Here is a 57518-nt window from a genome sequence, read left to right on the forward strand (position 1 = left end):
CATCACTGCTGTGGACGGAATGACTTACAGCTTCAACGGAGGTGCGTTTGGAACTACCACTTCATGGTCTGATCTTGCTGCCAATACTTATACTGTAGTTGCAAAAAATACTGACGGATGTGTGTCTGAAGCGCTTACTGTAATGATCAATGACGTACCAACAGCTCCTGCAGCCCCGGTAATCGAGGAATTACTGCAGGCAACATGTGAAGATCCAACCGGATTTGTAGTATTGGAACTAATTGAAGGAATCACTTTTATCCTTACAGATGCTGATGGAAATGAGATCGCCGATGAAGATGCTGATGGAATTTTTGAAGATTTGGCTCCCGGATCTTACACTTTAACAGCTGGAAACGAAGACGGATGTCTTTCTGCCGAAGTTAGTTTCACTGTAGAAGAACCTCAAAATGACGTTACAGTCACTAGTCCTTCTTCTCCAATATGTGATGACTCAGGTCTTTTCGACCTAAGCACTCTTGTTAACGGAAACGATGCAGTTACCGGAACCTGGGTGGATACAGATCAAACCGGAGCGTTGACAGGAAACAGCTTAAACCCTGATATCGCTGCCGGATTCTACACCTTCACCTATGTGATTGAAGGCGCATGCCCATCCACTACAGAAATCACCATAGAGATCGATGATTGTGGTGTGGTTCTTCCATGTGAGGTGGAAGATGTAAGAAACAGTATCTCTAAAGCTGTGACTCCAAATGGAGATGGCTTCAATGATAAACTGGAAGTAGGAAAAGGGATTGACTGTGGCTTTATTTACACCTTAAAAGTATTCAACCGTTGGGGGAACGAAGTTTTCAAGTCTGATAACTATACCGGTAACTGGGATGGAACTTCCAGTAATTCTTTTACAGGAGACCAACTTCCTGCGGGAACATACTTCTATATTGTAGAAATCAAAGAAAGCGGATTCAATCCAATCCAGGGTTACATCTATCTAGGAACAAAATAAATCAATAAACATGAAAAAAATCTACCCAATTATAATCCTTCTGTTTATTAGTGTAGGTACCAGCGCGCAACAATTGCCCCAGTTCACGCAATACATGTACAACACTATCTCTATCAATCCGGCATACGCGGGTAACCGTGATGCACTTTCGGTGGTAGGGCTGCACAGAAGTCAGTGGGCAGGAATCGATGGTGCACCAAAAACGCAGACCTTATCCATTCATTCACCGCTCAGGAATGAGAAAGTGGGATTAGGTCTTTCGATCATCAATGACAATATTGGATATGAGAACTATACCTATGCGTATGCAGATTTCTCCTATACGATTAATTTAAGCCCCTCCACTACCCTTTCCATGGGTCTTAAAGGGGGAATGAGTTACTATAATCTGGAGGAAGAATTAATGGTCGATGTACCCAATGATCCTTTCTTTCGCGGTGATACTTTTAACCGCTGGACTCCCAATTTTGGAGCTGGGCTTTATCTCTCTTCGCAGGACTGGTATCTGGGGCTTTCTGCTCCGAAGTTTATCAATAACGATAATAATGATCGGGAAGGAAGTGAGTATGTAGCCCTTGAACAGGTCCACTATTATCTTACCGGGGGCTACGTTTTTGATCTAAGTGACCAATGGAAGCTAAGGCCAACCGCCCTTGCAAAGGTTACAGACGGTGCTCCTTTGTCAGTCGACATTTCTTCTACATTTATTTATGATGAAAAAATGTATCTGGGGGCAACCTGGAGAATAGATGATGCTGTGGGTGCTTTCGTAGATTTTCAGGTACTTCCCAATTTCAGGGTTGGATACGCCTATGAATATTCGATTTCAGACCTGGAGCCTTATACTTCGGGTTCACACGAGATCCTGTTGATCTATGAACTCAGAATGAACAACACCAAATACAAATCCCCAAGGTTCTTCTAATCAAAATATAGAATTATGAACAAAAAATACTATCTACTTCTGTTGCTCATATTTTCGGCATTTGTACTTTCTGCCCAGTCGGGAAAACAGAAAAAAGCAGACAGGCTGTTCAATGATTTTGCATATACCAAAGCCATCGAAGCCTATAAAGACCTTTTGGAGCGGGATTATAATACTTCCTATAATACCCTAAAGATCGCTGAAAGCTACTACATGCTTAGGGATCCAGAGAATGCGGTGATTTATTACCGGGATGCTGTGGAACAACCAGATGTTTCTCCTGAAGCTTATTACCAGTATGCTCAAATGCTTCGTGGGGTAAGGGATTACGATCTTTCCCGTGAATGGCTGAAGAAATATCAGGAAGAGGGAAAAAACCCGAAGCAAGCTTCAGAATTATTGTCTGAGGATGAGATCGCAACCTTTGAAGGCTTTGAAAGTTTCAAATTGCAACCGGCGTCTTTTAATTCGGTTTACAGTGATTTTGGAACTTTTGAAAATCAGGGTGTCATATACTTTACTTCAGCAAGAGGAGAGGCAGACACCAAAACAAAGATCTATGACTGGACAGGGGAACCTTTCCTGGATATCTACGAAACCACTTATGAAGGTGGAGAAGTGAAACCTGTGGAAGGGAAAGTGAATTCACCAAGACATGAAGGCCCGGTTACTCTTAGTGAAGATGGGAATACCATGTATTTTACCAGAAACAATTATCTCGACAACCGTAACGGAAAAAAAGATGATGAGGGTGTAAACCACCTGAAGATCTATAAAGCTGAAAAGTCGGGCGGAGAGTGGGGAAATATAACAGAATTGCCTTTTAGCAGCGACTCCTACTCTGTGGGTCATCCCAGTCTTTCCAATGATGGTAAGACACTCTATTTTGCTTCGGAAGCACCGGGGGGACTAGGAGGATCTGACATCTATAAAGTGAGTGTCGAAAATGGGATTTTTGGAACCCCTGAAAATCTTGGTTCCACTGTGAATTCCCCGGGGAATGAAGTGTTTCCATTCATTGATCAAAAAGGCGATCTTTACTTCTCATCAGACGGACATAAAGGTTACGGATTACTTGATATTTTCGTAGTTACTGCTGAAGCTCCACAAAAACTTCAGAATTTAGGGGAAGCCGTAAACAGCAGTATGGACGATTTTGCTTTCTTCAGAAATTCAGGAGACAACTCCCGGGGTTTCATTTCCTCAAACCGCACCGGGGGCCAGGGGAATGATGATATTTATGAAATGAGTATCCTGGCGCCGCTTGTTCTTAAGGGGCAGGTTACAGATTCTATAAACGGAAAACCCATAGCAAGTGCAACCTTGCGGCTTTTAGGGGAGGATGGGCAGCAAATTGCTTTTTTGGAAACCGATACTCTTGGGAATTTTCAAACTCCAATAACCCGGAACAAAAATTTTCCGCTGGAAACCAAACATATAAAATACATCAATAAATCTGAAAGTATTTCCACCTCTAATATGGACGACCGTACAGAACTTATCCATAACATTGAACTTTCGCCGGTTAGAGATGTTGAATATCTGGCAGAGATCAACAAGATCTACTTTGATTTCGATAAATCCAATATTCGACCCGATGCTGCAAATGAACTGGATAAACTGGTAGATTTAATGACCAATGAATACCCTGAACTGGTGATAGAAATAGGTTCACATACAGACAAGAGGGGGTCTGTTGAATATAATAGAAAACTTGCTGAAAGACGTGCTCAGTCAACCTTTGATTACCTGGTGCAGAACGGGATAGCAGAAGACCGCATCGTAACTTTTAAAGGTTATGGCGAAGAACAGCCTGAAATTGACTGTAAAGACTGTAACGAAGAGCAACATCAATTAAACCGAAGATCCATCTTTAAAGTGGTAAAAATGGAGTAGAATATTCGTTCTAACTAACCAACCACTCCATAAAGGAGGCCTATAGGGCCTCCTTTTTTTATTACCCTTACCACAGTTATCCCGGCACGAATACACGTTAATCGTGAGCTCCTTAGGACAAGGAGACTGGATTTATCAAAGATCCTAAGGGGGGAAGGAGACTGGATGTAATTGGGTTACAGTTTCCCTCTTCACCTTATTTAAACGGAAAAGGAGGCTTCAAGGCCTCCTTTTGGTTAGTAATGAAAAATTGAGTGGAATTAATCTTAATTGGGTTGGCTTACTTTCTTACAAATATATTGGTAAAATATAACTTCCCGTCTTTCCCTTCTTTAACAGAAATTCCGAAATGGGTATGGTTACCTATCATGTTCTCGCGATGACCATCGCTTTTGATCCAGGCGTTAACAACGGCTTCTGCCGTTCTGAATCCGAAACCAACGTTTTCGCTTACCGCTTTGGCATTTTCGGCTTTCACAAGGGCTTCATATCTTGAACCAAAATCATCATGGCAAACTTCATTGTTCTGGATCATATGCTGGTTATGGGTGGCGGCCTGACGGGAACCTTCATCAAGAGATAGCAATTCTGTCAGGTCCTGCTGGACGCGATAGGCGTTGACAAGGTCTAATACGTCAAGTTCAATAGATGAATAATTAACAGGAGCCATTTTTGTAGTAAGGTTGGCACTATCCATTTCCTCTATATTTTCCTTTGAGCAGGAGGTAAGAGAAAATACTGATATTGCCATTAACCACACGAAGTAGGTTAAGTTCTTCATAATCAAAATGTCAATTAGTAGGTTTGGGATTATGAAAGTAGCAATTAATTTCGATTAACAAACATTTTAATCGATGAAATACACAATTTATACTAATTTTAACATAGTTAGGCCTGTATTCTTACAAAATGGAAGGTGGGAAAGAGTAGATAAACGGCAATAATAGGCCGATCAGGAGCAAAAACAAAAGATAGTTCCTACTTTAAAATGAGGATTAGGTTTTTATTTTTTCAGGGGTTGGAGAAGGTGAAGATCCCTACTCTAAAATGATGGTTTTACCATCATCTGCAAGTTCTACCTGCGGAAAAACTTCTGAAGCCTCTGTTTTAAAGGGTTCAATAGAGTCATAACGCGTGGAATAATGGCCCAGGATGAGTTTACCTACAGAGGCAGCCCGTGCAATAGCAGCTGCTTCTCTCGCAGTAGAATGTTTGGTAGGCCTGGCGAGGTAAGCGTGCTCCTCAAGGAAAGTAGCCTCATGGTACAGGAAAGAAACATCCTTTAATTGTTGTACCATTCCGGGATTATAGGCTGTATCACTGCAAAAGGCATAACTTTTTGGTGGCTCCGGGTCGGCGGTAAGAAAGGTATTGGAAATAACCGTACCATCTTCAAGGACTGCATCCTTTCCTTTTTTGATCCCACGGTAATATGCCACGTTAATATTGTATTTCTCTACCTCCTCCATTCGTAACTTACGGTCGCCGGGTTTTTCCCTGAATAAATATCCATTGGAATAGACCCGATGATCAAGCGGAATGGTTTCTACGGAAACTTTTTTGGTATCCAGGATCACTTCAGGCTCCCTGCCAGATAATTCATGAAAGTAAAGTGGATAACTTGTCCAGGATTTTGATAGCTTGAGCTGCAGGGTAATGATCTCCTTGATCCCCTTTGGGCCATAGACATGAAGTTCTGTCTCCCTGTTAAGCAGCATAAATGTTGAGATCAAACCTATCAATCCGTAGAAATGGTCCCCGTGAAGGTGGGAAATGAAAATATGTTTTATTCTGCCAAATTTGATCTTCTTCCGCCGCAGTTCCACCTGCGTTCCCTCACCACAGTCAATAAGAAACAACTCATTGTTGATCTCAAGGACCTGTGAGGTTGGATTAGTAAAGGTGCGGGGGGTGGCGGCATAACAACCAAGGATGGTAAGTTTCATTTCAGGAACAATTTTTCCGAAGAAAAAATCACAGAGCGGCTTTTAAAACCCTAACTCTCTTTCGATCTCTTCCATTTGTATTATATCTTCCGCCTCTTGCAAAGTTGGTACCAGAATGAGCTCCTCGGGCACCCTCTCAATATTTATCGCGTCATTGGCAATAACAAAAGATCTTTTGTTCGCCCGGTGTTCATTGCTCAATTTTAGGAAGGCAAGGAGTTGATCGAGGCTTAGTTGCCCGTATTTTAGTATATCAATCACTACATTTTCCTCCCTGTAGCCACCATGATTCTTCTCCAGGTAGGAAGCAAAGTCCTTTACATCATCCCTTTCATCCTGAAATATCTTGAAGTTATCTTTTTGAATTATTTTCATTACTGTTTAATTTTTGATGCCAACAGATAGATTACAGCCATTCTTATAGCAACCCCGTTCTGAACCTGGTCAAGGATAATGGCCTGATCTGAATCTGCTACATCACTGGTTATCTCCACTCCCCGGTTAATAGGTCCCGGGTGCATCACTACTATCCTTTTATTCAGGGAATCCAGCAGGGTTTTATTAAGTCCGAACAGTTGTACATATTCACGGGTGCTGGGAAAATAACTTATATCCATTCTCTCGTGCTGTACCCGCAGCATATTTGCCACATCACACCATTCGAGGGCGTTTCTAAGGTTAGGCTCCACCTCCACTCCCAATGACCTGATATGTTTGGGGATAAGGGTATTGGGCCCGCATACTTTCACCTCTGCCCCCTGTAATTTAAGTGCAAAAATATTGGAGAGGGCAACCCTGCTGTGCAGGATATCTCCTACTATCACCACTTTTTTTCCTTCTACCCCACCCAATCTTTCCCTTATAGAATAAGAGTCCAGCAAAGCCTGGGTTGGATGCTCGTGGGCTCCATCTCCCGCATTGATAATACTGGCATTCACATGCCTGGAAAGAAAAATGCCAGCCCCCGGGTTGGGATGTCTCATCACCACCATATCCACTTTCATGGACAGGATGTTATTTACTGTGTCGATAAGGGTTTCCCCTTTTTTTACCGAGGAGGAAGCCGCCGAAAAATTAACTACGTCTGCGCTCAGTCGCTTTTCAGCAAGTTCGAAAGAGAGTCTTGTCCTGGTACTGTTTTCAAAAAAAAGATTAGCAATGGTGATATCCCGCAACGAAGGAACCTTTTTTATGGGACGGTTAATGACCTCCTTAAAATGATCGGCTGTTCGGAAAATGAGTTCAATATCCTCTTTCCCAAGATATTTTATTCCCAATAAATGATCGACACTTAATTCTGTCATGGTATTTATTTGCTAATAAGATATACTGCATCCTCTCCCTCATTCTCCTGCCAGTTCACTTTTACTTTTTCTTCGTTAATAGCATCTACCTGCCTTCCGTTATAGTCGGGCTGAATCGGTAAATGACGGCTGAATCTACGGTCAATAAGGGTGAGGAGTTCTATTTCCTTTGGCCTTCCGAAGGACTGGACGGCGGTAAGAGCTGCCCTGATGCTTCGACCGGTGTAAAGCACATCGTCAATGAAGATCACCCGCTTATCTTCTACTACAAAATCTATATGGGTCTTATTTGCTTCCAGGGGTTTCTCACTTCTCCGGAAGTCATCCCGGTAAAATGTTATATCCAGGTGTCCCAGTTTTACATCCTTGATCTGGTACTCCTCTTCAAGAATCCTGACGATCCTGTTAGCCAGAAAGACACCTCTGGGTTGGATCCCTATGATCACAGAATTTTCAAAAGTAGTGTGATTTTCAACAAGTTGACAGGCCAAACGTTGTAAAATGATGTTCATCTCTTTGGACGCAAGCAGCATTTTTTGGCTCATAGAATAGATAAAAAGAGAAGTTAGTTGAACAAAAGTAAGATTTTTTTCCTGAGAAGCACATGCTTTTTTAAAACACCTGCGGCTGAAACTTCTATTTTCTTTTTCCCTGAAGGAAGTACCAATTCCCCAAACCTGAACCTGGAAGTTTAAATTGAGGATCTACTCCTAAGGGATTCTTAATGCTCTCCCGGCAGCATCAAAAAATACGTATCTTGCAGTAAAAACAGGCAGTATGCTTTATCTTTTACACCGGCCAGAGGATGTAGAAACAGTAAAAGAAAATATCCTTCCCCTTATCAAAGAACACACGTATGAACTGGATTCCTTTCCTTTCAGCGCGGAGTTCGAGCCAGAAGAGGATAGTGTTTTTATGCTTTACCTTCCAGACCAGGACCTAAAAGAGCTTTTACCCATTGCTGCCAGGAAGGAATGGCCCCTGGGGATCCTGCCTCACCCTGAGAACACTTATACTTCTAAAGGACTGGGTATCTCTGGAAAACTGGAAGATGTGGCAACCAGTATCCTTATGTGTGAAGAACCTCAGTACCTTGATCTGCTGTTTTGCAACGAAAAACCTGTATTCCAGTCGGTTAACATTGGAAGCATCTTTCTCTTAAAACAGCAGGAACATTCGCATAATTTTCTGAAGGAGGTTTACCAGATAATAGATAACATCAGAAAGGTCTCTTCCCTTACCCATAAATCTTTTGAAATAAGCAGCGGGGAGGACAAGATCATACACACCTCAGCCCTGGGTATCATTGTGGTGGAACATTCACTAAGTTCTTTGGTCTCAAAAAGGTTAGTGCAGGAGAGTTCTATTAATGACGGAACATTTTATGCCCTGATTCTGTCACCCCAAAACCTGCTCGTCCTTCTCTGGTTTTTCCTGCGGAGCCTATGGCCAAGAAAAAAACCCATTACCCACCTGCCATCCTTCATAGGAAGCATAAAAGCATCCACCTTAAAAGTGGAAGACAAACAACCTATTGAATACATGGTAGACGGGGAAAAAGAGACTTCTAAAGAACTTCTGCTCGAGGTGCAGCCAAAAGCACTTATCCTTCACCAGAAAAGCATTTATGGCGGGGAACCGGTAGCAGAGAACGGCAAAAAAAGCCTCAAGATCGAAGGTTTACCTACGGGTGAAAAAAGGAATGAACTAATTAAAAGACGTTTACCCTTGCTTCCCCGGGCCACCACAGAGGAGTTTGAAGAACTCTTCAAGGTATTAAGAGACAATGCAGTGATCACCTGGCCTTACATGGTCATGATGGTGCTTTCTACCCTTATTGCCTCTTTTGGTTTATTTGGTGATTCTTCACCGGTGATCATAGGAGCCATGATCCTGGCGCCAATTATTGCCCCAATCGTTTCGTTTTCAATGGGAATGGTACGGTATGACGTTTCCATGCTAAAGAAAGGAGTGGGCACTATTATCGCCGGTACCCTGATTTCCCTTGCGTTCGCAGCAGCGGTAAGTATTATCATACCCTTAAAGATCATGACTCCAGAGATCCAGGCGCGTTTATCCCCTACCTTGCTGGATATGGGAATTGCCGTAGCTTCAGGGATTGCCGCTGCTTATGCCCACGCAAAAGAAGAGATCGCGAAAAGCCTCGCCGGGGTGGCGATCGCCGTAGCTCTGGTACCTCCGCTGGCAGTTGCGGGAATAGGAATTGGATGGATGGACTGGGAAGTATTCTCTGGTGCATTCCTCTTGTATCTCACCAACCTGGCAGGGATCATCTTATTCGCCGGCCTCACCTTTTTACTTCTGGGATTCGCTCCTTTCAAAAGAGCAAAAATGGGACTTGTGTATACTTTAATTATTGTCGTTTTGGTTGCTGTTCCCCTATCCCTCTCCTTCAACCGCATCATTCAGGAGGCAAAGATCACCCGGGCGCTTGAAGGAACCACTATCGATGAGGTGGTTCTTAGAGACGTCAAGATAAGGTTTGGTAAACCTCTGGTAGTTTCCCTTAAACTCGTGGGTGCCGAATCAATGTCTCCGGAAAAGGTACAGGAGATCAAATCAAAGATCGAAGAGCGTATCAAAATGCCTGTGGCCCTGGAGGTAGTTTCAGCTATTGAATTCTGATCGGGCATTGCATCGGCCTAAATTGGTTTCGGCCTTAAAATTTTATCAATTTTAAAGAAAAAACCTTGTAAGCTGACTAATTTTCTTAATTTTTAGTTACAAAATATTTCTATGAAAAGATTCCTGGGGATCATTTTGATCCTGTTACTACTATTGATCGTCCTCACCTATTGGTCTGTTTCTGTTTATCCCGAAGAAGAAAGAATCTCAGAGGTGATAAGTAAAATAGATTCTGGAACCCCCGAAGAAAAACAAGATGATTCGGTTGTAGTCATTACCAGTAACCTTTATGATGCCAATAGTTTAAAACGTTTTATGCAGGGAGTGAACTACCGGAAAGCCTGGGCTGCTCCCATAGAAGCTCCCGTTTTGTACCTTGAAGGTTTTAAGATCCTGGAAGAAGGTGGCGGAAAACAAACTCATTCCCTCGATCTGGAAGGGCCCGGTGGGGAGATCTTCAGTCTTCGCAGCGTGAACAAAGATCCCGAAGCCCTCATCCCAAAAGCAGCAAAGACGCTTGGTCTCGAAAATATTGTGATCGATGGAATCTCTGCCCAGCATCCCTTTGGTGCCATTCTGGCTGCTGCCCTGGCAGATGCTGCCGGCATCCTGCACACCCATCCCAAAATTGTTTTCCTTCCCGAACAGGAACTGCTGGGAGAGTACAATGAGAAATACGGTAACCGTCTGTTCCTGCTGGAGTATGAGACCGAAGGAGAGGTCAACTGGACTTCCCTTCCAAATGTCATTGAGATCATGGACACAGATAACCTCCAGGAACTAAAGATGGAATATCAAGAAAGAGTAAAAATAGATCATCGTGCACTGGTACGGGCAAGAATGTTTGATATGCTCATAGGTGACTGGGACCGTCATGCAAAACAATGGGGCTGGGTGGTACAAAAAGAAGGTGAGGATTTTATAGCTTTTCCACTGGGAGGAGACCGCGACAACGCCTTTTTCAGAATAGACGGAGTAATACCCACAATTTTAACCAATGAGCTGGTGCAACCCCTGGTACGCCCCTTTGAAGAAGATATAGACCATGTGCCGGGCTTCGTTTATCCAGTTGATGTCTATTTCCTGCATTCTACTCCTGAAGAAGTATTTGTTGAAGAAAGCAAGCTCCTTCAGAAAAAGCTATCAGATGAAAAGATTGAGGAAGCCTTTAGGGTATGGCCCGATGTTCTGAATGATCTCAATAAGGAGGAGATCATCAAGAAACTTAAAAAAAGAAGGGATAAACTACCTGAATATGCCAGGGAATTCCGAAGGACCATTGAAAAAAGAGATGTTCTGAAGAAGCCCTTAAAAGGATCTGAAGACCTGGAACTTCCTGAAAACCTTCAGAAGTGTTTTGAATGTTGACCAGGAATATTTATTTCATCTTCTCACTTTCGGTTCCCATCCATTTATCCCAAAAAGTAAAATACAAACCGTAGTTGGTCATGAATTCTGAATGATGATAATGGTGATGTGTGGCCCCTATAAACTGCTTTCCAAATTTGCTTTTTTGAAAGCCTGCGGGGTAGATCTCTATATCAAGATGGTTCACCACACTGCTAAGGGTCATGATCAAAAGATAAAGCCCCAACACATAGATATTTACCGGCAGGAAAAGTAATATTAGGGGAAGGATAATAGCCTCCAGCAGGCTTTCCCAGGGATGGAAGGAAAAAGCAGTCCAGGGGGTTGGGGTAAGACTGTCATGATGAACCTTATGAACCGTCCTGTAAACCTTTGGATGATGCATCAACCTGTGTACCCAGTAGTAATAGGTTTCATGCAGGAAAAGAACGAGGGCCAGACTTACCGGCAGGTACCAGATCCCATACTGCCGAGGGTCCAGATAGATCGCCGTAAATCCTTCCTGCCACAGCCAGTAAAGCAAGGTGCCGAAAAATGCGAAAATAACCGAAGACCAGGTACTCCATATCATTTCATTTTTAAATTGTCCTTTTTTCCAACCTCTTCTGCTGAGACGTTTTTCCCTGAATTCCTCTGCCTTTAAAAAATAATAGTAATAATAAAAAATACCTGCCGCAATGAAATATCTCACGAGGATCACCAAGAAAAAGATGATCAAATAAACGAGAAAGAGACCGGGTGAGTTCAGTTCTGGCATCATAACGTGGTATAAAGATTAAAGATAAGAAATTCACTTCATAATGAGGAGGTTATAAAATAAATCAGGGTTAAATACCAGCAGAAACAAGTACTAAGATTTAAAAAACCAGATAGAAAATGTTAGTAAAAGATCTCTAAAATTCGTATTTTTAATAGGTTAATCTCCTGCTCATGAAACCGCTTATCCTATTCTTCGCAGCAGTGCTTTTTCTCTCGTGCACCGCAGTTCAATTTGAACAACCACAGCCTACAGATCTGGCTGCCTTAAATGAATTTCCGGAAAATATATGGGGAACTTACATTTCCGAAGATACAGATACCTTAATTGTTTCCCGTTTTGAATTTCATTTTTTGGGGGACCGGGAAATAGAATTTTCCCATGACCTCAACAGTCCTGAATCGGTCCTGAAGAAAGACGGCGATCATTTCATTTTAAATTTGAAAAATAATGACAACTGGGATGTTTTTCCTTTTAGATTTGAAGATGATAAGTTGCTGGTTTACTATAGTTGCCCCACTGAAGAAGTTGAAGACCTTATTGCAGATTATAGACAGACTGCCTCAGTCAAAGAAGTGCCGGACACTTACGGAAATATTGATTTCTACCTTTTAGATCCAACCCCCGCACAATTCAGAGATCTTTTTCAAAAGAATATTTTTTCAGACCATTTGATCTTCACAAGGGTCAAAGAAGAATAATTTCCCGGCATTTTAGATGGTATTATTCTTTTAGGGGAGAAAGCCATGGGAACTCTCTCCTGTTCTTAAATTATCATTACTTTTATTTTCAATATTTCAAAAAACTTCAACGCTAAATTTATGACCAATACCATTGCACTGATCGCCCATAATAGTCGTAAAAATGATCTTTTGAACTGGGCCAAAGTACACAGGGAAAAATTGGTGACCTATCAGTTGATTGGGACTACCAACACTTCAAAACTCCTTAATGACATGCTTGACCTTAAGGTGCAGGGTTTTGGACATGGACCGAGCGGAGGAGACATTCTGCTGGCAGCCAGGATTTTGCAGGGGGAGGTGCATAAGATCATATTTTTCATAGATGCCGAAACCCCACATGGTCATGAGCACGATATCCAGACCCTTATCAGGACTGCGGTGATCAACAATATCCCAATTGCACTTAACCGGGCGTCTGCAGACCTGGTAATTTTGGAAGAGTGATCTTCTGCCAACTGTTTTTATACTTATCTTTAAGAAAGATCCCTATTAAATGAACCCAAAAAAGATCCTTCTCACCGGCGCGACCGGTTACATAGGCAAACGCCTGCTTCCGGTTCTGCTGGCGCAGGGTCATGAGGTTATTTGTTGCGTGAGAAACAAAGATCGTTTTCCTCAAGAAGGAGTTTATACAGACCCAAAGATCAGTCTTTTTGAGGTAGATTTCCTGAAGGAACCGCCTTCTTCCGAAGCCATTAAAGATATTGATGTTGCCTATTACCTTATCCACTCCATGAGTTCAGGGCAGGATAATTTTGAAGAGCTGGAAGAACTATCGGCCAGGAATTTTATCGAATTGGTGAAACCCACTGCAGTCCGACAGGTCATATATCTCACAGGAATTACCAATGAAAAGAAATTGTCCAAACACCTGGCTTCCCGAAAAAATGTAGAAGAGCTGCTTGACAAAAGCGGGATACCCTTGACAGCGATCAAGGCCGGAATCATTGTAGGATCGGGAAGCGCTTCGTTTGAAATCATTAGGGACCTGGTTGAGAAATTACCCGTCATGATCACCCCAAAATGGGTAAATACCCGCAGCCAGCCTATAGCCATTAGGAATATCCTGGAATTCCTTTCGGGCGTGTTGCTCAAAAAGGAAACTTTTGGGAAGGCTTTTGATGTAGGTGGACCTGACGTGCTCACCTATAAAGAGATGTTGTTGCAATTCGCCGAGGTGAGGCACCTGAAAAGGTATATCCTCACAGTTCCGGTCATGACCCCAAGGCTCTCCTCCTATTGGCTGTATTTCGTTACCTCCACATCCTATAAACTGGCCGTTAACCTGGTAAACAGTATGAAAGTAGAAGTGATCGCAAGAGACAATGAGCTGGAAAAGATGCTTGGCATCAAAACTATTTCCTATAAAAAAGCCGTGGAACTGGCTTTTCAGAAGATCGAACAGAACAACGTAATTTCCAGCTGGAAAGATTCCCTGGCTTCCAGTTATGAAGATAATTCCCTTCTCGACCATATAAATGTTCCAACAGATGGGTGTTTCCTGGACAAAAGGGAAAAGTTGATCAAGGGAGATCCCAATGAGGTGCTCCGGAATATCTGGTCTATTGGCGGCAAACATGGCTGGTATTACGGCAACTGGATGTGGAAAATAAGGGGAATAATGGACAAAATGGTGGGCGGAGTAGGCCTGAGACGTGGCCGTACCCATCCTCACAACATAAATACCGGCGACACCCTCGATTTTTGGCGCGTCCTGGCGGCCGACAAAAAGAAAAAGCGACTGTTATTATACGCCGAGATGAAGCTACCCGGCGAAGCCTGGCTGGAATTCAGGATCTGTGAGAAAGAAGGCGAAAATTACCTGCAGCAAACCGCCACTTTCAGACCCAAAGGATTAGGAGGAAGGTTGTACTGGTATTCTGTACTTCCTTTCCATTATTTCGTATTTGAGGGGATGGCAGGAAATCTTCTCAAGACTTCCACTGCTGAAAAAGTGAATTCCTGAATAAATAATTCAAATCTAAAATTTACTATTTTCGGTGCTTTTTAAAATTAACCGAAGATGAGCACGTCTATCCAACAATCAAAAAACGGTTCTACGCCGTTTGAAAAATTAATAGGCCATAACCCGGCAATCCTGGAAAAGTGGAATGAGCTGGAAACCACTCTTTTCACACAGACTTCCCTGGAACCTAATCTTCTTGAGCAGGTTAGAAGAATTCTTGCCTTTGGAAATGGTTGTGAGTATTGCATGGTCAAAGGGGGAAAACCTTCTTTAGATGAAAAAGATGAGCGTATCACTAATGCTACCGCCTTCGCGGAATTATTTGCTATAGATCATACCTCAATTCAGGAAGCTCATTTTTCACTATTGAAAGAGGTTTTCACAGAGAGGGAGATCTCAGAATTATGCACGTTCATCACTTTCATCACTGCTTCTCAAAGATTTGGAAAGATCATGAATCTCACTGAAGATCTGCAGGTAGCCAGGGTAACAAGCCTGGAAGAAATGGAAAGGAACTGAGGATTTTCTTCTCCCTCCATGTGCCGTAACCGAAGAAAATCAGAGACTACCGGATAGATCATCCGGCAGCCCCTTTTTCGGCCATTGACTATTCCCGGTAATCAAGGCCTTAAACAGTTGAATCCATCACAGAAGTAAGGCAATAAGATGTACACATGAATAAAAAAGAGGATCATAAAAACCAAACCCATCAGTAAAACATGGGTGATGTAGTTTACACTGCCTTCGGGTTTGATCCACCGCCATACCAGTCCGTAAAATCCAACTAAGAAGAGATAGAACGGTACTCCCGCAAAAAGCACCATATTGAAACCGCTATATTTCCCGGGAAATATATAGAAGATAAGAAGACCTATCAGCAAGGCTGTGAGAATGAACATCCAATCCCACACAACAACAGTTGTTCGTCTCATTGCGGTAAGTTTTAAAACTTTACCTAATAAATCTACATCAAAATCGGGCTTTTTAAAATGACATTTGTCACTGGTACAATTAGATTTAAATTAAACTATTAGCTATATCAGGATTAGATTGAATGTATAATATTTGCTACCATAGAATACGAGTAATATTTGGCTTGATGCACTTAATTTTCTTTTGGTTTATTTCCCAACCTTCGGCCAAACCAGAGATCTTTCGAAAGAGAGACCGTTGAATTACTGCAATAGCATCACCCTTTTAACCTATTGTAAATCAGATTTTTATTAGTTAAATTAGATTCAATCAATTCTTTGAAAAGGTGAAATTCATCGGCTTCTTAAAAGAACTAAAGCGCCGCAGTGTCTACAAGGTGGCCACTGTTTACGCCATCACCGCCTGGCTGCTCGCACAGATCATTAATCTTGCGGCAGATGCTTTTAATGCTCCGGAATGGGTTATGCAAATGGTGATCGTGTTGCTCATGGCCGGTTTCCCCATCGCCCTCATATTAGCCTGGGCCTTTGAAATTACTCCGGGCGGTTTTAAACGCACCTCCAGCCTGGCCACTGCAAATAACGCTGACACAACGAATAAGAGGGGTTCCAATATCTGGATGATCAGTCTTCTTGTTACTGCAGTAGTATTCCTGGCCTTTGATAAGTTCTACCTATCAGAAACTTCTTTTTGGGACAACGAACCACGGGTGAAGCAAGCTTCAATTGCTGTCCTTCCTTTTGCTGATTTCAGCGCTGAGGGAGATCAGGAATATTTCGCTGATGGTATTTCTGAAGAACTCCTGAACTCTCTTGCAAACGTAAAAGATCTCCATGTCGCAGGTCGAACTTCCTCCTTCCAGTTCAAAGATAAAAACCGGGATCTGAGGGAAATCGGTAACAAGTTGGGTGTTGACCACATCCTGGAAGGCAGCGTTAGAAAAGCAGGAAACCAGCTAAGGATCACCGCTCAATTGATCAAGATCGAGGATGGTTTTCATATCTGGTCAAATACCTATGATCGTCAGTATTCAGCTGAAAACGTCTTTGACATACAGGACGAAATTTCGAGAGAGGTACTAAAGGAACTCAAGGTGCGACTTTTGCCTTCAGATAAAAACGATTTCGAAAAAGTGAGACCCACAGAAAATATTGAAGCTTACAACCTGTATTTAAAAGGTCTTTCCAAAGCAGCAACTTTGAACCCTTCAGATCTAGAGGAGGCTGAAGCCTATTTTAATAAAGCGACCACACTGGATCCGGATTTCGCCCTTGCTTATGCAAAAAAAGCTGAAAGCCTCATTTTTCAGCACATGATGGGAAATGCAGAATATTCTAAAACTGTGGAAGAATCGGGAAAAGCAATTGACTGGGCATTACTCCTACAGGATGATCTTGCTGAAGCTTATGTGGCACTTGGATTTAATCACCTGCTTCAGCAGCAAAAAGAGTCCTCCCTACTGGCCTTTAAGAAAGCAAAAAAATTAAAACCCGGGGATGCTGAGATAAGTGCCAGTCTTGGAATTGGTTTGTGGCAAAAAAATGAACGGGAAAAGGCACAAGAGGAATTGGAATACGCCTTCAAATTAGATCCGCTTTCCCCGCTAGTCAACCTGTATCTGGGAGAAATTTATCAAATGAACGGGGAGTACAAGAAGGCCGAAGACCACCTTAAACAGGCAATTAAACTGCTCCCGGGTTATCTTGTTGCCTACGAATCTCTTGTCAACCTCTATGGTGCCAGGCTAGGACAGCATGATAAAGCCCTTATTACTATGTATAAAGCTTACAATGAGCATGCTGAAAAATCAAAAGCTGTAAGTATGATCTTCTATCCGGCTGTAGATCTTGGATTATACGGGCTCGCTAAGAATGCCCTAAATGAACTCAAAACAGACTTTCCGAATAACATAGCAACCCTTAGAACTGAACTTTATTGGCTGGCCAACAAGAAGGAATTTCAAAAAGGAATTAATGTGGTGAAAGAATTTGATTCTTTAAAGATGCAATTGCCTCCTCCATTTTATGTTGATCAGGTTTCCGGATTCTATCTTGCTGCTGAAAAACACAAAGAGTTGATCGATTTGATCAAAGAGAAAAGCCCGGAAGTACTTCGTACCGATACCCTTGATTTTGATAACAGATCATTTAATAACATGCTGGCTGCGGTTGCCGCTTTGCGAAAAACCGGGGAACAACAGAAGGCAGATTTAATCCTGAACAATCTTGACACTCATCTTCAAAAATTACCAAAGAAAGATACCCAAGAATATGAGGGAAGATATTTTTGGCAGTATACCATTTGCAGAGGATTTAAGGGAGATAAAGCCGCAGTAAAAAATGCTTTCAAAAAAAGAGTGGAAAACGGAAATTTTATTGGTCATGCCCTGGTATACGGAATAGAAAATGATGTTTACTTTAATCTTGGACCTGAAGAAATCCGTCCTTTCAAACAAGCGGAAGAAAAAATCATCAAAGAGCAACGTAACAGTGTTATCTCTTATTTGAAAAAAGAAGGAGAGTGGAAGGAAGAATGGAATGTTCAGTAGGTCAATCTCTTGAAAAGCCGGGGATTTTTTCTTAACTTAAAGAATGTATTGCAAGATATTTCACAACAAATGTTGAACCAAAAATCTCCGACCAATGAAAGAAAATGTAGGTAAACAAGATCAGCTCATCCGCAGCATAGTAGGCCCTGCCTTAATTGGAATAGGTTATCTGGCCCTGGGTGGAAATAAAGGAAAAATCGAAGGTCTTGCCTCCATAGTGGTGGGGACTCTTCTTGCAGAAAGTGCCATTACCAAAGTATGCCCCGTTAATTATTTCTTCGGAATTGACACCCGCAAACAAAAGAGTCCCGTCAGAAAGATCAAAGAAGCACTGATTTAATCTTCGAAGGCCAGTAATGCATGACGAGCAATGAAGGAATGTAGACAAAACAGCGGGATCAGAAATGATCCCGCTGTTTTATTCTGTCTTTGGGCAAATCTCACTGTTTCAGACTAATGAATTGGATTTTATAACAGAATTTGCTTAAGTTTAGACTATAAACCTGATTTTCAACAGATTTGTTCTTACTTCCGGAGTTTCTTCCCTGCATTTTTCCGGATAAACTTTCAATATATGGGATTGCCGTCATTTTTCAAGGAATTAAGGAAAAGAAACGTATATAAGGTCGCGACCGTTTATGCAATCACGGCCTGGCTTGTGGCCCAGATAATAGCTTTAACTGCCAATGCTTTTTCGGCACCTTCCTGGGTGATGAAAATGGTTATCGTTATACTTATCGCAGGATTTCCCGTGGCACTTATTCTGGCCTGGGCCTTTGAACTGACCCCGGAAGGGATCAAACGTACTTCTACTCTCTCTCATTCAGAAAAAATTATCCCCAAAAAGGGGCATTTAAATACCTGGATCATCGGCTTGCTGGCGGCTGCTTTAGTATTCTTAGGTGCCGAACGAATATTCTTTGCCGAATCGACGATTTTAGGAGATGAGCCTGGAAATGCCAATAAAGCTTCAATAGCCGTTTTACCTTTTGAAGACTTTAGTCCCAATAGCGATCAACAATATTTTGCAGATGGTATTTCTGAAGAGTTGCTGAATGTTCTTACCGGTATCGAAGGAATAAAGGTTCCGGGAAGGACTTCTTCTTTTCAGTTTAGAGATAAGGAGACCGGACTTAAAGAAATAGGGCAAATTCTGGAAGTAGATCATATTTTGGAGGGGAGCATCCGAAAATCTGGTGATGACATACGCGTTACGGCAAAGCTCGTAAAATCTGAAGATGGTTCCTATGTTTGGTCAAAAACGTACGACAGAGCTTATACGGCTGAAAATATTTTCGCCATTCAGGATGAAATTTCCCGACAGGTACTGCAGGAGTTAAAAGTTCGGTTACTTTCTGAAAACAATACCTTAAAAACCAGTACTACAACCAATACCGAAGCATATGATCTTTATCTACAGGCAATCTCAATGATTCAGTCTTTTAATCCCGGGGATATTGATCGTGGAATTACCCTTCTCAATCGGGCTTCAGAATTAGATCCCGATTTTGCACTGGCTTATGCAAAAAAATCGCAGGCTTTAATATGGCTCAATATTTTTGGAAATTTATCTTATAAAGACATGGTTATTCAAGCCAGGGAAGCTGCAGACACTGCACTTTTTCTCAACCGGGATCTTCCGGAAGCTTATGCTGCCCTGGGTCTCATAAAATGGATTCAGAATAACTATGAACAGTCCTTAGCTGCTTTTGATCTCGCGATTTCCTTAAAACCGGGTGACGCCGAAATGAGGGCTGCAAGGGCTATGCCCTTATTACTAACCGGAGATTATGAAAAAGCCAATAAGGAATTAAAGTATGCATATAAGCTGGATCCTCTGTCCCCAATAGTCAATATCAATTTTGGATGGCACTATTTCTATCGAAAAGAGATGAGTAAAGCTGAAAAATATTTTCAGAATGCCATAAAAATCAATCCTGATATCCTGGCCGGATATGATGGATTAAGTTGGTTGTACCATCGGCAAGGGCGCTTAGATAAAGCTTTTATAACCTACCACAGATCTTTTAAGAAAATCAAAGAACCAAACCCTGCAAATCTCGAAGGCTTTATTAGTGTAGCTAATGAACTGGAACTGGAGCAATTTGCCGAGAAGCATTTCAGGACCCTCGAAAAAGAATTCCCAAACAATTTAATCACCTATTACGTCAAGGCAGACCGTATGATGAAAAAAAGAAATTACCAGGAAATGATCGATTATACAAAAGAATTTGAATTAAGAACGGCAGGAATTACTGAAGACAGGTATGTTGAAAATTTAGCTCATGCTAATCTGGAACTTGGGAATTATAAGGAAGTGGTAGAATTAATGAAAAACCGTCATCCCGATGCCTTGAGAACTGATACTCTTAACATGGAAGCCCGCAATTTTGCCATTGTATTTTATACCGCAGTTGCACTGCGCAATTCCGGTGAAAGAACCAAAGCAGATCTCATCATTAAAAATGCATGCAACTTTTTAAAAAAGAAAGACAAAGAGGAAACCATACTTATGTCTGAAGAAGTTTATGACTGGGATCTGGCAGCCTGTTCCGGACTTCTGGGAGATAAAGAAACAGTTTATGAATTCTTGAAGGAACGTATTCAAAACCAAAATCTTGCGCAGCATCATTATGTATATGGATTATTCAATGATCAATTCATGAGACTTACAGAATCGGAAATTGCACCCTACCGCGAAAAAGAGAAAACAATATTGAAAGAGCAGCAGCAAAAGGTAATCTCTTACCTGAAAGAACAGGAAGAATGGAAAAAATCATCAGAAAATTCACTAATTTCCGGATAATTTTTCGTGATCAATCCATCCTTAGCCTTCTTGCAGTAAGTCCCGCTTTTGACCTGGTGTCACTCTTTAGAAAAAGAAGGATACAAACCCATACCTGTATGTTCAGAAAAACAGTAGTTTTATGACATTACAGGCAGTTTCATGCAACAGGAATACGATTACATAATAATAGGCAGCGGCTTCGGCGGATCTGTCAGCGCTTTGAGGCTATCTGAAAAGGGCTACAGGGTTCTGGTCATCGAAAAAGGCAAATGGTTCAAGGCTGAAGATTTTCCCAAGACCAACTGGAACCTGAAAAAGTGGTTATGGGTCCCGGAACTGCGTTTCTTCGGGATCATGAAACTGAGTATCTTCAGGCATATTGCAGTGATCTCGGGTACCGGAGTTGGCGGTGGTTCACTGGTTTATGCCAATACCCTGCCTGTTCCTAAAAAAGCATTTTACACCACCGGCAGCTGGAAAGAGTTGGCCAATTGGGAAACCGAACTTAAACCGTTCTACCAACAAGCATTGAAAATGCTGGGTGCCACTCCAAACCCAAAACTTTTCGACGGAGATCTTGCCCTCAAACAAATGGCCCAAGAAATAGGCCGCGAAGAACATTTTGAAGCCCCTGATGTGGCGGTTTATTTCGGAAAGGAAAATGAAACAGTAAAAGATCCTTATTTTGATGGAAAAGGGCCAGACAGGACCGGATGCAACTTCTGCGGAGGCTGTATGACGGGTTGCCGGTACAATGCAAAGAACACTCTGGACAAGAATTACCTGTGGCTGGCACAACAGAACGGCGCAGAGATACTGGCCGAAAATGAAGTTTTTGAGGTAAAACCTTCGGGTGCCGGCTATGAAGTTAGAACAAGATCAAGCACCGCTTTCTTTCCGAAGAAAAAGAAATTCAGGGCTAAAGGAGTCATTTTTTCAGGAGGGGTTCTGGGAACAATTAAATTGCTTCTGAAACTCAAAGCAAGTTCCCTTCCGAAGTTATCAGACAAATTAGGCCATGACATCCGTACCAATAATGAAACCCTGATTAGTGTTTCAACTGCCGACAAAGAAAAAGATCTTTCAAAAGGGGTTGCCATAGGGAGTTTGTTACATACAGACGGGAACAGCCATCTAGAGATCGTTCGCTACTCGAAAGGATCGGGGTTCTGGAAACTTTTGCACCTGCCAATGGCCTCTGGGAAAAATCCTGTGAGCAGAATGCTGCACATTTCTGGTCAACTCTTTTCCTCTCCCCTTGCCTGGTTCAAAACCTATTTCATCAACAGCTGGTCAAGAAGCACAACGGTACTGCTTTTTATGCAATCTATTGACAGCACTCTTAAATTAAAAAGAAATTTCTTCGGAAGCCTTTCTACCGGACTTGGACAAGGCGAAAAACCGACCTCAGATATCCCTGAGTCAAAAGAACTGACCCGGCGGTACAGCAAGATCATCAACGGGAAAGCTACTTCCTTTGCGCTTGAAAGCCTGGCAGGAATTCCCACCACCGCTCATATTCTTGGAGGGGCTGTGATGGGTAATAATGCTTCTGAAGGGGTCATCAACAGCAGTAATGAGGTTTTTGGATACAAGAACATGTATGTTATAGACGGGGCCATGATCTCCGCGAACCCCGGGGTGAATCCAAGTCTGTCAATTACCGCCATCGCTGAAAGGGCCATGTCCCTCATTCCCGAAAAAGAGGTTGAAAAAACGTCCTTTTAGGGACTTCTATTTAAAACAAGCTGCAGATTTGGCGGTTTGGGAAAAGAGGTGCGAAGTTTGTTCTTTACCCACCACAGAATTTTAAAAACTAAAAATCAATGATCACAATAGATATATGGTCTGATGTGCGATGTCCTTTTTGTTACATAGGAAAACGCAATTTTGAAGATGCTTTGGCACAATTTGAATATCGTAAAAAGACAGAAGTTATATGGCACAGTTTTCAGCTGGATCCTAAAATAAGGACCAGACCGGGGATCTCTGCTCTCGATTATTTTGTGGAGGAGAAAAATATTTCCCGGGAACAGGCACAGGAAATGTTCCAGAATGCTCAAAAAATGGCTGTTGATGCTGGTCTTGAAATGGACCTGGAAACTTCGGTAGTGGCCAATTCCTACCGTGCCCATCTTTTGATACAGCTTGCCAAATCAAAAGGGGTAGCCAATGAGATTGAAGAAGCATTGTTTAAAGCGCATTTTTCAGAAGCAAAAAATATTGATGAAGAGAGCGTGCTTTTAGAGGTGGCTGCTTCCGCAGGAATAGAGAGTGATGAGGCTGCAGAGGCTTTGACATCAGAATCCTTAGCGTATGAGGTGAAACAGGATGAGATGCAGGCACAGAACATTGGCGTGCGTGGGGTTCCGTTCTTTGTGTTTGATAACAAATATGGTGTTTCGGGAGCACAACCTGCAGAAACATTCCTCGAGGTACTGAACAAGACCTGGCAGGAAAGCGGTAAATAGTTAAATGACAATTTTTCCTTAAAAAACCGGGTTTGTAACGCAGGTTACTGTGAAAGATTTCCTTTTACCTCATTTTTGTAGTATCTTAATAATCAAACTAAAATATCAATAAAAATGAGCTATTATTTCACCAAAACAGTAGATGACAATTTTGACCAGGCTATAGAAAAGGTTACCGAAGAATTGAAAAAAGAAGGCTTTGGAATTCTTACCGAGATCGATGTAAAGGAGACTTTTAAAAAGAAACTGGATATTGATTTCAGGAAGTACAGGATTTTGGGAGCATGCAATCCGCAGATGGCGCATAAGGCCATAGAGACTGAAAGTAAAATAGGAACTATGCTGCCGTGTAACGTGATCGTACAGGAACTGGAGAACGGGAAGGTTGAAGTATCTGCCGTGGATCCGGTGGCCTCCATGCAGTCTGTGCAAAATAATGAATTAGGAGTAGTGGCAACAGAGGTGCGGCAAAAACTCAAAAAAGTAATAGAGAATCTTAATTGATCCTTTTGAATCAAACTCTGCCAGGATCCGGAAGTTTACATAAGCTTCCGGATTTTTTTATGGAAACTCATCCTGTGTAACAAAAGTAACTGTACTGAAGGTAGTTCGGGTTTATTTTTGTATTCGAATAATGAAAAATGAAAGAATGAATTTAGAACAGATAATGAAAGAAAAAAAAGGAACTATCGTAGATGTGCGCACCCATGGAGAATTCAGCGGAGGCCACGTGGCAGGTTCCATTAATATCCCTCTGAATGAAGTTCCTGCGAGAATGGATGAGATCAAGGGAATGCAAACCCCGTTGATCCTTTGCTGTGCTTCAGGAATGAGGAGCGCCCAGGCAGAGAATTATCTCAACCGGCAGGGTATTGAATCGGTGAACGGCGGTTCCTGGCTTGAAATTAATTATTATCAATCTCAATTGACATAAAATATGTTTGAAAGTATTAAAAGATTATTCGGAATAGGTGGTCCAAAAGCTGATTTTCCTGAAATGGTGAACAATGGTGCTATAATCATTGATGTGAGGACCAAATCTGAATTTATGGGAGGTCATATCAAAGGATCCAAAAATATCCCGGTGAATAGTCTTCGAAGTAATCTCACCAAATTCAGGGATAAGGATAAACCCATTATTACCTGTTGTGCATCAGGAATGAGGAGCGCCTCAGCAAAAAACCTATTGGAATCTCATGGGTATACCAGCGTTTACAACGCCGGATCCTGGAGAAGCCTGCAAAATAAACTTTCATGATCTGGAAAAGACTTTTTACCGGCTGGACGTACGTCAGGATCGCCTACCTGGTAATTGGACTCCTGGTGATAGGCCAGTCAATTGCCGAGGAGCAATGGCTTGGGTTAGCCTTGGGAGGCTATATTAGCTTTATGGGGCTTTTTGCCTTCGGCTGTGCCGCTGGAAGCTGTTTTGATGGCAGTTGCAGTGTAGAACCTGACAATAATCATAAAAAATGAGGATAATAAAGCTTTTATTGTCCGGTACATTAAACTAAACTGATGGAAGCACATTACTACCACGTAGACCTTGAATGGATAACAGACCGAAAAGGGAAAATTTCCTCTACTGTACTTGATACAACTATCGAAGTGGCTACCCCGCCTGAATTCCCTAAAGGAATGCCCGGCCTCTGGTCGCCCGAACATCTTTTCACTGCAGCAGTGAACAGTTGTTTTATGACCACTTTTTTGGCTATTGCTGAAAATTCCAACCTGGATTTTAAAAGCATAACTGTTCCTGCAAAAGGAAAATTAGACAAGATTGATGGAAAATTTGCCATGTCTGAAGTTGTTCTGGAACCGGTTTTGACCATCCTGAATGAAGAAGACCGGGAGAAAGCTGAAAAGATACTGCACAAAGTAGAAAGAGCCTGCCTTATCACCAATTCCTTAAAAACTGAAGTCTTTCTAAAGCCTTCAATTCTATTGGAAGAAAGTATGGCAGAACTCTAAATACCGTACCCCCTACACCTCTGATCCCGCCAGGAACTTTTCTTATGCGGGATCTTTTTTTTGAGAATATCAGGCTGATAAGGACCTCTGAAGGTATTTTTTAGCCGGAGAAAATTATTTTAAATAAAAAAGTTTAGAATATTCTGTAACAAAAGCATATCCTTCAAGTCTTTGTAATAGGAATTTGTTTGAGAACCGAAATTTCCCCGGCACTTGTCGGGGTATTTCGGTAATCATTACCACTATGAACAGACCAATGAAGAATCTATACCTTTTTGCAGCTCTTATTCTCTGCGGATTTTTCGCACAGGCAGGAGAAAGAATCTTCACCACTTCAGATGGTGTTGATCTATATGTTAAAGTTGAAGGACAGGGAACTCCCCTTCTCTACCTTCATGGCGGGCCGGGCTCAGGGAGCCACTGGTTCGAAGAATACATGGGAGAATTTATGGAGCAGTATTTCACAGTGGTCTATCTGGACCAGCGAGGGGTGGGACGTTCATCCAACTCCAGGGATGGAAATTATTCTATGGACCGTATGGCTCTGGATTTTGAAGAATTAAGAAACGAGTTGGGATTTGATAACTGGCTTACCCTTGGTCATTCTTTTGGAGGAATCCTGCAGATGGGATATGCAGAGCGCTACCCGGAAGCAATCAAAGGTATGTTGATGATCAATTGTACTCTTGATATCATTCAAACCGCTTGTGAGAGCTGGGTCCCTAAGGCTGCAGAATTCCTGGGAGAAGAATATTCATGTGAGGGAGATAGTGTTTCACCAAGGGAGCGTATGATGGAGTATGGCGGCAGGTTAAGGGAAAAAGGACTTTTCTGGAATATGGGATATGCATATAAAGAAAATTATGAGAAACTGGAGAGTACCTATAATGCCATTCCTGATTTCAAATTTGAGTTTGGAAATGCGGTTATGAACTCAGACGAATATTTTTATAACTACAAACCCCTGGCTTCAAAAATGACTATGCCGGTACTGTTTTATTACGGTTCTGAAGATTGGATGATAGGTCCCCGACATCATGAAGATCTGGAATTTCCAAAACTAATGAAATGGGAAAGTCAGGTGGGACATATGCCATTTCTGGAAAGTAAAGAAGATCTTGAGAAGGCAATCCTGATGTTCTCCGGAAAATATGGTTTTACCCATGAACTCCGAAGTTCAAAATAAGTATCGAAATCTCAATCTACCGGAAGGTATCTATACCATCAACGGGAACAGCAATATGCACTCCCTGCAAATCCTGGGGCTTCGGAAAATTCCTTTTGTCCTTAAAGTAATTGTTGACATAAGATCGCAGGGTATCCATTTCTGCACCGCTAAGGTTATTGTGTTCAGAATTTTCAGCAAGTTTCAACCAAGGTAACTTACCTTCATAATCAAATTCCCCGAATACCATAAAGGGGGTACCATTTCTTTCCACAACCTGCCCTTTTCTGTCAAGCTGCCATTGTTCTGCCCAGTCGTAGATAAAGCGTGCATCCTCCTGAAACAGTCTTACACAGGCATGGCTCGCGGGAAATCCCGGCATCCCATACTCATGCACACCCACCCCATAAAAATTCATGAAATTGAAGTAATAGGGCATTATCCAATCCGAATCCACTGTACTTATCTTTCTTTTAGCTTTGTAATTCCCATAATGCAACCCATTGGGAGTAGGGGTGGACATCTTTCCGGTACTCACGGGACCCCATCTTACCAGCTGGCTTCTCTCATAAAGAGCAAAACCCTGAATACGTTGTGAAATCAAAACTGTTTTAGGAATTGAATCAAAGATTTTCATTTCATATGGAAAGGGGGAATAATCGAGTAAATTAGGTGTCAGGGTATCTGGGATCACCACTTTTTTGCCGATTTTTAGCCGCCACAGATCAATTCTATTGATCGCTGCTATAGTTGCCTGCTCCTGCTTTGCAAGTTTTAGTTTTAAACTATCTACTATTCGAGGGCTGTGAAGGCTATCAACCTGGTAACAAATGACCGGCCGAACTTCCTTTACAGGTGGAAGGTAGACTACGCTGTCCTTAACATTTTTTTCAAAAGACGTTCTGACATGATCTGATTGAGCGGAGTTTTGCTCGCAACCATAGATCATAAATGCGAGGCCAATAAGGATTGTAGTCGCCTTGAAACCTCTGTAAATCAGGTCTTTTTTCACGGATATATCTTTAATTCAGTTAATCAAATTATATACCGAAATATTGGAACTTTTGCACTTACCGCTAGTTAAGGAACCGCCAAAGCTTTAATAAATATTAGCTAAGAATTAACCAGAAATTTCGGCATAAATCCTTTCCCCAGGGTGTAAATATGTTTTTAAAGTTTAGCTCTTCAAACATGGCTAATTAACGAGAAATTAATACCTTGCCTGCATAGAAACCGATATGCTATGAGATCTATCTTTTTCGTTTTATTCCTGTTACTGAGTTCCGGGGTTTTCGCGCAACATAATTCTGTAAAGTTTGCAGATGCGGGCATCACCTTTACCGGAGACAAAAGCACCTTAAGTAGTAACAAGCAAATCATTGAATTTACGGGGAATGTACATTTCACAACAGATATTGTGGAGATTGAGAAAGCAGATAAGATCGTTTACGACCGTAAAACCAAAACCTTCACCATAAGTGGTTTCAAGGAGTTAAATATCCACGGAAAGAAAAGAATGGCTGAAGACCTGGGAACTACTACGCTCAAAATTGACCTTGGTGACAGCGTTGCTTATCTCATTGCAGAGGAAAAAGCCTGTCCTGAAGGAGACGGTAGCTGTTAATTCCTTCCGGGTAACGCATCTTAAGTCAATAATTCCTATTTACCACCCGGTATCCTCGTTTTCCAGAAATTAAATCACCTTATCTACCTGCACCTTTTACGGCCTGATTATTGTCTACAATCATCATGAAGATAAAAAGCTTATCTTTGTCACCTTCTTTACACAAAAACACGGCAGGTTGTAAGCCGGTTTAGAATGAAAATCCATCCGCTGATTCAGAAAATGCAACGTCTTTTCCAGCATTTCACAGATACAATATTTAATGTCATTTAAAAATTTAAATTTAATACCATCAATCCTTAAGGCTCTAGACGCACAGGGATACACTACTCCTACCCCCATTCAAAAACAAGCGATTCCTGTAGTCCTTGAAAAAAGGGATCTTTTAGGCGTGGCCCAGACAGGGACAGGAAAAACGGCAGCCTTTGGAATTCCAATCCTCCAGCTTCTTGACGGAAAAAAACATTCAGGGAAAGGGGTGAAAGCCCTGATCCTTACTCCCACCAGGGAACTGGCTATACAAATAGATGAAAGTCTTGCTGCCTACGGAAAATATATTAACCTTACCCACTCTGTAATATTCGGAGGGGTGTCACAGGTGAACCAGGTTCAAAAACTTAAAAGAGGGGTTGATATCCTGGTAGCTACTCCCGGAAGACTACTCGATTTAATGAACCAGGGACATGTCGATCTTCGCACGCTGGAGATATTCGTCCTGGACGAAGCTGACCGGATGCTGGATATGGGATTCATCCATGACGTGAAAAAGGTGATCAAAAGTATTCCTGAAAAAAGGCAGACTCTATTCTTTTCGGCCACTATGCCTGAAGAGATCCAGGGCCTTGCCAATATGATGTTGAAGAATCCGGTGAAGATCGAAGTTACCCCGCCATCATCTACTGTTGATAAGATTGAGCAACGGGTATATTTTACCAATAAACCGGATAAGCGGAAGCTTTTGCTTCACTTGCTTGAAACGAACGGAATTGAGAACGCCCTGGTATTTACCCGCACAAAACACGGGGCAGATAAGGTGGCCAGGTTCCTTGACAAGGCCAGGATCAGTTCTGCAGCAATTCATGGCAACAAGAGCCAGAACGCAAGACAAAATGCTCTTAAGAACTTTAAGAATGGAAATCTGAACGTACTGGTAGCAACAGATATCGCTGCCCGCGGAATTGATATTGATGAACTTACACATGTTTTCAATTTCGATCTTCCAAACGTACCTGAAACCTACGTACACCGAATTGGCCGGACAGGACGTGCCGGAAATGACGGTATAGCCATCTCATTTTGTGCCGCTGAAGAACGTAAGGAACTTAAGGACATAGAAAAACTTGCAGCCATTAAGATCCCGGTGATAGAAGGACATCCTTTTCCAATGGACCTTAATGCAGCCCCTGTTGCCGCTGCCCCTGCGCAAAACCGTAACCGAAACAACAGGCAGGGAAGAAGACGCTAAAATGTCATTTTTAAACCTGTTTTAAGAATACTTATCTGAAATATGAAAGAGCCTTTTCGCGTGGAAAAGGCTCTTTCCGTTTGAGATAGATACAAAACCGCCGCGCTTCAGGAACCCAAACTTCTCAATTTTAGAAGGAGTAATTTAATCTTAGCTTTCTATCCTGCTTCTAATATTCGTACTTCTAAACTCCTTTCCCGAAGAGATTCCCTTCATGGACAGGAATGACAGTTCATGATCTGGTACTGAACTTCCAGGATTAGTTAGCCAAATAACCCCCATCAATGGGATAATAAGCCCCTGTTGCAAAGGAAGCTTTATCACTGCCAAGCCACAGGATGATTTCGGCTACTTCCTCACTTTTCCCAAACCGGCCAATAGGATGCATGGAAATTAATTTTTGTTTAAGTTCGTCATCAAGTCGATCAAGAAGTGGAGTATCTATAAAGGCAGGCCCCACTGCATTAATCCGGATATTTTCTGAAGAATATTCCAAAGCAGCAGTTTTGGTGATCCCCAAAGCCCCGTGTTTGGCTGCAACATAAGCAGCAGACCCCAAGAAGCCAACACTCCCCAGGATGGAAGAGATGTTCACAATGCTGCCGGCCCCATTCTTTTTCATAGCTGCGATCTGGTATTTCATTCCATAGAAAAGACTATCAAGGTTTACAGAGATTACCTTATGCCAACCTTCAAGACTCATATCGGCGATTTTGTTGCCCTCGCCTCCTATTCCAGCATTGTTCACCGCGACATCCAGTTTTCCATAGGTCTTAACGGCAAAATTGACAAGGGCCTCATTTTCTTCAGCTACAGAGACATCGGCCATGAAAAAAGATGCCTTTCCACCGGCAGCCACTATTTGCTGAACCACCTTCTTTCCTTTCTCTTCCTGAATATCTGAAACCACCACACTGGCACCTTCTCTCGCGAAAAGAACTGCTGTAGCTTCGCCAATTCCTGAAGCACCTCCGGTTACTATAACTACTTTATTTTTCATTTGGTAGTAGTTTGATTAGTCCATGAAAATAAGATCTCAGGCTGTTTTATAGAATGATTTTTATCAGCTCCAGGAAATCCTTAATTTTAAAGAAGATCCAAAAAAATAGGCTATGGAAAAGGAATTTTCAGGAGTAACCCTCGAGTGCAGACAGGGAGACATTGTAAACCAGAAAGATTGTGAGGCGGTGGTCAATGCTGCCAATGCACAACTAGAGACCGGAGGAGGAGTCGCAGGGGCTATACATCGGGCTGCCGGACCCGGCCTCGCTAAAGAAGCCAGCACCATGGCTCCTATAAAACCCGGAGAGGCAGTGATCACTACCGGCCATAATCTTCCCAACGAATATGTCATTCATTGCCTGGGTCCCGTGTATGGAAGAGATAAACCTGAAGATGAACTGCTGGCAAGATGTTATAGAAACTCCCTGAAACTGGCAGAAGAAAATGGTATAACCTCGATCGCATTTCCGGCAATTTCCACCGGGGTCTTTGGCTATCCGATGGAAGAGGCTGCCAAAGTGGCCTTTGCGACAATTATAAAACAGGCCACGACGCTAAAACATTTAAAAAAGATAAGGTTTGTTCTTCATAGCAGTAAGGATCTGGAGGTGCATGAAAAGATCCTCACAGAAATGCGGGAATAGAATGACTCATTCAACCTACGGAAGATCTAAGGTTAATAATGTGATTAGAGATCCATCTGGGATTCGGTGATTTCAAAGATTTAGCCCAAAAGAAGGGTGAATTCAATAAACCAAATCTTTATGAGATAACAAGCATAATGGTTGAAAAAAATTAAATGATTTATATTAAATAAACCCCTTGTATGAGGTGAAAGAAACTAAACCTTTACCACCATCTTACCCATATTCTTCCCTTCAAATAATCCAATGAAGGCCTCCGGAAGTTTTTCAAATCCTTCGACTATGGTTTCATCATAGGTGAGTTCGCCTTCTTTAAGCCAGGCTCCCAACTGTCTCAATGCCGGTCCAAAATCTTTTACGTGGTCCCGTACCAAAAATCCCTGCATCAAAGCGGTCTTTTTAATAAGGATACCTTCAGGACGTGGGCCTACAGGTATTTCGGTTTCATTGTAAAGCGAGATAGCTCCACAATTAATGATCCTAGCATCTTTATTGATATTAGCCAGCACGGCATCAAGGATCTCCCCTCCTACATTGTCAAAGTAAACATCGACCCCGTCTGAACAAGCTTCTGCAATGGCTTTTTTAAGATCCTTCGCAGTATTATAATTTATCCCCTTCTCAAATCCGAATTCCTCTTCAATATGTCTTACTTTCTCATCGCTGCCGGCTATACCCACAACCATACATCCTTTTATCTTTCCAATTTGTCCAACAACACTTCCTACCGCACCCGCTGCACCGGAGACTACTAATGTGTCTCCGGCCCGCAGTTTACCTATCTTGTCGAGACCCAGGTAAGCTGTGAGACCGGTGAGGCCCAGTACTCCTAAAAAGGCTGGTAAAGGAGCTAAATCTGTGTCCACTTTGTTCAGGCCGTTCCCTCTTGAGGTTTGCAGCTCCTTCCACTGGAGCATTCCCGTAACATGATCGCCTTTTTGGAAATTCGTATTCCTGGATTCCACAACCTCTGCCACTACCATGGATTCCATTGGATGGTTGAGTTTAAAGGGTTCAATATAGGATTCTTCATCCCTCATCCTTCCGCGCAGGTATGGATCTACTGAAATATAACGTGCCGCAAGGAGCACCTCGCCTTCTCCGGGAGAGGGAGTTTCTTCGGAAATTAATTCAAAATCAGAGATGGTAGGTTTTCCCGCAGGGCGGTTCTTGAAAAGTACAGTTTTACTCATTTTTAGAAGGTTTTTATGAATTTACATTATCCTCAGAACACTTCCAAACTGTTGACGCCAATTTAAACTTAAATATTGGGTACAAAAAAACCTCCCTAGTTGCCTAAGGAGGTTTTCAATAATTAAAAATAAACGGGATTATTTCTTCCCTTCCATTTTGTCTTTCAATGCCTGAAGTTCTGAGTTAACATCACCCATAGTGGTGTTGTTCTGAGCTTGTTGTGTAGCGGCTTTTTTCTGAGCCTGCTTTACAATTTGTTGCTCCTCTTCCTTGTGAATAGCAGTATGTGATGCTACCACTCTCTTGAATTCTTTATTGAATTCAATGATCTGGAATTCTGCAGTTTCTCCTTGCTTCAGTTTGCTTCCGTCTTCTTTTTCAAGGTGACGTTGCGGAACGAATGCAGTGATATCTTCATTAAAGTCAACAGTCGCACCTTTGTCAACGATCTCTGTAATTGCAGCTGTGTGAGTAGTTCCTACAGCGAATTCAGTTTCGTATTTATCCCATGGGTTAGACTCGGTTTGCTTGTGACCCAGGCTTAATTTACGTCCTTCTACATCAAGCTCAAGAACTACAACGTCAAGTTTGTCACCTACGTTAGTAAATTCTGATGGATGCTTGATCTTTTTGGTCCATGAAAGGTCTGAGATATAGATAAGTCCGTCGATTCCTTCTTCAAGTTCTACGAAAACTCCGAAGTTAGTAAAGTTACGAACGATACCTGTGTGTCTTGAACCTACAGGATATTTAGAAGTGATATCAGTCCATGGGTCTGGAGTCAATTGCTTGATACCAAGAGACATTTTTCTGTCTTCACGGTCTAAGGTAAGGATCTGTGCCTCTACCTCATCTCCAACGTTCACGAAGTCCTGAGCTGAGCGCAGGTGAGTACTCCATGACATTTCAGAAACGTGGATAAGACCTTCAACACCTTCAGCAACTTCGATAAATGCACCGTAATCTGCGATCACAACTACCTTACCTTTTACTTTGTCACCAATTTTAAGGTTCTCGTCAAGAGCTTCCCATGGGTGTTTGCTAAGCTGCTTAAGACCAAGCTGAATTCTTGTTTTAGCCTCATCAAAGTCAAGGATAACAACATTCAGTTTTTGATCAAGCTCAACGATCTCATTCGGGTGGTTGATACGAGACCATGAAAGGTCTGTAATATGGATAAGTCCATCAACACCTCCAAGGTCAACGAATACTCCGTAAGAAGTGATGTTCTTAACAGTACCTTCAAGTACCTGACCTTTTTCAAGCTGCCCGATAATTTCTTTTTTCTGCTCTTCGATATCGGCTTCGATAAGCGCTTTGTGAGAAACAACAACGTTCTTGAACTCGTGGTTGATCTTTACCACTTTGAATTCCATTGTTTTTCCAACATATGCATCGTAATCCCTGATTGGTTTCACATCGATCTGTGATCCCGGAAGGAAAGCTTCAATTCCAAATACATCTACGATCATACCACCTTTGGTACGACATTTAACGTAACCATTAACGATAAGACCTTCATCATGAGACTTGTTCACACGGTCCCATGCCATAATAACACGAGCCTTACGGTGAGAAAGGATCAATTGGCCAGTAGCATCTTCACGAACATCGATCAATACCTCAACTTCATCTCCTACTTTAAGATCTGGGTTGTAACGGAACTCGTTAAGAGAAATTACACCTTCACTCTTCGCATTGATGTCGATGATCGCATCACGATCTGTAATGTTAATTACAGTTCCTTTTGTTACTTCGTCATCTAAAGTGTCAACGAAATTTGCGGCTACAAGCTTCTCGAATTCTTCCAGCTTCTGGTCGTCGATAGGATCAATTCCTTCTTCGTAGTTGTGCCAGTTGAATTCTTTTAAGAATTGCTCAGGGTTTTGCTGTTGTGCAGCAGTCTCAGGTTGAGATGCAGTATCCATACCGGCTACTTCCTGAACTTCTTGGTTTTTGTTTTCTTCAGCCATTGCTGATAATTAATTTGTATCCTGTATTCCTTCGGAAGAAATGCTGCAATAAAAGAACACAGAAGTGTTTATAAATTTGATTTTCAACCCTTTTACTCTTCCAACCTATTGCTAAAAGGAGTGCAAAAATACAATTATTTTATTCAATTGTCAATAATCATTGAACAATTATCAGGAGGAATTTGTGATGGGGAACTTGAGGACGAGGAGAATGGGAGACGTTAGTTGGTAGACTTTAGAGAAGGTATATGATATCTTGTATAACTATTATCTTCAAATTTTTTAAATCTTCAAACTGTTTTGAAATTGAAGGTTGGGCCCTTGAAGATTTTTCTCAAGAAGAAGGAGATTGCTTCAGTCGCCGATTGGCTCCTTCGCAAAGACGTTCAAAAACTGAAAAATTGATCATTGGTATTTGTTAATTGGTAATTGTAGCCCTGTAAAGGTCCATGATCCTTTCGAATTGCCCGGTTAAAGTGAGATGGGAGTTGTCTATTTCTTTTGCATCTTTGGCTTTAATCAAAGGGGAGTCTTTTCTTGTGGTGTCTAAAAGGTCTCTTTCCTGAACATTTTCCAGTACCTCTTTATAGGTAACATCTTCTCCTCTTTCTGAAAGTTCTTTGAATCTTCTTTGAGCCCGTTCTTCTGCCGAAGCAGTCATAAAGATCTTCAGTTCGGCATCAGGGAAAACCACCGTTCCTATATCGCGACCATCCATCACGATCCCTTTTTCCTTCCCCATTTCCTGCTGCTGGGCGACCAGCATCTCCCTCACCTCAGGTACTGCCGCAACCTTACTTACGTATTGGGATACTTCCATTTGCCGTATCTCTTTTTCAATATTTTCATCATTAAGATACATCTCACCAAAACCTACTTCCGGATTAAAGATGAATTTTAACTTCACAGCAGGAAGATCGGCGACAAGGGCTTTTTTATCGAAATCCTGTTCAGAAATAAAATTTTTCCGAAGAGCGTATAATGTTACCGCCCTATACATGGCCCCTGTATCTACATACACATACCCAAGTTCTTTGGCGAGTTGTTTGGCAACCGTACTTTTTCCGGTAGAGGAGAATCCGTCTATAGCAATGGTGATCTTTTTATTCATAAGGTTTTGTATGGGCTAGAAGCCGTAAGACTTCAGGTGCTGTTCAGCGATATAAATCCGGCTTTAGATGCAAAAATAGGAAAATAGGAAGCTTCTGAAAGAAATATGGAAAACAAAAAACTCCGGGGTTTCCCCGGAGTTTTAAAATTATTTTTCTTCTATAACTTCTTCGGGTTTTTCACCTTTTCCTTAAGAATAGCGAGCTCGATCACCTCCTTCATTTCCTTCACGTAATGAAAGGTAAGCCCTTTGAGATATTCCTCCTTGATCTCCTCTATATCTTTCTTGTTCTCCTCACAAAGAATGATCTCTTTGATGTGAGCTCTTTTCGCTGCAAGGATCTTTTCCTTGATCCCTCCCACCGGAAGTACTTTTCCTCTAAGGGTGATCTCCCCGGTCATTGCGATACTTTTCTTCACTTTCCGCTGTGTAAACAAGGAAACGAGCGAGGTAAGCATTGTGATCCCGGCGCTTGGTCCGTCCTTTGGAGTTGCTCCTTCAGGAACGTGGATGTGAACATTATATTTATCAATGATCTCAGGATCTATTCCTAAAAACTCTGCATTCCCTTTAATATATTCCAGGGCGATAGTAGCCGATTCCTTCATTACTTTTCCAAGGTTACCCGTAATATTGAGTGTACCCTTTCCTTTTGAAAGTATTGATTCAATAAAGAGGATGTCTCCTCCTACCTGTGTCCAGGCCAACCCAGTCACTACCCCGGCAGTTTCATTGTCTTCATACTTATCCCGCTCCATTTTAGGCCTTCCCAAAACCTCAAGGACATCAGCTTCGCTGATCTTTATGTTATATTCCTCTTCCATGGCAATATTCTTGGCGGCATACCGTACCATTTTAGCCAGTTGCTTCTCAAGTCCACGCACTCCAGATTCACGGGTGTACCCTTCCACGATCTTTTCCAGGAGCTTTTTACTGATCTTCAGATTCTCTTTGGTAAGGCCGTGTTCTTCCAGTTGCTTCGGAAGCAAATGTTGTTTTGCTATCTCCACCTTTTCCTCAATGGTATAACCGGTTACGTTGATCACCTCCATACGGTCCCGAAGAGCCGGTTGAATGGTAGAAAGGTTGTTGGCAGTGGCTACGAACATTACCTTTGAAAGGTCGAAGGGCATTTCCAGGAAGTTGTCATGGAATTCACTGTTCTGTTCGGGATCCAATACCTCAAGTAACGCTGAAGAAGGATCCCCGCTGTGACCAATACTAAGTTTATCTATTTCATCAAGAACAAAGACGGGATTGCTTGTCCCCGCTTTTTTAAGGGACTGGACGATACGTCCAGGCATAGCTCCTATATATGTTTTTCTATGCCCCCTTATCTCTGCTTCATCCCGTAAACCTCCCAGGGAAACCCTCACGTATTCCCTTCCGAGGGCTTCTGCGATAGATTTTCCCAGACTCGTTTTTCCCACACCCGGAGGTCCATATAGACATAAAATGGGAGACTTCATATCATTTCTTATCTTGAGAACGGCAAGGTATTCAATGATCCTTTTCTTAACGTCCTCCAGACCATAATGGTCCCGGTCAAGGATTCGTTGTGCTCTTTTGAGGTCAAATTTATCTTTGCTGAACTCATTCCATGGCAGGTCCAGAAAAAGGTCAAGATAATTTCGCTGAATGGAATATTCAGCCACCTGCGGATTCATACGCTGCATTTTCGCAAGCTCTTTCTCAAAATGCTCTTTGACATTTTCAGGCCATTTTTTCTTTTTTGCACGGGCACGCATTTCCTCAACATCTCCTTCATGTGAAACACCTCCAAGCTCTTCCTGGATGGTTTTCATTTGCTGGTGAAGAAAATATTCCCGCTGCTGCTGGCTCATGTCGCTTTGCACCTTTGACTGGATGTCATTCTTTAGCTCAAGCTTATGATACTCCATGTTCATGAATTTAAGAGTGGACAAAGCCCGATCCTTAAGATTATTGGTTTCTAATAATTTCTGTTTCTCTTCAACCGAAAGATTCATATTGGAAGAAACAAAGTTGATCAGGAAAGAAGGGCTTTCAATATTCTGAATAGCAAAAGAAGCTTCAGAAGGAATATTAGGGCTGTTCTTAATGATCTGCAAGGCAAGGTCCTTAATGGATTCTATAATGGCACTAAATTCCTCATTATCTACGGCAGGTCGTGCTTCAGGAACTTCCTTGATACGTGCTTTCATGTATGGTTTCTCCTCGATGACCTCGGTAACCTCAAAGCGTTTTTTACCCTGTATGATCACAGTGGTGTTTCCATCGGGCATTTTCAAGACCCTGAGGATTCTCGCAACTACTCCTATCTTATTGATGTCTTTTGCGGAAGGATTCTCTACTTTCTCATCTTTCTGTGAGACTACTCCAATTACCTTGCTGTCGCTATTGGCTTCATTAATAAGTTTAATGGAAGTATCACGGCCCGCTGTAATAGGAATTACTACCCCGGGAAATAAAACCGTGTTTCTTAATGGAAGTATCGGCAATACTCCAGGGAGGTCCTCTTTATTTATTTCTTCTTCATCTTCGGGGGTCATTAGTGGGATTAATTCTGCATCCTCATCTATTCCCTGAAATGACAGACTGTCAAGATTTGTAAATTTTGTTCTGCCCATATCTATTTTTAAGTCAAACTGTCACAGCAGTTATTAAATATTATATTTCTCTTATCTTTCTAACCTTAATTTTTCCTGTATTACAGAAGGTTAAGGTGCTTTACTACTGCGTTAATTCAATTGTTATGCCAACGTTCGAAATATATTTTAAAAGAAATTTTCGTGAAACTGTAACAATTTTGTCTTTCACCTATCTTTATTATAAAGCGTTGATATTTTGACACTAACCACAACACATATTGATGAGCTTTTGGAAAAATGCCGTCGCGGAGACGAGCGTGCCCAAATGAAAATTTACAAAAAATACAGCAAAGCTATGTACAATACCGCTTTACGTATCGTAAAACATTCAGCAGAAGCCGAAGATATCATGCAGGAGTGTTTTCTCAAGGCGTTTACCAAATTAGATTCGTATGAGGGCACCTCCACTTTTGGTGCATGGCTTAAGAAGATCGTGGTTAATCATAGCATAAATGCCTATAACAAAAAAATAAAGTACCAGGAGGTATCCTACAATGACCAGTTTAAAAATGCAGTTGATGATGGGATGGGGATTTCATCTGAAGAGGAAGAAGCAAACCCCAAAGTAAAAATGATCATGAGAACCCTGAACAGTTTAAAGGAAAATTACAGGGTTGCTCTTACCCTTCACCTTATAGAAGGATATGACCATGAAGAGATCTGTGAGATCATGGGCATTTCCTACGCTAACTGCAGAACAACAATATCCAGAGCTAAAGAAAGCCTGAGAAAAAAATTAAGTACCTATGAAAACTGATAATCTAAAAGATCTTTTTGATCAACTGGACTTTGATGTTGCCGAACCGCCGGTACAACACGAAGAAAGGTTTAGGGAAAAGCTACGAAACCAACCCGGAAGAAAGACGAAAAGATCTGGGGTGATCACCCTTTGGCTTCCCGTTATGGCAGTGGCAGCAAGCCTTTTTATGGCTTTCCTCCTCTTCCAGGGAGTACTGAATGACCCTTTTAGTCAAAGAACTGAATTAGCCAATGTTTCCCCGGAAATGAAGGAAACCCAGAATTTCTATGCTTCGGTCATCAAGAACGAGCTGGAGAACCTGGAGGCTCAGAAAACCCCCGAAACCGAAGCTGTTATTGCAGATGCCCTAAATCAACTGGAAATCCTTGAAAAAGATTATGAAAAACTTAAAAAGGACCTTCAAAAAAGTGGGCAGGACAAAAGGGTCATCTATGCGATGATCTCTAATTTCCAGCAAAGAATAGACCTCTTGAATACCGTCTTAGAAAAAGTAGAAACTATAAACACCCTAAAAAATTCACCCCATGAAAACAGCATTATATAAGATCCTCTTAGCACTTATCCTGGTGCCGGCACTCGCATGTGCCAATGACGGATATAAAGGAAGATACACTAAACAGAAAAAGATCAACAGGGAATTCACTGTTACGGCAAACGATCTCCTTAAGATCAACAATAGTTACGGTAACATTGATATTATTACCTGGGACCGTAACCGTATTGAGATTGAAGTGATCATTACCACCAATGGAAATGACGAAGAAAAAGTAATTGAGCGTTTGAAGAATATTGATGTACAGTTCAACCAGTCTGGCGGAGAAGTGAGTGCAAAAACCCTTTTTGAGAATTCCAACAGGTCTTTCTGGAGCAATATCTTCGGAAGCAGCAGCAATGTCAATATGGAAGTTAATTACCGTATCAAAGCACCGGTTACCAACAACATGAACCTTTCCAATGACTACGGAAGCATTAACCTGGACAAACTTACCGGGAATGCCACAATCTCCTGTGACTACGGGAAGATCATGATAGGGGAACTATTGGGCAGCAATAACAACCTGAATTTTGACTATACCCGTAACAGCACCATACATTATGTGAAGAAGGCCAGGATCAATGCAGATTATTCTGAATTTACCATTGATGAAGCGGGAACGCTTGACATCTCTGCAGATTATACCGACTCACACATCCTCAAGGTTGAGAATATTAGCTTCAACAATGATTATGGCTCGTTAAAGATTGACAAACTCAGGAACATAAAAGGCCAGGGAGATTACCTGGGAGTCCGCCTAGGTCTTGTTTATGGCTCTGCAGACCTAAATCTCGATTACGGTTCTGCTCATATCCAAAAGATCATGCCAGGGCTTAAATCATTGAATATTGACAGTGATTATACTTCCCTTAAAATTGGGTATGACAGGGAGGGTCCTTTTTCCTTTGACATAAATACTTCTTACGGAAATATAAAAGGTATGGATGGCAATGGTTTTACCATAAACAAACTTAACCAGTCAGGTAGTGATAATAAATACCAGGGGCATTACCTCAGCGGGAATTCCGGTGGCATGGTCAAAATAAACTCAAGTTTTGGCAGCGTGACGTTTACCCACTAAAATATTAATCAAAAAATCAAAAAGAATGAAAAAATTAGCGATCACTCTAAGTATAGTTGCACTTTCCTTCCAAACTGCAGATGCTCAGTGGTGGAAAGGCAGTAAGGAAATTGACGGCAACGGTAAAATGACCACTCAAACGAGGACAGTTCCAAAATATGACCAGGTGAACCTTATAGGTTCTATGGATGTGGAATTTGTAAGAGGAAAAGAGGGCAACCTGAAACTAGAAGCCGAAGAGAATTTAATGGAATATATCGTTACTGAAGTCGACGGAAATTCCTTAAAGATCACTGTAGAAAAAGGTTTCAGCCTGTCTCCCTCCCGAAATAAAGGCATCAAAGTGACGGTGCCGATTGAAACCCTTGAGGGAGTAAGTCTTACCGGGTCTGGCGATATATATTCTTCAGATGAAATAAGGGCAGAGAAATTTGAGATCAAACTTACAGGATCCGGGGACATCAGGCTGCCATTGGTGGCGAAAGATGCGAGTGCTACCATTACCGGTTCAGGAGATATTAGCCTTAGAGGAAGCGCGAGTGACTTCAACTGTAAAGTTATAGGATCTGGCGACATCAGTGCTTTTGACTTTAGGTGTGAAACCGTGGATGCTACGGTAATAGGTTCAGGAGACCTGGAGGTCTATGCTTCCGAAGCCTTAAGAGCGAAGATCCCAGGTTCGGGTGACATTCAGTATAAAGGCAACCCAAAGAACGAAGATTTCAAGACAATGGGATCAGGAGATATTACCAAAAGATAGATACCCGAAAATACAATTTTTAAAGCGGCTTAAGGATCATTTCTTAAGCCGCTTTTTATTCTGGCTCCAGATGTTTCCGCGGAACCTTCAGCAGCAAGAACACACCAATTAAAAAGAAGGCGGTAAGGAAAAGAATGGAATACCTGATACTTCCAAAAACCTGGGCCACCACTCCGTAGAGAACCATCCCTATGACGATCCCTATCTTCTCTGAAACATCATAAAAGCTGAAAAAACTTGCAGTATCTAAAGTGCCTTCGGGAATCATTTTGGAATAAGTCGACCTTGAAAGTGTTTGAATTCCTCCCATTACAAGACCCACCAGTCCCGCAGCGATGTAGAACTGAAAAGGTGTCTCTACAAAGAAAGCATAAACACAAATAAAGATCCAGATCACATTGACGATTATAAGGGTGGTAATATTTCCCAACCTGGCAGACAATCTTGAAGTTGCCATTGCTCCCGCTATGGCTACAAGCTGTATGAGCAGGATACTTATGATCAACCCGACTGTGGAATCCTTTCCTGCCCAATTCACTTCTTCAATTCCAAAATATGTCGCGATCAACATCACTGTTTGTACCGCCATACTATACACAAAGAATGCTCTTAGATATTTTTTCAACTGCGGATTATGCTGCAGGGAATTCCAGATGAGTTTCAATTCTTTAAAACCATTAAAAAGAACATCATTTGTGAGACGCTGCTTTTTGTTCCCTTTTGGAAGATAATAGTAAGTTATCTGACTGAAACCTATCCACCATACCCCCGTTAGAACAAAAGATAGCCGGGTGGGAAAACCGGCATCTTCAAAGCCAAACATTTCATAGTTCATGATCATTACAAGACACAGCACTAAAAGTACCACACTCCCTATATAACCCATAGAAAAACCTTTTGCGCTCACCTTATCCTGTTGTTCTGGAAAAGCAATATCTGGCAGGTAGGAATTGTAAAAAACCAGACTTCCCCAAAACCCTACCAAAGCGAAGAAATAGCAGGTAAGGCCAAAGATGAGATTTTCCAGGTCAAACCAGAATAAACCTATGCACGACAAGGCTCCAAGATAACAGAAGAACTTCAGGAAATTCTTTTTATTACCGACATAATCTGCGATGCCGGAAAGAAACGGACTCATGATCGCCACCAGCAAAAAAGCCGACGCCGTCACGTAACTTATTAAAGAGTCATTATTAAAATCAAACCCCAGTAGCTGAACCCGGTCACTTATGATCTCCCCACGCTCGTTCTTTACGATAGTTAATGCTCCATAGAATATGGGGAAGACCGTAGAGGCTATCACCAGACTGTAAACCGAATTTGCCCAATCATAAAAGGCCCAGGCGTTGAGTAGCTTTTTACTTCCTTTCGGGAGTTTCTTCATATAGGGGTAAAATTAAAAGAGCTGCCATTTTTGGCAGCTCCTAAAATAGTATTTTTAAAATTTATCTCCTGAAATTGGTCACACCGTATTTCTTAGCCTCAGCTCTGGCTTCTGGTGCCCATCTTTCAATATTCCTTATACGGGTATCAGAAGAGGGGTGAGTACTAAGGAATTCTGGTGGTGCACCTCCTCCGGCGTTAGCCTGCATCCTCCTCCAAAGCTCTGCAGCTTCAAGGGGCTCATATCCGGCAATAGCCATAAGGGTTAACCCAATTCGATCTGCTTCAGATTCGTGGCTTCTACTAAAGGGTAACATTACCCCTACCGTAGATCCCAGTCCATAGGCTGTATTGAAGATCTGTCGGGTTTCATCACTCTTCCCGCTTAGAGCCACATTACCGGCTACTGCACCTAATTGTTGCAGCTGGGCAGCACTCATACGTTGTGCACCATGATCTGCAAGGGCATGCGCGATCTCATGGGCCATTATGGCTGCAACCCCTGCTTCTCCTTTAGCTATAGGCATAATACCGGTATAAAAAGCGATTTTACCTCCAGGCATGGCCCAGGCGTTTACCTGATCGTCCTGAATTAAACTGAATTCCCATTCGTAACCATCAAGATATCCCTGGAAACCGTTCGCATCAAGATATCGTTTTGATGCTGTGGCGATCTTCTGTCCCACATTGTTAATCATATTGGCTTCAGAGGTCCCCTTCACCACTTTATTTTCAGATATTATCTGGTTGTACTGCTGAAAAGCTGCAGGGAAGATCTGGGAATTAGGGTAAAAGTTAAGGTTCTTCTCTCCTGTAAAAGGATTGGTTTTACAAGCCGCTACCAGGAGAAACAAACTTAATACTATGGTAATTTGTTTTAATTTCATAATAAATAGATTTTTGTTAAAGTTAAACAATCGCCTCCTGTTCCATTAAGGCTTTAAATTAGGTTTAACAAAATACCTGCCAAATTCACATTGGCATCCTTGTTTCCTTCTGTTCACCTTCTAAAATGATTACCTTGCAGCTTTCAAAAATCTATGACCCGTCAAAAAAAAGATAAGATCCCTGTACAGCGATTGTTGGTGCCAAAGTATATACTGGCTACAGGCAAAATACTCACATTTCTCTCTCCCTTTCTTGCCAGCCGGTTCGCCGCAAAACTTTTTCTGACACCTTTCCGCTACAAATTACCTGAAAGGGAACGAAAAATGGATGAAGAAAGTAAACACACAACTCTTATGGTCCCTTCCATTAACCGGGAGATCATAGTGTACGAATACGGAAATTCCCCACGAAAGATCCTACTTGCACACGGCTGGAGTGGCCGGGGCACCCAGTTGGCCGTTATGGCCGATGAGCTTTTAAAACATGGCTACAGTGTAGTTAGTTTTGATGCTCCTGCCCATGGCAGGGCCCCGGGAAAATGGAGCATGATGCCCTTCTTTATTGAAGCGATACATTTCCTTGAGGAGAAATATGGACCCTTTGAAGCGATAATTGGTCATTCCCTTGGTGGAATGGCCTCCCTTAAAGCTGTCAAAGACGGTCTGACAGTAAAAAAACTGGTGATCATTGGTACGGCCAACAGCGTTACCCATATTACCCGGGAGTTTGCCCATAATATGAAGATGAACGAAAAGGTGGCCAAACTAATGAAAAAGTATTTTGATAAAAAGTTTGGGCAGGACATGGATACCTATTCCGGAGCCGTTTCTGCTAAAGAGGTCAAGATCCCTACCCTGGTGGTCCATGATGAACATGATGTGGATGTACACGTAAGCTCTGCCCATGAGATCGTCGACAATCTAGATAAGGGGGAGCTGTTTCTCACCGAAGACCTGGGTCATCGCAGGATCCTGGGAAATAAAAAAGTGATCAAAAAGATAATTGAGTTCCTTTCGGTATAATTGTTGCATTTTTTCTTAAAAATGTAAAAGAATGAAAAATCTGCTGTTATTGCTTTTCACCCTCCTCCTGGCAGGATGTGAAGGAAATGCTCAAAAACAGGAAGATCAGTTCCCGGTTTCCAGGACAGAAGCAGAATGGAAAGAAGAACTGAGTCCACAGGAATTCCAGGTCCTGAGAAAAAAGGGAACCGAAAGAGCCTTTTCGAGTGAGCTCAACAATATAACTGAACCCGGAACCTTTGTCTGTGCTGCCTGTGGCAACGCCTTGTACAAAACAGAACATAAGTTTGAAAGTGGAACAGGTTGGCCTAGTTTTGACCGGGCCTTTGATGAAGAAAATGTAGTGTACCGGCCAGACAGGACAGGCGGTTTCCCGGCAACAGAAGTATTGTGCGCCCGTTGCGGCGGACATTTAGGACACGTGTTCAATGACGGTCCAAAACAAACCACAGGAAAAAGACATTGTTTAAATGGGATAGCCCTGGATTTTATTCCCGATAAGGAGCAATAGATCTTCTGTTTTCCCAATAAAGTTTACAAATTGTTTAAGAGAAAATCATCAGTGGTTTCTTATTTTTAGAAATATGATAAAAAAATATCCCATAGAACGATCTGAATCTGAATGGCGTGAAAACCTTTCAGAAGAACAATACCGTGTCTTGCGGCAAAAAGGTACAGAAGCACCTCATTCGGGAAAGTACAATATGCATTTCCAGGAAGGAGCGTACCATTGTGCTGCATGTAATGCCAAACTTTTTGAAAGTTACCAGAAATTTGAGAGCAACTGCGGATGGCCCAGTTTTGATGATGCCATTGAAGGTACTGTTGAATTCGTACAGGATAAGAGCCACGGCATGATACGTACAGAAATACTTTGCGCTAACTGCGGTAGCCACCTGGGTCACGTTTTTGATGACGGCCCTACAGAAACCGGGCAAAGATATTGTGTCAACTCTTCCAGTATAGAATTTGAATCCAAACCTAAATAATTATGAAAAAACTTACTTTTTTACTTGGCTTTATAATGTTTTCCTTTACCGCCTGTTCAGATGACGGGGAAATGGGCCCTCCGGGACCACAGGGACCTCCTGGAGAACCGGGAGTGAATATCCTGGGACAAACATTTGGCGATTTAACTGAACGTGATTTCACTTATGACGCGGAATTCAATTTATATGCCCATTTTCTAGAAATCCCTGGGAATGTTGAAGTTTTTGAATCTGATGCTATTTTAGCATACAGGCTAGAAGTAATAAGTGATGTCGAAACCTGGCACCTTCTCCCAAAAACTATTTTCTTTGATGATGGCAGAATGATACAGTATTCTTTTAATCACACCAGTGAAGACGTCGAAGTAGTCATAACCGGAAATTTCGATTTAGATGAACTCGAAGATGTTTACACTCAGGGGCAGTATTTTAAATTCGTGGTAGTGCCCTCTGATTTCGTTGAGGAAAGCAGCGTTGACATTTCCAATTACCAGGAGGTGATGGACGCTCTGAACCTATAATAGATCTAGAAAAAATTTTATTCTTCCTTTTTTCCAATGCGAAAAAAGGAAGTTTTTTATGTGCAGATTTTTTAAGATTTTTTCCAGTTATATCCTGACTTGAATAGGCTTTCGGTTTATAGTTAAATTCCGTAAATTCGCTGTCTTAAATTCAGTTACAAAAATTTCCCAATATGAGTAAATACGATATCATTGTTTTAGGAAGTGGCCCGGGTGGATATGTTACCGCCATCAGAGCTTCACAATTAGGTTTTAAAACCGCTGTAATAGAGAAAGAGAACCTTGGTGGGGTTTGCCTTAACTGGGGTTGTATTCCTACAAAGGCCCTTTTGAAAAGTGCACAGGTATTTGATTACCTTAATCACGCTGAAGATTACGGTTTGAAGGTAAATAAGGTTGAAAAGGATTTTGGTGCCGTGATCAAACGCAGCCGTGGAGTTGCTGACAGTATGAGCAAAGGGGTCCAGTTCCTTATGAAGAAGAATAAGATCGACGTGATCGAGGGCTTCGGAAAACTTAAAGCCGGAAAAAAGATCGATGTAAAAGGTAAAGACGGTAAGACCTCAGAATATTCTGCAGATCATATCATCATCGCTACCGGGGCTAGATCAAGAGAACTTCCTAACCTTCCGCAGGACGGAAAGAAAGTGATTGGCTATCGTGAAGCAATGAGTCTGGAAAAACAGCCTAAATCAATGATCGTGGTAGGATCTGGGGCTATTGGAGTAGAATTTGCCCACTTCTACAAGAGCATGGGAACAGAAGTGACTATTGTAGAATTCCTTCCAAACCTGGTGCCGCTCGAAGACGAGGAGGTTTCCAAACAATTTGAACGCAGCTTCAAGAAAGCCGGTATCAAAGTAATGACCAGCTCTTCTGTGGAAAGTGTGGATACTTCCGGAGATAAAGTAAAAGCGAAGGTTAAAACCAAAAAAGGAGAAGAAACTATTGAGGCAGATGTGGTGCTTTCTGCAGTTGGGATCAAGAGCAATCTTGAGAACATAGGTCTTGAAGAGCTGGGGATTAAAACTGATAAAGACAAGATCCTTGTCAACGACTGGTACCAAACCAACGTGCAGGGGATATATGCCATTGGTGATGTAGTACCTGGGCCTGCTTTAGCGCACGTGGCTTCTGCGGAAGGGATCACCTGTGTTGAAAAGATCAAGGGAATGCATGTGGAGCCAATTGACTATGGAAATATCCCGGGATGTACCTATGCTACTCCTGAAATAGCTTCAGTAGGAATGACCGAAAAACAGGCTAAAGAAGCCGGATACGAACTGAAGGTTGGGAAATTCCCGTTCTCAGCTTCCGGAAAAGCGAAAGCTGCAGGTACTCCTGACGGGTTCGTGAAGGTGATCTTTGACGCGAAATACGGGGAATGGCTGGGTTGCCACATGATTGGTGCCGGCGTGACCGATATGATCGCCGAAGCTGTTCTTGGACGAAAACTTGAAACTACAGGACACGAAGTATTGAAAGCTATCCACCCTCATCCAACCATGAGTGAGGCGGTTATGGAGGCTGTAGCTGATGCTTACGGGGAAGTAATTCATTTATAGTATTGAGTATTTAGAATTGAGTATTGAGCAATTCTAAATGTGTTTAAATATTAAAACCTCCGGAAATGTGTTTTTCGGAGGTTTTTTGTTTTAATTATCTCTACGTCATGCTGAACTTGTTTCAGCATCTTATATAAAGTTTCCTAAAATGAGGACCTGAAACAAGTTATGGGTGACGCGAAATACAACTCCGTCGTCATGCTGAACTTGTTTCAGCATCTTTTACAAAGTTTCCGGAAATGAAGACCCTGAAACATGTTCAGGGTGACGCGAAATACAACTCCGTCGTCATACTGAACTTGTTTCAGCATCCTTTAAAAACCTTACGAAATGAAGACCCTGAAACAAGTTATGGGTGACGATCCCATTAACCATTAATCCTTATACCTTATACCTTTCTATAGTCCGCTGATGTAGCTGCCATAAATATCCCTGAACTGCATTCCTTCAGCAAAGCGGTGTTTATTCAGTTTTTTGTATTCCACCAGTCCCCATAATATAAATTCCTTCAGGAAATAACGATCTTTTTCTGATGTCTTCGGCTGGTATTTATTGATAAGTTCATCCAGCCCGGGAATAGAGTCAAGGGCTTTTTTATAGTCCTCATCCCGGGTTTCATCCAAAAGTTCGAATCCGCTTTCTGAAAAGAACCACTCCATAACCTCTCCGTAAGGATCCTCTTCATCGGGTTTAGTCAGTTTTTCAATTTTTGGAAACATGCGTGGAAAAATCGTTTTTACAGCTTCCCCTATGAGTTCCTGTGCGACCACTGCACTTCCCTCCTGCTCTCCTTCGTAAACAAGCTCTACTTTTCCCGTGATCGAAGGAATGACCCCCAAAAAGTCTCCAAACCTCAACAAGGTCTCTTCTTCCTTATTCTTTATAGCCCGGCGTTCTGCTGTGCTCAGCAGGTTCTCATAGGCCGAAATACTAAGCCTGGCACTGATCCCGCTGCGGGAATCTATGAACTCATTATCCCGGGCCTCAAAACTTATTTGTTCCAACAGGTCCTTTGCCAGTTCAGGTACATGTACCATCTCTACCTGTCGCTCATCCAGCTTCGCCTCCTGTTTTGTTATGGCTCTTGCGGTTTCCAGGTTCATAGGGTAATGGGTAAGGATCTGGGAGCCTATCCTGTCCTTGAGTGGAGTAACGATACTTCCACGATTAGTATAATCCTCTGGATTTGCGGTAAAAACAAACTGCATATCCAGCGGCAGCCTGAGCTTGAATCCGCGTATCTGGATATCCCCTTCCTGTAATATGTTAAACAGGGCAACCTGGATCCTTGCCTGCAGGTCGGGCAGTTCGTTGATCACAAAAATGCTCCTGTTGGCTCTCGGGATCATTCCGAAGTGAATAACCCGGTCATCGGCATAGCTTAATTTCAGGTTTGCGGCCTTGATGGGATCTACATCCCCAATGATATCAGCTACGGTTACATCTGGCGTGGCAAGCTTTTCAAAAAAGCGCTCATTCCTGTGCACCCAGGAAACAGGAGTATTATCCCCTTTTTCCTTCAATAGTTCCTTAGCGTAACGGGAAATGGGGTGGAAAGGATCATCATTGATCTCAGACCCTTCAACAATTGGCATCCACTCATCGAGCAGATTCACCATCATACGCGCCAGCCGTGTCTTTGCCTGCCCTCGCAAACCCAGGAGATTTATATTGTGCTTGGAAAGAATGGCACGTTCCAGTTCTGGGATCACAGTATGTTCATACCCGTGGATCCCTTCAAAGGCCGGTTCTTCGTTTTTTAATTTATCCAGGAGATTTTCCCGCAATTCTTCCTTTATGCTCCTGCTCTTGTATCCCGACTTCTTGAGGTCGCCAAAAGTCTTTATTTTCTCTGTCTCCATGTTATTTTTTTAATGCTTTGATAAAATTAATTACAGCCCTGCTATCCTTTAATTCTCTTCTTCCTGTTAGTTTCATAATCTTCAAAGATCATCTCCCCTAATCCTTTCAAACCGGTGAAGAATGCTTTTCCCTGATTTGCCTGGGTAAATTCCCGAACAAACTGCTCCAGGTAAGGATCCCGGGCGATCATAAAGGTGGTAATTGGGATATGAAGTTTACGGGCCTGGCTGGCTGCATTGTAACATTTCTCTACAATATAAGGGTCCAGCCCCACGCTGTTCTTATAGTAGTTCCCATCCCTCTCCCTGATGCAGCTTGGTTTCCCATCGGTGATCATGAAGATCTGCTTATTAGTATTGCGTTTTCTGCGAAGGAGGTCCATCGCCAGTTCAAGTCCGGCCACAGTATTGGTGTGGTACGGCCCTACCCTGAGATAGGGAAGATCTGCAATAGAGATCGCCCAGGCATCATTTCCAAAAACCAGGATATCAAGGGTATCTTTTGGGTAACGGGTAGTGATAAGTTCTGCAAGAGCCATCGCCACCTTTTTTGCAGGAGTGATACGATCTTCACCATAAAGGATCATACTGTGGCTAATATCTATCATGAGTACCGTGCTCATCTGGCTTTTATGGTGAGTCTCTTCCACCACCAGGTCATCTTCGGTCATGCTGAAATCATCTGTGCCGTGATGGATCTGGGCATTCCGAAGAGATTCGGTCATCGAGATCTTGTCAAGGGAATCGCCGTAATTATAACTTCTGAATTCCCCCGTGTGCTCATCTCCCAGACCCTGATGTTTTGTAGAATGATTGCCCGAACGGCTTTTTCGCAACCTTCCGAAGATCTGGTCAAGGGCCTGTTGTCGTATGGCCCTTTCGGTCTTGGCCGTGATCGCCATTCCCCCTTTTCCATCGGGATCAAATTCTTCTCTGATGTACCCCTTTTTCTTAAGGTCTTCTATAAAATCATCTATACTGTAGTCTTCGTTGGTAAGTTTATATTCGGCGTCAAGCTGGCGCAGCCATTCTATGGCCTCCTCAAAATCTCCCGAAGTATGGGTAATAAGCTCTTTGAAGATCTCGAAAAGCTTGTCAAAAGGTGTTTTATTCTCCTCCTCAAACTTCTTAAATACAAACCCTCTCCTCATGCTCTCCTTCTTTTCCATTGTTTAAAGTTAAAGGATTAAAGAGTTAATCTAAAAAACTCAGCCATCACTTAAAAATAAAGTTATGTTAATTGATCTCTGCGGAGGAATTTTTAACCGTTCCCAGGTCAAAGAAGAGAAATGAGACACATTTTTGCAGCTGCTCCGGGACAGAAATCTTTTTCAGCCTGAATAAGACCGAATATCATTCAGAAATGAGAGAATAAAAAAAGCGGAAGATATCCTTCCGCTTCACCATGAAAAAAAGAGATGTTAGAAACCAAACTCCACCCCAACATTAACTGAGGCGACATTTACTCCATCCACGTTAATTCCTTCATAGGAACCAACGATTCCTATCCCTAAGAACCCAAAGCCCAGTTTTGGCCGGTAAAAGAATCCGCCATCGTTTCCGTCATTCAAACCAATGGCATACCCAAGGTCAGCACCCAGGAAGACTCCGCCTCCAAGGGTAACCCGCCCGGAAGCTCCCAAAGGCAGGAAATTAAGGTCATCTGGCTCGGTGCCGTCAAGATCTTCGGTAAAATAATGGGAGTAGCCTACCATTGGCCCTGCTTTAATTATATCCATCACACTCCAGAAGTATGTAAAATCGGCTCCCATTTTAAAATTTGCACCGTCTTCAATATCCCCAACAGGGATCCCTGCATGTATCCCAATTTTGATATCTGTCTGCGCACTGGCAACAGTCAGCATCCCCATGGCTACAGCAATAAAAAAGATAATTTTTTTCATAATCGTCTGAATTAAAGGTTATTACAAACATTAAGTTAGGAATAAAAAACAAATCTGACATGAACCAGGGAAGAAAAATTAGGAAACTATTTATTACGGGGGTGAAGGGGAAGTTTTATAAACATTCTAAAAGAAGAAAAATGACAAAAAAAAGCGGAAGATTCCTCTCCCGCTTTATAGTAATGTTTAAATAATTTAGAATTTATATCCAACAGATAATTGGAAAACGCCGTTTTTCGCATCTGTATCAGTAGCAATATCGGTGAGTCCCATGGCATATCTTCCCTGGAAGAAAACTCCCATTGGTAATTGATATCCCAGACCCAGGGCTGCTCCAAAATCTGTAGACTCTGTTTCCTCTTCCAGGTCTACAGTGATTCCGTCCATTTCAACTTCAGATACCACATTGAACGCTACATAAGGACCTGCCTCAAGAGACAAACCTTCCGTAACAAAAAACTTAGCCATCACAGGAATTGAAACATAATCCAGTTTCCATGTAGCTTCTGAATCCTCTGCCCCTTGAGCAGAATAAAGCACTTCCGGTTGGATGGCAAACCTTTCTGAAAGAAGGAATTCAGCCACCAGTCCTAGATGGAAGGCCGTTCTGCTGTCAATATCCTCTACATCATCTCCAGTCAAAGTTGCAAAGTTTACCCCTGCTTTGGCTCCAAAACTCAAATCCTGCGCGTTAGCAACACCAGAGAAAGCAACCACTAATAATACCAGTAATAATTTTTTCATAATTAATAAGTTATTTTAGTTAATGAATTCTAAATTAATAAAATTTTTAACATGATGAATCATTAGCCTTTAAAAACAGGATATAAATGTCCCTTTAATCGATAAATGGGATGTATTTGGGAAGTTTTGAAGTTATTATTAAGTCTATTGATCCTTCAAAAGAAAACTCATTATCGCCAGTTCATAACTCTGCAGACCAAAGCCAATGATCACCCCTTTTGCATTAGGAGCAATAAATGAGCGGTGACGGTACTCCTCCCTGGAATAGGTATTGGAAATATGAACTTCGACCACGGGAGTTTCAATAGCTTTTACCGCATCCCCTATTCCCACGGAAGTGTGGGTGTATGCCGCGGCGTTAAGAACTACTCCTTCAAAATTTCCTTCGGCCATGTGTAACTTATCGATAATCTCCCCCTCAATATTTGACTGAAAATATTCCAGTTCTGCTTCCTGCAGCTTTTCCTGCAGCTTAATGAAGTAGGTAGTGAAATTCTGTTTTCCGTAGATATCGGGTTCCCTACTTCCTAAAAGGTTCAGGTTGGGGCCATTTATGATCAATAGTTTCATAGCGTAAATATAAATAATTCCCCATACAAAAAGGTAGATGTCTTTTGGCTCCTTTCACCTGAAATCCCTCACAGGAAAGGACTCTAAACCACAAAAAAGGCGGAAATCAAATTTCCGCCTTTTACATCAAGCCTGAACTTAATTAAAATTTATATCCAACCGAAATCTGGAATATGGAATTTCTGAAATCCGTATCTGTGTAAACATCAGTAAATCCCATTACATATCTGGCCTGAAACATCAATCCCATGGGCAGCTCATAACCCAACCCTAAAGCACCTCCAAAATCAAATGACTCTGTTTCATCATCTAAATCTACAGTTCCTGATGCTCCATCTATAGAACCATCTGCCTCAGAGTTTACCATGAAAGAAAATTGTGGACCAATTTCAAGGCTTAGACCTTCTATGAAATAATATTTTATTAATACAGGAACCGAGATATAATCCAGCTTAAATTCATCGATACTCAATGACCCGAAAAATTCATCATCCATGTCAAAATCTGATTTTGCTCCCTGGGAAGAATATAAAACTTCTGGCTGAATTCCGAACTTTTCAGAGAACATAATCTCTGCGAGCATTCCCAAATGGAAACCGGTCCTTGTTTCTGTTTCCAGAAGGTCGGCATCATCCCCGGAAAAATTCGCGAAATTTAATCCCCCTTTTACCCCGAAAGATACTTCCTGGGCCTGCATTCCCATGCCTGATACCACAGTTAAGGCAATGATTAGTAAAATTTTTTTCATAACAATTATTTTTTAGTTACACCTATAAATTTAAACCAGATAAAGAGTTAATTTCCTGACATTTATCATCAATATGGGACATAAAAAACGGGGACTTTCGTCCCCGTTTCTCAATATTTATTTCATTGATTCTCTTAGAAAAGAAATCCTACTCCTGCCTGTACTACAGAGTTTTTGGCATCAACTCCCTCCACATCGTAGATATCTGTAAGTCCGGCATTATAACGCCCATACAGGAAGAATTTATTGAACTTATAAGACGCGCCCAGTCCAAGGCTCAGGTCGATATCATTCCTGTTATCATTATATAGCTCTCTTTCGGTACTTCCGAAATCAATTGCTTCCTCCACAACAAAACCTACCTGTGGCCCTGCCTCCAGTGCCAGGCCTCCTAATACATAAAGTTTAGCCATAACCGGTACGGTGATGTAATCAAGCTGATGTTCCACATCGTTGTTGTCTTCCCTTCTTACCAGGTCAAACCCCTGGGCAGAATACAGAACCTCAGGCTGAATTGAGAACCTGTCGGTAACGGGGATCTCAGCCAATAATCCTAAGTGATATCCTGTTCTAGCACTTTCATCGTTGAAATCAGAGAATCCGTCACCAGAGAAAGTGGAGAAGTTCACACCACCTTTTGCTCCAAAATAAACGAATTCCTGAGCGGCCATAAAAGTTGTTCCAAACAACATCACCGCAATAAATAAAACTGACTTTTTCATAATCATAGGTTTTTAGTTCAGGGACAAATGTAAGATAGATAGTGTTAAGAAAAACTTAGCTGATATTAAAGGTTTACTAAGCTTAAATATCAAATCATCCCTTATATTTAGCCTGTGAAATGGGAAAACGCATTGCAGGATTACCGCCGGTATCTTAGAATTGAAAGAGGATTATCGGCAAATACCATCGTCAACTATACTTTTGATGTAGAGAAACTTGTGCGGTACCTGGAGGAACATGAAATCATTATTTCTCCTTGTGAGATCAAAGACGAGGATATTCAGCAGTTCATCTACCACATTGCAAAACAGGTCAATGCCCGCACCCGGTCCCGGATCATTTCCGGGCTCCGCAATTTCTTTAGTTACCTGGTTTTTGAAGATTACAGGAAGACTAACCCCCTCGACCTTGTGGAATCACCACGGCTGGGAAGAAAGCTTCCCGACACCCTTTCTGTGGAGGAGATCGATGCACTCATAGCTGCCATAGACCTTAGCACCCCCGAAGGGGAACGCAACAGGGCAATTATAGAAACCCTGTATGGTTGCGGCCTGAGAGTTTCTGAATTGACAGACCTGCGGCTCTCAGACCTCTTCTTTGAAGAAGGCTTTATTATGGTCACGGGGAAAGGAGAGAAACAACGTTTTGTCCCAATAGCAGATGAAACCCAAAAATATATAAATTTATACCGGCAGCATATACGATCCCATATGGACATCCAAAAAGGCTTTGAAGACACTCTTTTTCTAAACAGAAGGGGTAAAAAACTCACCAGGGCAATGATCTTTACCATTATAAAAAGACTTGCCGGTAACTCTGGCCTCAACAAAAAAGTGAGTCCGCATACTCTCAGACATTCCTTTGCGACCCATTTGCTTGAGAATGGAGCAGACCTCAGAGCAATACAGCAGATGCTGGGACATGCCAGCATCACCACAACAGAGATCTATGTGCATATGGACCGTTCGCACCTCAAAAGCATCATGGAGCAGTTCCATCCAAGACGGTAACTATTAAAGTTCTGCTAAAAGCCCGGTTTTCCTTTCATCTACGTCTTTTCCTGCTTATTTTCAAAAAAAATACCCTGAACAATGAATAAATTGAAATTCAAGAACGGTGATGAAATGCCCGCTATAGGTCTGGGAACCTGGAAATCTAAAAAAGGATTGGTAGGAGAAGCTGTCGATATCGCTCTTCATACGGGTTATCGACACATTGATTGTGCAGCTATCTACGATAATGAGACAGAAATAGGAGAGGCATTTTCCAGGGTGTTTTCTGAAGGAAAGATCAAAAGAGAAGATGTTTGGATCACCTCAAAGTTATGGAATGACTCCCACAGGAAAGAAGATGTCATTCCTGCCCTTAAAAAAACCCTTAAGGACCTTAATCTTGATTACCTGGATCTTTACCTAATTCACTGGCCGGTTGCCTTTATCAAAGGAGTAGGTTTTCCTGAAAATGACCGGGAATACCTTTCCCTGGAGGAGGTTCCGCTTCAGGAAACGTGGGAAGGCATGATAGAAGCGAAAAAACAGGGTCTGGTAAAACATATTGGGGTCTCAAATTTTAGTGAGAAAAAGCTGAATGACCTTATTAGTGGTTCCCCTGAATCCCCTGAAATGAACCAGGTGGAATTGCATCCTTTCCTGCAGCAACATGAACTGCTTGCCTATTGTAAGGAAAATGATATCCATCTTACGGGATATTCCCCCCTGGGAAGCAGTGACCGTTCTGATGCCATGAAAGCCGAAAATGAACCGTCTCTTCTGGAAGAACCTGTCATTAAAAGAATAGCTGAAAAACATAATGCCTCTCCTGCCCAGGTTTTGATCAATTGGGGGATCAGCAGGGGGACGGCGGTCATACCAAAATCTACTACCAAAGAACATATCATCTCCAATCTCAAAAGCGATGAATTAAAGCTTACTGAGGATGATCTAAAAAAGATCGCTTCATTAGACCGGCACTTCCGGTACGTTACAGGAGAATTTTTTGAAACCAAAGGAAATACTTATGAAAACATCTATGATGAATAAATCACTTCAACCTACTTTTAAACTTTTATTATTATCACTTTTCACTCTTCTGATTGTTTCATCCTGTAAAGATGAAGAAAGGGAGCTGGAGAATTCTGATGCTTCCCTGGATTCCCTTTCGCAGGAACTGGAACGGTATAAACATCAGGCAGATTCCCTGCAATTACTTATAGAGAATGGCGACGAAGCTGCAGAGTATCCGGTTTACTTCGGAAGGGCTTTTGACAGCATTGATAATCCAAAAGCTTTCGTGGAAAATTCCCTTAGGGAAAAGCCTGATCTAATCCCTCTGGAACCAGTTGTGGGAGGTACTATGGCTTTTAGACAGGTAAATGTACTGACCGAAAACTGGGTACTGGGAATCTATGATGACGGCCATATTGAAGGTAAGTCGATCTATAGTTATGAACTGCAGCCAAACGGGGAATTGAAGTTTACCCATATCACCTCCAGGCATCCTGAAGAATAGGATTCAACGATCATTTTTTCCAGGCTCAATCAAAATAACCGGCGCTATCGGCGGAGATTACATAACGTTATAGTTATGATAAACTCGGGAGAAATTCTACCATTTTTGATATCTTGAGGAACACAAATAATGACATAAATTAAAAAGATTATGAAGACCAACATTCAATTTGTAAACACAGAATCAAAGCTCTCAGCAGAACAACTTGTTCAGAGGAAATTAGATAAACTCGAAAATAAATTTGACTGGATCATCTCAGCAGATGTTATGTTCAAGGAAGAAAAGTCAACCAACGGAAAAGGGAAGGTATGCGCCATTGAGATCAGCCTTCCCGGCCCAAAGATCCATGCTTCTTCTAAAGAAGATAGTTTTGAAGCCGCTGCAGCCGAAAGCGTAAAGGACATTGAAAAGCAGCTTAAGAAACGTAAAGCTGAAATGCAGAGCCACTAATAAAGGTTTATTGTATAAGGAATAAGGAATAATAAAAAAGAGGCTGCCCGAAAATGCGATTTTCGGGCAGCCTCTTTTAATCTATTTAGTCTTGGCTCTAGTTTCTAGAAGCGCAGCGATCTTGATTCTTCTTTTAAGCTACTCTCTTGATCCTCGCTCCTATTGCTCTCAACCGTTCATCAATATTTTCATATCCACGGTCAATTTGTTCAATGTTATGGATTACTGAAGTCCCTTTTGCAGAAAGTGCAGCGATCAACAGGGAGATCCCTGCCCTGATATCAGGAGAAACCATGGTGGTAGCTTTTAATTGCGACTTGAAATCATGACCAATCACTGTTGCCCTGTGAGGGTCACAGAGAATGATCTTTGCCCCCATATCTATCAATTTATCGACGAAGAACAACCGACTTTCAAACATCTTCTGGTGTATCAATACATCCCCTTTTGCCTGGGTGGCAACCA

59 protein-coding genes (1 of these 59 running past the window's edge) are annotated in these 57518 nt (G+C 42.0%); 36 read left to right on the top strand and 23 right to left on the bottom strand.

From position 1 onward, the window contains the following. The 3 genes from ACFSTG_RS13655 to ACFSTG_RS13665 form a co-directional block, all read left to right on the top strand. On the top strand, nucleotides 1-970 hold a 970-nt coding region (locus ACFSTG_RS13655), incomplete at its 5' end, for a gliding motility-associated C-terminal domain-containing protein (RefSeq protein ID WP_380754125.1). A gap of 10 nt (nucleotides 971-980) precedes the next feature. Next, nucleotides 981-1895, top strand: a complete 915-nt coding sequence (locus ACFSTG_RS13660; protein WP_380754128.1) for a PorP/SprF family type IX secretion system membrane protein — start codon at nucleotides 981-983, stop codon at nucleotides 1893-1895. Between the two features lie 15 nt (nucleotides 1896-1910). Next, nucleotides 1911-3791 (top strand): OmpA family protein, encoded by a 1881-nt coding sequence (locus ACFSTG_RS13665; protein ID WP_380754131.1) that lies wholly within the window; start codon nucleotides 1911-1913, stop codon nucleotides 3789-3791. Between the two features lie 280 nt (nucleotides 3792-4071). On the opposite strand, the gene ACFSTG_RS13670 is transcribed toward ACFSTG_RS13665, so the two are convergent. The 5 genes from ACFSTG_RS13670 to pyrR form a co-directional block, all read right to left on the bottom strand. After that, a complete protein-coding gene (locus tag ACFSTG_RS13670; protein WP_380754134.1) occupies nucleotides 4072-4572 on the bottom strand; it encodes a CAP domain-containing protein in 501 nt (166 codons plus the stop codon). 256 nt (nucleotides 4573-4828) lie between these two features. Then, nucleotides 4829-5737, bottom strand: coding sequence for a ribonuclease Z (locus tag ACFSTG_RS13675; protein ID WP_380754137.1), 909 nt, complete (start codon nucleotides 5735-5737; stop codon nucleotides 4829-4831). A gap of 42 nt (nucleotides 5738-5779) precedes the next feature. Next, the gene (locus ACFSTG_RS13680) at nucleotides 5780-6112 is read right to left on the bottom strand and encodes a ribonuclease Z (RefSeq protein WP_380754140.1); all 333 of its coding nucleotides are present in this window, start codon (nucleotides 6110-6112) and stop codon (nucleotides 5780-5782) included. Then, the gene (locus ACFSTG_RS13685) at nucleotides 6112-7041 is read right to left on the bottom strand and encodes an aspartate carbamoyltransferase catalytic subunit (RefSeq protein ID WP_380754143.1); all 930 of its coding nucleotides are present in this window, start codon (nucleotides 7039-7041) and stop codon (nucleotides 6112-6114) included. The genes ACFSTG_RS13680 and ACFSTG_RS13685 overlap by 1 nt, the downstream gene beginning before the upstream one ends. Nucleotides 7042-7046: 5 nt before the next feature. Continuing rightward, on the bottom strand, nucleotides 7047-7586 hold the full coding sequence (gene pyrR / locus ACFSTG_RS13690; RefSeq protein ID WP_380754146.1) for a bifunctional pyr operon transcriptional regulator/uracil phosphoribosyltransferase PyrR: 540 nt from the start codon (nucleotides 7584-7586) through the stop codon (nucleotides 7047-7049). A 232-nt stretch (nucleotides 7587-7818) separates the two neighbouring features. Between pyrR and ACFSTG_RS13695 the strand changes: the two genes are divergently transcribed. Together ACFSTG_RS13695 and ACFSTG_RS13700 are read left to right on the top strand one after the other, a co-directional pair. Beyond that, on the top strand, nucleotides 7819-9687 hold the full coding sequence (locus tag ACFSTG_RS13695; RefSeq protein ID WP_380754149.1) for a TIGR00341 family protein: 1869 nt from the start codon (nucleotides 7819-7821) through the stop codon (nucleotides 9685-9687). A 111-nt stretch (nucleotides 9688-9798) separates the two neighbouring features. Next, nucleotides 9799-11055 (top strand): hypothetical protein, encoded by a 1257-nt coding sequence (locus ACFSTG_RS13700; protein ID WP_380754152.1) that lies wholly within the window; start codon nucleotides 9799-9801, stop codon nucleotides 11053-11055. A 10-nt stretch (nucleotides 11056-11065) separates the two neighbouring features. On the opposite strand, the gene ACFSTG_RS13705 is transcribed toward ACFSTG_RS13700, so the two are convergent. After that, a complete protein-coding gene (locus tag ACFSTG_RS13705; protein ID WP_380754155.1) occupies nucleotides 11066-11815 on the bottom strand; it encodes a sterol desaturase family protein in 750 nt (249 codons plus the stop codon). A gap of 170 nt (nucleotides 11816-11985) precedes the next feature. Here ACFSTG_RS13705 and ACFSTG_RS13710 point away from each other — a divergent pair, with 170 nt between their 5' ends. The 4 genes from ACFSTG_RS13710 to ACFSTG_RS13725 all read left to right on the top strand — a co-directional run bounded on the left by ACFSTG_RS13710 (nucleotide 11986) and on the right by ACFSTG_RS13725 (nucleotide 15040). Next, entirely contained in the window at nucleotides 11986-12513 is a 528-nt protein-coding gene (locus ACFSTG_RS13710; protein ID WP_380754158.1) for a hypothetical protein, read from the top strand. A gap of 120 nt (nucleotides 12514-12633) precedes the next feature. Continuing rightward, nucleotides 12634-12999: a methylglyoxal synthase gene (locus tag ACFSTG_RS13715; RefSeq protein WP_380754161.1), complete on the top strand. Its 366-nt coding sequence runs from the start codon at nucleotides 12634-12636 to the stop codon at nucleotides 12997-12999. Between the two features lie 49 nt (nucleotides 13000-13048). Beyond that, the gene (locus tag ACFSTG_RS13720; RefSeq protein ID WP_380754164.1) at nucleotides 13049-14521 is read left to right on the top strand and encodes an SDR family oxidoreductase; all 1473 of its coding nucleotides are present in this window, start codon (nucleotides 13049-13051) and stop codon (nucleotides 14519-14521) included. A 57-nt stretch (nucleotides 14522-14578) separates the two neighbouring features. Then, on the top strand, nucleotides 14579-15040 hold the full coding sequence (locus ACFSTG_RS13725; protein ID WP_380754167.1) for a carboxymuconolactone decarboxylase family protein: 462 nt from the start codon (nucleotides 14579-14581) through the stop codon (nucleotides 15038-15040). 101 nt (nucleotides 15041-15141) lie between these two features. Here ACFSTG_RS13725 and ACFSTG_RS13730 read toward each other — a convergent pair whose 3' ends face one another. Next, nucleotides 15142-15453 carry a hypothetical protein gene (locus ACFSTG_RS13730; protein WP_380754170.1) on the bottom strand — a complete coding sequence of 104 codons (312 nt, stop codon included), beginning with the start codon at nucleotides 15451-15453 and terminating at the stop codon, nucleotides 15142-15144. 326 nt (nucleotides 15454-15779) lie between these two features. Between ACFSTG_RS13730 and ACFSTG_RS13735 the strand changes: the two genes are divergently transcribed. The 11 genes from ACFSTG_RS13735 (at nucleotide 15780) to ACFSTG_RS13785 (ending at nucleotide 26418) form a co-directional block, all read left to right on the top strand. Further along, complete coding sequence (locus tag ACFSTG_RS13735) at nucleotides 15780-18002, top strand: tetratricopeptide repeat protein (protein WP_380754172.1); 2223 nt, start codon at nucleotides 15780-15782, stop codon at nucleotides 18000-18002. Nucleotides 18003-18096: 94 nt separating this feature from the next. Continuing rightward, entirely contained in the window at nucleotides 18097-18342 is a 246-nt protein-coding gene (locus ACFSTG_RS13740; protein ID WP_380754175.1) for a YgaP family membrane protein, read from the top strand. 234 nt (nucleotides 18343-18576) lie between these two features. After that, nucleotides 18577-20808 (top strand): tetratricopeptide repeat protein, encoded by a 2232-nt coding sequence (locus tag ACFSTG_RS13745; RefSeq protein ID WP_380754178.1) that lies wholly within the window; start codon nucleotides 18577-18579, stop codon nucleotides 20806-20808. A 141-nt stretch (nucleotides 20809-20949) separates the two neighbouring features. Next, a complete protein-coding gene (locus tag ACFSTG_RS13750; protein ID WP_380754181.1) occupies nucleotides 20950-22518 on the top strand; it encodes a GMC oxidoreductase in 1569 nt (522 codons plus the stop codon). Nucleotides 22519-22616: 98 nt separating this feature from the next. Beyond that, entirely contained in the window at nucleotides 22617-23261 is a 645-nt protein-coding gene (locus tag ACFSTG_RS13755) for a DsbA family oxidoreductase (RefSeq protein WP_380754184.1), read from the top strand. Between the two features lie 114 nt (nucleotides 23262-23375). Further along, the gene (locus ACFSTG_RS13760) at nucleotides 23376-23765 is read left to right on the top strand and encodes a DUF302 domain-containing protein (RefSeq protein ID WP_380754189.1); all 390 of its coding nucleotides are present in this window, start codon (nucleotides 23376-23378) and stop codon (nucleotides 23763-23765) included. Between the two features lie 145 nt (nucleotides 23766-23910). After that, entirely contained in the window at nucleotides 23911-24195 is a 285-nt protein-coding gene (locus ACFSTG_RS13765; RefSeq protein WP_380754194.1) for a rhodanese-like domain-containing protein, read from the top strand. 3 nt (nucleotides 24196-24198) lie between these two features. Next, nucleotides 24199-24519, top strand: a complete 321-nt coding sequence (locus ACFSTG_RS13770; RefSeq protein WP_380754200.1) for a rhodanese-like domain-containing protein — start codon at nucleotides 24199-24201, stop codon at nucleotides 24517-24519. Further along, nucleotides 24516-24737, top strand: a complete 222-nt coding sequence (locus tag ACFSTG_RS13775) for a hypothetical protein (protein ID WP_380754205.1) — start codon at nucleotides 24516-24518, stop codon at nucleotides 24735-24737. The genes ACFSTG_RS13770 and ACFSTG_RS13775 overlap by 4 nt, the downstream gene beginning before the upstream one ends. A gap of 42 nt (nucleotides 24738-24779) precedes the next feature. Then, complete coding sequence (locus tag ACFSTG_RS13780) at nucleotides 24780-25232, top strand: OsmC family protein (RefSeq protein ID WP_380754211.1); 453 nt, start codon at nucleotides 24780-24782, stop codon at nucleotides 25230-25232. Nucleotides 25233-25488: 256 nt separating this feature from the next. After that, nucleotides 25489-26418, top strand: coding sequence for an alpha/beta fold hydrolase (locus ACFSTG_RS13785; protein ID WP_380754217.1), 930 nt, complete (start codon nucleotides 25489-25491; stop codon nucleotides 26416-26418). A gap of 16 nt (nucleotides 26419-26434) precedes the next feature. Here ACFSTG_RS13785 and ACFSTG_RS13790 read toward each other — a convergent pair whose 3' ends face one another. Next, nucleotides 26435-27409 (bottom strand): L,D-transpeptidase, encoded by a 975-nt coding sequence (locus ACFSTG_RS13790; RefSeq protein ID WP_380754222.1) that lies wholly within the window; start codon nucleotides 27407-27409, stop codon nucleotides 26435-26437. A gap of 231 nt (nucleotides 27410-27640) precedes the next feature. Here ACFSTG_RS13790 and ACFSTG_RS13795 point away from each other — a divergent pair, with 231 nt between their 5' ends. Next, nucleotides 27641-28021, top strand: coding sequence for a hypothetical protein (locus ACFSTG_RS13795; protein WP_380754226.1), 381 nt, complete (start codon nucleotides 27641-27643; stop codon nucleotides 28019-28021). A 262-nt stretch (nucleotides 28022-28283) separates the two neighbouring features. Then, complete coding sequence (locus ACFSTG_RS13800; RefSeq protein ID WP_380754229.1) at nucleotides 28284-29486, top strand: DEAD/DEAH box helicase; 1203 nt, start codon at nucleotides 28284-28286, stop codon at nucleotides 29484-29486. A 259-nt stretch (nucleotides 29487-29745) separates the two neighbouring features. Here ACFSTG_RS13800 and ACFSTG_RS13805 read toward each other — a convergent pair whose 3' ends face one another. After that, nucleotides 29746-30486: an SDR family NAD(P)-dependent oxidoreductase gene (locus ACFSTG_RS13805; RefSeq protein WP_380754232.1), complete on the bottom strand. Its 741-nt coding sequence runs from the start codon at nucleotides 30484-30486 to the stop codon at nucleotides 29746-29748. Between the two features lie 112 nt (nucleotides 30487-30598). Between ACFSTG_RS13805 and ACFSTG_RS13810 the strand changes: the two genes are divergently transcribed. After that, the gene (locus ACFSTG_RS13810) at nucleotides 30599-31132 is read left to right on the top strand and encodes a macro domain-containing protein (protein ID WP_380754235.1); all 534 of its coding nucleotides are present in this window, start codon (nucleotides 30599-30601) and stop codon (nucleotides 31130-31132) included. A gap of 197 nt (nucleotides 31133-31329) precedes the next feature. Here the strand turns inward: ACFSTG_RS13810 and ACFSTG_RS13815 are convergent, their stop codons facing one another. The 4 genes from ACFSTG_RS13815 to lon form a co-directional block, all read right to left on the bottom strand. Then, complete coding sequence (locus tag ACFSTG_RS13815; protein WP_380754238.1) at nucleotides 31330-32325, bottom strand: NADP-dependent oxidoreductase; 996 nt, start codon at nucleotides 32323-32325, stop codon at nucleotides 31330-31332. A 138-nt stretch (nucleotides 32326-32463) separates the two neighbouring features. Next, entirely contained in the window at nucleotides 32464-34299 is a 1836-nt protein-coding gene (gene rpsA / locus ACFSTG_RS13820; RefSeq protein ID WP_380754241.1) for a 30S ribosomal protein S1, read from the bottom strand. Nucleotides 34300-34717: 418 nt separating this feature from the next. Further along, nucleotides 34718-35410, bottom strand: coding sequence for a (d)CMP kinase (gene cmk, locus ACFSTG_RS13825; protein WP_380754244.1), 693 nt, complete (start codon nucleotides 35408-35410; stop codon nucleotides 34718-34720). Between the two features lie 158 nt (nucleotides 35411-35568). Next, nucleotides 35569-38019 (bottom strand): endopeptidase La, encoded by a 2451-nt coding sequence (gene lon, locus ACFSTG_RS13830; RefSeq protein WP_380754247.1) that lies wholly within the window; start codon nucleotides 38017-38019, stop codon nucleotides 35569-35571. 217 nt (nucleotides 38020-38236) lie between these two features. On the opposite strand from lon, the gene ACFSTG_RS13835 reads away from it, so the two are divergent. The 4 genes from ACFSTG_RS13835 to ACFSTG_RS13850 are packed head-to-tail and all read left to right on the top strand — an operon-like array spanning nucleotide 38237 to nucleotide 41176. Next, on the top strand, nucleotides 38237-38797 hold the full coding sequence (locus tag ACFSTG_RS13835) for an RNA polymerase sigma factor (RefSeq protein ID WP_380754250.1): 561 nt from the start codon (nucleotides 38237-38239) through the stop codon (nucleotides 38795-38797). Further along, nucleotides 38787-39344, top strand: coding sequence for a DUF4179 domain-containing protein (locus ACFSTG_RS13840; RefSeq protein WP_380754253.1), 558 nt, complete (start codon nucleotides 38787-38789; stop codon nucleotides 39342-39344). Before ACFSTG_RS13835 ends, ACFSTG_RS13840 begins: the two co-directional genes overlap by 11 nt. Continuing rightward, a complete protein-coding gene (locus ACFSTG_RS13845; RefSeq protein ID WP_380754256.1) occupies nucleotides 39325-40416 on the top strand; it encodes a hypothetical protein in 1092 nt (363 codons plus the stop codon). Before ACFSTG_RS13840 ends, ACFSTG_RS13845 begins: the two co-directional genes overlap by 20 nt. A gap of 25 nt (nucleotides 40417-40441) precedes the next feature. Beyond that, complete coding sequence (locus ACFSTG_RS13850; protein WP_380754259.1) at nucleotides 40442-41176, top strand: head GIN domain-containing protein; 735 nt, start codon at nucleotides 40442-40444, stop codon at nucleotides 41174-41176. Between the two features lie 55 nt (nucleotides 41177-41231). On the opposite strand, the gene ACFSTG_RS13855 is transcribed toward ACFSTG_RS13850, so the two are convergent. Both ACFSTG_RS13855 and ACFSTG_RS13860 read right to left on the bottom strand, forming a co-directional pair. After that, nucleotides 41232-42560: an MFS transporter gene (locus ACFSTG_RS13855; protein ID WP_380754262.1), complete on the bottom strand. Its 1329-nt coding sequence runs from the start codon at nucleotides 42558-42560 to the stop codon at nucleotides 41232-41234. Between the two features lie 61 nt (nucleotides 42561-42621). Next, on the bottom strand, nucleotides 42622-43446 hold the full coding sequence (locus tag ACFSTG_RS13860) for a M48 family metallopeptidase (RefSeq protein ID WP_380754265.1): 825 nt from the start codon (nucleotides 43444-43446) through the stop codon (nucleotides 42622-42624). Nucleotides 43447-43599: 153 nt separating this feature from the next. Between ACFSTG_RS13860 and ACFSTG_RS13865 the strand changes: the two genes are divergently transcribed. The 5 genes from ACFSTG_RS13865 to lpdA all read left to right on the top strand — a co-directional run bounded on the left by ACFSTG_RS13865 (nucleotide 43600) and on the right by lpdA (nucleotide 47544). Then, complete coding sequence (locus ACFSTG_RS13865; RefSeq protein ID WP_380754268.1) at nucleotides 43600-44469, top strand: alpha/beta hydrolase; 870 nt, start codon at nucleotides 43600-43602, stop codon at nucleotides 44467-44469. A gap of 31 nt (nucleotides 44470-44500) precedes the next feature. Then, nucleotides 44501-44980, top strand: a complete 480-nt coding sequence (msrB, locus tag ACFSTG_RS13870) for a peptide-methionine (R)-S-oxide reductase MsrB (protein WP_380754271.1) — start codon at nucleotides 44501-44503, stop codon at nucleotides 44978-44980. A gap of 73 nt (nucleotides 44981-45053) precedes the next feature. Next, on the top strand, nucleotides 45054-45458 hold the full coding sequence (gene msrB / locus ACFSTG_RS13875; RefSeq protein WP_380754274.1) for a peptide-methionine (R)-S-oxide reductase MsrB: 405 nt from the start codon (nucleotides 45054-45056) through the stop codon (nucleotides 45456-45458). A 2-nt stretch (nucleotides 45459-45460) separates the two neighbouring features. Beyond that, nucleotides 45461-45979, top strand: coding sequence for a collagen-like protein (locus ACFSTG_RS13880; protein WP_380754277.1), 519 nt, complete (start codon nucleotides 45461-45463; stop codon nucleotides 45977-45979). Between the two features lie 173 nt (nucleotides 45980-46152). Next, entirely contained in the window at nucleotides 46153-47544 is a 1392-nt protein-coding gene (lpdA, locus tag ACFSTG_RS13885; RefSeq protein WP_380754280.1) for a dihydrolipoyl dehydrogenase, read from the top strand. A 398-nt stretch (nucleotides 47545-47942) separates the two neighbouring features. Here the strand turns inward: lpdA and ACFSTG_RS13890 are convergent, their stop codons facing one another. The 7 genes from ACFSTG_RS13890 to ACFSTG_RS13920 all read right to left on the bottom strand — a co-directional run bounded on the left by ACFSTG_RS13890 (nucleotide 47943) and on the right by ACFSTG_RS13920 (nucleotide 54094). Further along, entirely contained in the window at nucleotides 47943-49406 is a 1464-nt protein-coding gene (locus tag ACFSTG_RS13890) for an AAA family ATPase (protein WP_380754283.1), read from the bottom strand. Nucleotides 49407-49447: 41 nt separating this feature from the next. Continuing rightward, nucleotides 49448-50575 carry a vWA domain-containing protein gene (locus tag ACFSTG_RS13895; RefSeq protein ID WP_380754286.1) on the bottom strand — a complete coding sequence of 376 codons (1128 nt, stop codon included), beginning with the start codon at nucleotides 50573-50575 and terminating at the stop codon, nucleotides 49448-49450. 252 nt (nucleotides 50576-50827) lie between these two features. Continuing rightward, a complete protein-coding gene (locus ACFSTG_RS13900) occupies nucleotides 50828-51310 on the bottom strand; it encodes a hypothetical protein (RefSeq protein WP_380754289.1) in 483 nt (160 codons plus the stop codon). A 195-nt stretch (nucleotides 51311-51505) separates the two neighbouring features. After that, nucleotides 51506-52054, bottom strand: a complete 549-nt coding sequence (locus ACFSTG_RS13905; protein WP_380754292.1) for a porin family protein — start codon at nucleotides 52052-52054, stop codon at nucleotides 51506-51508. A gap of 144 nt (nucleotides 52055-52198) precedes the next feature. Then, nucleotides 52199-52624 (bottom strand): type II 3-dehydroquinate dehydratase, encoded by a 426-nt coding sequence (gene aroQ, locus ACFSTG_RS13910; protein WP_380754295.1) that lies wholly within the window; start codon nucleotides 52622-52624, stop codon nucleotides 52199-52201. 142 nt (nucleotides 52625-52766) lie between these two features. Next, on the bottom strand, nucleotides 52767-53372 hold the full coding sequence (locus ACFSTG_RS13915; protein ID WP_380754298.1) for a porin family protein: 606 nt from the start codon (nucleotides 53370-53372) through the stop codon (nucleotides 52767-52769). Between the two features lie 134 nt (nucleotides 53373-53506). Continuing rightward, nucleotides 53507-54094 (bottom strand): porin family protein, encoded by a 588-nt coding sequence (locus tag ACFSTG_RS13920; protein ID WP_380754302.1) that lies wholly within the window; start codon nucleotides 54092-54094, stop codon nucleotides 53507-53509. A gap of 114 nt (nucleotides 54095-54208) precedes the next feature. On the opposite strand from ACFSTG_RS13920, the gene xerD reads away from it, so the two are divergent. The 4 genes from xerD (at nucleotide 54209) to ACFSTG_RS13940 (ending at nucleotide 57053) form a co-directional block, all read left to right on the top strand. After that, complete coding sequence (gene xerD / locus ACFSTG_RS13925) at nucleotides 54209-55105, top strand: site-specific tyrosine recombinase XerD (protein WP_380754307.1); 897 nt, start codon at nucleotides 54209-54211, stop codon at nucleotides 55103-55105. 81 nt (nucleotides 55106-55186) lie between these two features. Further along, nucleotides 55187-56134, top strand: coding sequence for an aldo/keto reductase (locus tag ACFSTG_RS13930; RefSeq protein ID WP_380754313.1), 948 nt, complete (start codon nucleotides 55187-55189; stop codon nucleotides 56132-56134). Next, nucleotides 56124-56603, top strand: coding sequence for a hypothetical protein (locus tag ACFSTG_RS13935; protein ID WP_380754319.1), 480 nt, complete (start codon nucleotides 56124-56126; stop codon nucleotides 56601-56603). Before ACFSTG_RS13930 ends, ACFSTG_RS13935 begins: the two co-directional genes overlap by 11 nt. Before the next feature lie 150 nt (nucleotides 56604-56753). Continuing rightward, nucleotides 56754-57053 (top strand): HPF/RaiA family ribosome-associated protein, encoded by a 300-nt coding sequence (locus ACFSTG_RS13940; RefSeq protein WP_380754326.1) that lies wholly within the window; start codon nucleotides 56754-56756, stop codon nucleotides 57051-57053. Nucleotides 57054-57186: 133 nt separating this feature from the next. Here the strand turns inward: ACFSTG_RS13940 and murA are convergent, their stop codons facing one another. Further along, nucleotides 57187-57518 carry the 3' portion of a UDP-N-acetylglucosamine 1-carboxyvinyltransferase gene (gene murA, locus ACFSTG_RS13945; protein ID WP_380754331.1) on the bottom strand. 985 nt of this gene lie beyond the right edge of the window, so only the last 332 of its 1317 coding nucleotides appear in the window; its start codon lies beyond the right edge, outside the window; the stop codon is at nucleotides 57187-57189.

This window comes from Salinimicrobium flavum (assembly GCF_042684505.1).
Classification (GTDB): domain Bacteria; phylum Bacteroidota; class Bacteroidia; order Flavobacteriales; family Flavobacteriaceae; genus Salinimicrobium; species Salinimicrobium flavum.

Coding starts and splice junctions, on each gene's coding strand:
- ACFSTG_RS13660 (WP_380754128.1), top strand. CDS start 981: ATGAAAAAAATCTACCCAATTATAATCCTTCTGTTTATTAGTGTAGGT.
- ACFSTG_RS13665 (WP_380754131.1), top strand. CDS start 1,911: ATGAACAAAAAATACTATCTACTTCTGTTGCTCATATTTTCGGCATTT.
- ACFSTG_RS13670 (WP_380754134.1), bottom strand. CDS start 4,572: ATGAAGAACTTAACCTACTTCGTGTGGTTAATGGCAATATCAGTATTT.
- ACFSTG_RS13675 (WP_380754137.1), bottom strand. CDS start 5,737: ATGAAACTTACCATCCTTGGTTGTTATGCCGCCACCCCCCGCACCTTT.
- ACFSTG_RS13680 (WP_380754140.1), bottom strand. CDS start 6,112: ATGAAAATAATTCAAAAAGATAACTTCAAGATATTTCAGGATGAAAGG.
- ACFSTG_RS13685 (WP_380754143.1), bottom strand. CDS start 7,041: ATGACAGAATTAAGTGTCGATCATTTATTGGGAATAAAATATCTTGGG.
- pyrR (WP_380754146.1), bottom strand. CDS start 7,586: ATGAGCCAAAAAATGCTGCTTGCGTCCAAAGAGATGAACATCATTTTA.
- ACFSTG_RS13695 (WP_380754149.1), top strand. CDS start 7,819: ATGCTTTATCTTTTACACCGGCCAGAGGATGTAGAAACAGTAAAAGAA.
- ACFSTG_RS13700 (WP_380754152.1), top strand. CDS start 9,799: ATGAAAAGATTCCTGGGGATCATTTTGATCCTGTTACTACTATTGATC.
- ACFSTG_RS13705 (WP_380754155.1), bottom strand. CDS start 11,815: ATGATGCCAGAACTGAACTCACCCGGTCTCTTTCTCGTTTATTTGATC.
- ACFSTG_RS13710 (WP_380754158.1), top strand. CDS start 11,986: ATGAAACCGCTTATCCTATTCTTCGCAGCAGTGCTTTTTCTCTCGTGC.
- ACFSTG_RS13715 (WP_380754161.1), top strand. CDS start 12,634: ATGACCAATACCATTGCACTGATCGCCCATAATAGTCGTAAAAATGAT.
- ACFSTG_RS13720 (WP_380754164.1), top strand. CDS start 13,049: ATGAACCCAAAAAAGATCCTTCTCACCGGCGCGACCGGTTACATAGGC.
- ACFSTG_RS13725 (WP_380754167.1), top strand. CDS start 14,579: ATGAGCACGTCTATCCAACAATCAAAAAACGGTTCTACGCCGTTTGAA.
- ACFSTG_RS13730 (WP_380754170.1), bottom strand. CDS start 15,453: ATGAGACGAACAACTGTTGTTGTGTGGGATTGGATGTTCATTCTCACA.
- ACFSTG_RS13740 (WP_380754175.1), top strand. CDS start 18,097: ATGAAAGAAAATGTAGGTAAACAAGATCAGCTCATCCGCAGCATAGTA.
- ACFSTG_RS13745 (WP_380754178.1), top strand. CDS start 18,577: ATGGGATTGCCGTCATTTTTCAAGGAATTAAGGAAAAGAAACGTATAT.
- ACFSTG_RS13750 (WP_380754181.1), top strand. CDS start 20,950: ATGCAACAGGAATACGATTACATAATAATAGGCAGCGGCTTCGGCGGA.
- ACFSTG_RS13755 (WP_380754184.1), top strand. CDS start 22,617: ATGATCACAATAGATATATGGTCTGATGTGCGATGTCCTTTTTGTTAC.
- ACFSTG_RS13760 (WP_380754189.1), top strand. CDS start 23,376: ATGAGCTATTATTTCACCAAAACAGTAGATGACAATTTTGACCAGGCT.
- ACFSTG_RS13765 (WP_380754194.1), top strand. CDS start 23,911: ATGAATTTAGAACAGATAATGAAAGAAAAAAAAGGAACTATCGTAGAT.
- ACFSTG_RS13770 (WP_380754200.1), top strand. CDS start 24,199: ATGTTTGAAAGTATTAAAAGATTATTCGGAATAGGTGGTCCAAAAGCT.
- ACFSTG_RS13775 (WP_380754205.1), top strand. CDS start 24,516: ATGATCTGGAAAAGACTTTTTACCGGCTGGACGTACGTCAGGATCGCC.
- ACFSTG_RS13780 (WP_380754211.1), top strand. CDS start 24,780: ATGGAAGCACATTACTACCACGTAGACCTTGAATGGATAACAGACCGA.
- ACFSTG_RS13785 (WP_380754217.1), top strand. CDS start 25,489: ATGAAGAATCTATACCTTTTTGCAGCTCTTATTCTCTGCGGATTTTTC.
- ACFSTG_RS13795 (WP_380754226.1), top strand. CDS start 27,641: ATGAGATCTATCTTTTTCGTTTTATTCCTGTTACTGAGTTCCGGGGTT.
- ACFSTG_RS13800 (WP_380754229.1), top strand. CDS start 28,284: ATGTCATTTAAAAATTTAAATTTAATACCATCAATCCTTAAGGCTCTA.
- ACFSTG_RS13805 (WP_380754232.1), bottom strand. CDS start 30,486: ATGAAAAATAAAGTAGTTATAGTAACCGGAGGTGCTTCAGGAATTGGC.
- ACFSTG_RS13810 (WP_380754235.1), top strand. CDS start 30,599: ATGGAAAAGGAATTTTCAGGAGTAACCCTCGAGTGCAGACAGGGAGAC.
- ACFSTG_RS13815 (WP_380754238.1), bottom strand. CDS start 32,325: ATGAGTAAAACTGTACTTTTCAAGAACCGCCCTGCGGGAAAACCTACC.
- rpsA (WP_380754241.1), bottom strand. CDS start 34,299: ATGGCTGAAGAAAACAAAAACCAAGAAGTTCAGGAAGTAGCCGGTATG.
- cmk (WP_380754244.1), bottom strand. CDS start 35,410: ATGAATAAAAAGATCACCATTGCTATAGACGGATTCTCCTCTACCGGA.
- lon (WP_380754247.1), bottom strand. CDS start 38,019: ATGGGCAGAACAAAATTTACAAATCTTGACAGTCTGTCATTTCAGGGA.
- ACFSTG_RS13840 (WP_380754253.1), top strand. CDS start 38,787: ATGAAAACTGATAATCTAAAAGATCTTTTTGATCAACTGGACTTTGAT.
- ACFSTG_RS13845 (WP_380754256.1), top strand. CDS start 39,325: ATGAAAACAGCATTATATAAGATCCTCTTAGCACTTATCCTGGTGCCG.
- ACFSTG_RS13850 (WP_380754259.1), top strand. CDS start 40,442: ATGAAAAAATTAGCGATCACTCTAAGTATAGTTGCACTTTCCTTCCAA.
- ACFSTG_RS13855 (WP_380754262.1), bottom strand. CDS start 42,560: ATGAAGAAACTCCCGAAAGGAAGTAAAAAGCTACTCAACGCCTGGGCC.
- ACFSTG_RS13860 (WP_380754265.1), bottom strand. CDS start 43,446: ATGAAATTAAAACAAATTACCATAGTATTAAGTTTGTTTCTCCTGGTA.
- ACFSTG_RS13865 (WP_380754268.1), top strand. CDS start 43,600: ATGACCCGTCAAAAAAAAGATAAGATCCCTGTACAGCGATTGTTGGTG.
- msrB (WP_380754271.1), top strand. CDS start 44,501: ATGAAAAATCTGCTGTTATTGCTTTTCACCCTCCTCCTGGCAGGATGT.
- msrB (WP_380754274.1), top strand. CDS start 45,054: ATGATAAAAAAATATCCCATAGAACGATCTGAATCTGAATGGCGTGAA.
- ACFSTG_RS13880 (WP_380754277.1), top strand. CDS start 45,461: ATGAAAAAACTTACTTTTTTACTTGGCTTTATAATGTTTTCCTTTACC.
- lpdA (WP_380754280.1), top strand. CDS start 46,153: ATGAGTAAATACGATATCATTGTTTTAGGAAGTGGCCCGGGTGGATAT.
- ACFSTG_RS13890 (WP_380754283.1), bottom strand. CDS start 49,406: ATGGAGACAGAGAAAATAAAGACTTTTGGCGACCTCAAGAAGTCGGGA.
- ACFSTG_RS13895 (WP_380754286.1), bottom strand. CDS start 50,575: ATGGAAAAGAAGGAGAGCATGAGGAGAGGGTTTGTATTTAAGAAGTTT.
- ACFSTG_RS13900 (WP_380754289.1), bottom strand. CDS start 51,310: ATGAAAAAAATTATCTTTTTTATTGCTGTAGCCATGGGGATGCTGACT.
- ACFSTG_RS13905 (WP_380754292.1), bottom strand. CDS start 52,054: ATGAAAAAATTATTACTGGTATTATTAGTGGTTGCTTTCTCTGGTGTT.
- aroQ (WP_380754295.1), bottom strand. CDS start 52,624: ATGAAACTATTGATCATAAATGGCCCCAACCTGAACCTTTTAGGAAGT.
- ACFSTG_RS13915 (WP_380754298.1), bottom strand. CDS start 53,372: ATGAAAAAAATTTTACTAATCATTGCCTTAACTGTGGTATCAGGCATG.
- ACFSTG_RS13920 (WP_380754302.1), bottom strand. CDS start 54,094: ATGAAAAAGTCAGTTTTATTTATTGCGGTGATGTTGTTTGGAACAACT.
- ACFSTG_RS13930 (WP_380754313.1), top strand. CDS start 55,187: ATGAATAAATTGAAATTCAAGAACGGTGATGAAATGCCCGCTATAGGT.
- ACFSTG_RS13935 (WP_380754319.1), top strand. CDS start 56,124: ATGATGAATAAATCACTTCAACCTACTTTTAAACTTTTATTATTATCA.
- ACFSTG_RS13940 (WP_380754326.1), top strand. CDS start 56,754: ATGAAGACCAACATTCAATTTGTAAACACAGAATCAAAGCTCTCAGCA.